The following is a 40,804-nucleotide window of genomic DNA, read 5'->3' as shown; positions in this document are numbered from 1 at the left end:
GATGTATCCAGGTGATTTGTTGGTGGAATTTGGCGGAGGCTGGAATTATGATATATACCCTATTGAATCGGAGGGATATACAATGCCACAGGAATTTACTGTAGATGCAGATAATGGCTGTATAGAGTTTCGCAGAAAGAATTTGAGCGAAAAAATGGAAGAAAACAATATGCCTTTAAATAAAATCTATGAGATAAATGGAGAAACAGCAAGTAGTATACAGGATTACGTCGAAGTAAATGGTGATTACTATTTATCGTATACAGAACCGACAGGCATATTCTATAAATATTATTCAGATTATGAAAGCAAGGAAGGATCAGCTACGGTATCTGTGAAGTATTATGTATTAGGACAAAAATATTATGCAGAAGCGCAGACTGCTCCAGAGGGATATGGATACTATAAGATTCCAGAAGGTACACCTGCAGGGTTATATTGTGTTCGAACATCTGGATATTCGTTCATAATTGACATTATCGAATAGACACGCACTATTTTTTTACGGGAGAAAATTAAATTATGCAATTACCAATATTGATAATAGGATGCATTTGCTTGTTCATATTGTGTGTTCATTTATTTATGAAAAATGTGGACAAACATTCGGCGCTCGGAGTATGTGAGATAATTTTGATGGTGTGTGTAGGCATTGTCACAATTGTTTGGGGAATTATTCCTGAATTCGTAATGCTGGCTAATAAAGGAGCGGACAAAATAAAAAAGAATCTAATGAATACATCAGGTAGAGTGTGTGATGATAATGGGCATATTGTTGATGTTGATATTAGTGATGAAAGTCAGATAGATGTTCTGTCTGTTGACAATGTGATAAAAACAGATGAATACTATATTGTATATGATGTATCTGTGGATGTAAAAGTTCCTCAGGGATATTTAAGAGGTGTTCCTGTTACTGTTGAGAAAAATATGTTTGGCTCAGATACGATTGTCAAGTGGGATTACAATCTTGATGAAAAAGTATATTATTATGAGACAGTAATCAAGGAACGGCAGGAGAATGCAGATGCAGAAGATGTTTTGGATAATAATGACGAGGCGTTTGGTGATCAACATTATGTTAAATTTGAGTACACGAATGCACCGGCGTATACTGTTGGTGACGTGTTAGATTATATTGGTGTGAAAGGCCCGTATGAGGTTGCAACAGTATGTGTTGCATCTATAACGGACAATTATGATGCTTTGGAATATTATGCATTGTGGAGAGACAAAAACACAAAGGTTCGTCAAAAAGAATGGGTTAGAGCAGTGTATAATAGCGAATTAAAACAGTGGGAGCTATGCGATGGCGAGAAGAAAATAACTTCTTTGGATAGTGGCCTTGCAGAATATGCTTCAGAAAATGATGATACATACAATAATGACTATACAAATGATTATGTAATTGTAGAAAGTGATTCATCACTTAGCTGGGCAGAGATTGAATAGCTCCAAATACATAATTTGAGTTAAAAGTATATAACAATATTATATAAATTAAAAACCGCATCCATGACTAAAGTGGATGCGGTTTTTCTTGCACAACAAGCACAATGTATTGTAAAATCATACTTGGTATGTAAAAAATAAGAAAAACGAAAAGAGAAAGAGCAGATATGGATAAATTACTTAAGATCATTACTGATGTTAATTCATCGGTGAACAATTTTATATGGGGAGTGCCATCCATGATATGTATCGTGGGTGTAGGACTGTGGCTCCTTATACGAAACCGAGGTGTTCAGTTTACAAAGTTCGGTTATGCGTTCAAGCACACATTCGGAAAGATATTCAACAAGAAAGAGACATCGGACGGTGCTATAAGTCCGTTTCAGGCTGTGTGTACTGCGCTGGCGGGAACAGTTGGAACCGGTAATATAGCGGGGGTTGCGGGAGCGATTGCTATAGGAGGCCCTGGCGCCGTGTTCTGGATGTGGATATCAGCACTCCTTGGAATGGGAACAAAGTTTGCTGAGGTTGTACTGGCTGTTTTTTACAGAGAGAAAGATTCAAATGGAGACTGGGTCGGCGGACCAATGTACTATATCAAGAATGGTCTTGGCAAGAATGCATATTTCCTTGCCATAGCATATTCTGTTCTCGGAATACTCACTGTTTTTGGAACTGGAAATGCGACACAGGTAAATACCATAACTACGGCTATAGATTCAGCACTTTTTAATTATAATCTGGCTGACAGGAGCAATACATTTACCATCAATCTTGTGATAGGTATTATTATAGCCATATTGGTTGCACTTATTCTGATAGGGGGAATCAAAAGAATTGGAAGCGTGACAGAGAAGCTGGTCCCTTTCATGGCGGCTATGTACATCATCATGGCGGTGGTCCTTGTGTTTATAAATATCAAGAGCGTTCCAGGCGTATTTGCATCTATATTTGAGGGGGCATTCAATCCGAAGTCAGTGACCGGAGGAGTGGTTGGAAGCCTTTTTCTCAGCATGAGAAAGGGTGTTTCGAGAGGAATCTTTTCAAATGAGGCCGGCCTTGGAACAGGATCGATCGCACATGCGTGCTCTGATGTAAAACATCCTGTACAGCAGGGACTCTGGGGAATATTCGAGGTATTCATTGATACTATAGTTATATGTACACTTACAGCACTTGTAATACTGTGCAGTGGAACTGAGGTAGCCTACGGACAGGCTGCAGGAGCCGATCTCACGATCAACGGCTTTGTTGCAACCTACGGCAACTGGATATCGATATTCACAGCGGTGGCTTTGTGCTGTTTCGCGTTCTCAACCATACTCGGATGGGGACTTTACGGTTCAAGATGTGTCGGATTCCTGTTCGGAAGTAAGCTTATCAAGCCGTTCATGGTTGTGTATGCATTTGTAGCAATCATCGGTGCGACCATGGATCTCGGACTTCTCTGGGATATAGCGGACACCTTCAACGGACTTATGATCATACCTAACCTGATCGCAGTATTCATGCTGTCAGGTACAGTTGTGAAGCTTACCCGTGAGTATTTTCAGGATGGACCGGGCAAGTTTGGGGTTGAGACCGGCAAAGAGAACTGATAAATGAAAGGGACTTTTATATGGAAGAAATATCAAGTGAGATTTCTAACAAGTATGCGATACTTATCGATTCAGAGAATGTATCGGCAAAATATATTGAGAGTATATTTGATGAGCTGTCAAGGCTCGGCTCAATAACGGTGCGGAAGATATATGGGGATTGGTCAAAGAATAACAATGGCTGGGACAAGGATTGTCTGCTGTCATATTCTATACAGCCTGTACAGCAGTTTTCATACACGGCGGGAAAGAATTCAACGGATTCGGCCATGATAATAGATGCGATGGATCTTCTCTATACGAGCAATATAGATGGATTCTGTCTGGTGACAAGCGACAGCGATTTCACTAGGCTTGCATCAAGACTCAGGGAGGCTGGCAAGCAGGTCATCGGAATGGGAGAACGCAAGACTCCGAAAGCGTTCGTGAGTGCGTGTACAAGCTTCAAGATCCTTGATTCACTGGTGACAGAGGATCTCAACAAGCCGGCATCGAAGAATGCCATGCTTGAGGCTGCGGCTGTGGACGAGTCATATATCACAAGCATAAGGGACATAAAGAAGACGGTCTACAATATAATAGATGAGAACGATGACAAGGATAAGAAGACTCATATGGGTGAGATCGGAAGCCGCCTTGTGAACAAATATCCTGACTTTGACGTGAGAAATTATGGATATTCCAAGCTGTCAACATTCCTCAGTGAGGAGTTTGACGATCTGGATATAGACAGCGGCAGGCAGAAATTTGTGTCCATCAAGAACCATATCGATCCTAAGAGTGCTGTCAAGCTGCGCATAGTGGGACTTCTCACGGAGAATTCTGACACTATGTACAATATGGGACTGCTGAATACAGAACTTAAGAATATTATACCCGGCTTCAGCATAAAGAAATATGGATACAGTAAGTTTTCAAGCTTTCTCAAAAGCTTCGGTTGTTTTGAGATTGTGGGAGACAGGGTAAAATTGACAGATAAGTAGAAAGTGTTTAATGCTTAAATATGTCAAAATTTAGAAAAAATGCCAAATAAATTAACGCTTTTTGTTGAAAATCAATAAGAATAGTGATAAATTGAAAATGTGGGTTTTCAGGTACAGAAAATTCACTATGGGGGAAGAAGTGTACGTGCATATTAAGGAGAGGCATAATCTATGATACTTATTGATACTCAAAAAGAGGAGTTTAGCAAATTAAAAGACATACGTGTTTTTGGACGTATAAGTCATGAGAACAGATTCAACAAGAATCTGCTCGTAATAGGTCTTGGGGGACTTGGAGGCAGAACCGTTTGCGCGCTTAAGGGTATGCTGATGGATAACATCACACCCGAGGATAACATTAATTTCCTCATGATAGATTCAGATATAGCAGAGATGGAGGCTACCATAGATGATAGCAAGGAGGGTGTCGGTTTCAATGCCCTTGAGGTTATCAGTATATACAGACCGGACATTGAGAATGTTCTGGAGAATGGAATCCAGAAGAATCCGATCCATGAGAATCTTGCAAACTGGATGGATCCTGAATTCCCGGCTATCACGATAGGAAGAGACGGAGCAAAGGGGAACAGACAGATTGGACGTCTGATGTTCTCGAATGCATATACGGATGTCAGAATGCTTCTTTTTGATAAGCTTCAGGATGTATACGACAAGACGACGGAGGGAACAGTCGATGTTCTGATCGTATCCGGAATTGCCGGAGGAACCGGAAGTGGAATTCTCTCAGATGTCGCATATAACATACGTGCGTATGGCAAGGCGAAGAAGTGGAACAATCTGAGGATTGGCGGTTGCCTGCTCACACCGGATGTACTGTTCGGTCATAAGGCTGTATATGAAGATACAGAGCTTGTGGCGAGACTCAATGCAAATGGATGTGCGACCCTCAAGGAAGTTGATTATTATATGAAGCTCTCCGAGAAGGATGACAACTATACATTTATCAGTAAGTCAAACAAGATGGTCATCAGGGAGAATCTCTTTGATGCCTGCATGCTTGTATCAGGTAGAAAGGACGAACAGGGCTACATACCTGAGGGATACATCACAAGGGATACAGCAAGCTTCCTCTACAGGCTAGCCAGCAACAAGTTCATTGGCAACAATGACGTGGAGAACGACAGGAAGCTTCTCAGGGATGTATTTTTTGAGAATGAGGGATATTCCATCACGAACTGGAAGATGGAGCACAGTGACGAGAATATCAAGAAGTCAAACTGCTATTACAAGGTAGTAAGCGAGGCTGACTACCATATTCCTATCAAAGAGATAGAGAATATGTGTGAGAATGATCTGTTTTCCCAGGCATATAAGGGATTGTTCAGATCTCCGTTCAAGGAGGGCAATGCCGAGGAGGATATCAAGAATGTACTCGCAGAGCTCACTGTATTCTTGCAGGAGGAGCAGGGTGAGAATATCAAACTTGCCGTGAACGGTCTCATACAGTACGGTCAGATCACCAAGCCTACATATAAGATGATAAAGAAGAATACGGACGGTCTTCGAGAGGGCTTTGCCAAGAAGATGGAGAACTTTGAGAAGGAACTTCCGGTTATTATAAAGTCGATGAAGAACAAGCTTTGGAGTTCACTTGATGATGTGATATCCAAATATATGAATGAGTTTGGCCCATATGGCGCAATAGATGTCATAGGTGCACCGAGTGCCGGTGTAACAGATTCTACAAAGGGTATGATGGCTGAAGTCAGAAAGCTTGAGAAGATGATGAAGGATTATACACCGTCGGGTGAATATACCAGAATCATTGATTCCATCAAGACCATTGTTGCGAAGAGATTCTTCACTTTCCCTTCAGCGAAGAGGGAGACTGAGAATGGTTATTTCGATGCATGCATCAAGGAAGCACTTGCTGCGGAGAGAACAAAGCTTATAGATGAACTCGATGCACAGGATCTGTTTGGAGATACACTTAGATGGCTTCAGCAGAGGGCAGAGAGACTTGACGAGATATATTCACAGTTTGGAGAGGATCTGAAGAATTCCATCGAGGATCTTGCGAATAACGGTGATAAGGCTGTTGGCAATATACTCAAGAAAGCCAAGAGACATGAATTCCTTCCGACTGATTATGTCACATCCAGAAGGATAAAAGAGATGGAGACAGGGATCATCAAGCTCATGCTGGACAACGAGTCCAATATAGACAGTGGAAGAGTTGTTCCTGTCAAGGATGAGATGGAGAAGATATACAGAGAGCTATTTTCCGGTGTCGGAGCATATGGTCCTGAGAAGATGTTCACAGTGGCATTTGCTGATAAGAAGCTCACGGAGCAGGATCTCAACGTTATGTACGGATCTCCGATCAACGACAGGAGAACATCCATCATGGAGGAGGCTGCCAGGGCGTTTGTGGATGATATATCAGAGGAACAGCCTCTGTGTGTTCTTGCTGACGGATATAAGGAGAAGCTTCTTGCAAAGAAATATATATCGGTTCCAAATGTGATGCCGTATTTCAGCAAGGCAGTCAAAGCGATACTGATGGCTCCACCTTACAATGAGAAGGAGGATTCAATAACGCTCAATCCGGGTGAGATAGAGATCTCGATCGATGATATATTTGTCGGTGTTCCGGTATCCATGATGCAGTGTGCGATGGAGATGCAGATGGCTTACAATGCAGTATATGATTACAAGGGACTTCATATTGATGAGGTGAACAAGGATATGAAGAGCTTCCCTGATTTTGTCACAATATAGGTTAGTTTATACAGCCCTTTAATATGCGAGTATTAAGGGGCTGTATTGTTGTTATGACCATGGCGTATTTGGTAGAAAGAGATGGAATTGGATTTGAATAAATCTTTTAACGGATACAGAGCATATATAATGGATACGGGGGCATTTGCTGACGATGGGATATATGGCAGATGTCTGGATGCAGTATCGGAATACAGAAGGTGTAAGGTGGAACGTCTCAGGAGGCGGGATGACAGGAATGCCAGTCTTGCAGCGGGAATCCTGCTTGCACATGCTCTCAGGGAATGTGCCGGAATTGATGAACGGCTGGTCACGTATGAGAAGAATAAGGCGGGAAAGCCGTTTATAAAGGACATTCAGTTTTCGATAAGCCATACCGAGGGTTGTGTGGCGGCTGCGATAGGCAGTGAGCCTTGTGGTATAGACGTTGAGAGAGTCAGAAGGATACCGGACAGCATAGTTAACCGCCTGTATTCGGATGAGGATAAAAAATGTGTGATGTCGTGTGCACACCCGGAAATATACAGCACATGTGTGTGGACAAGGCGCGAGGCGTACAGCAAGATGACCGGAACAGGCATACTTATGAAGGATGAGGAACAGCAAATGGTCATGGACAATGCGCATATGGAGAAGAAGAATATCTGGCTGGGCAATTATGCAGTATGCAGGGCTGAGTGTGACGGCCGTATGCATATGGATGAAATAGCGGATCCTGCGCATGCAGAGGGAGATATGAATATAGACTTTATAGCTGCATTTTGCGCAGCTTCTGATGGAACTTTTTCACCGGATATTAAGATGATTGATTCGGCTGATATTGTGTGTTATTATGTTTAATTAGGTGTATTAGGAAGAACTACATAAGGAGAAAAAAATGAGTAAAAAAGCTACAAAGGCGCTTAACAATAAATATTATGTCGCAAGATATAATGCGTCTAAGGTGAACGATAACCTTACAAGCAGGGAGAAGAGTGCAGAGGTGCTCAATATAGACAGGACAAGGCTTTCAAGAATAGAGCTTGGCACAATAGTTCCGTACCCTGAGGAGGTACTTTCCATGTCAAAGGCGTATGACATACCCGAGCTCTGTAACAGCTATTGTTCAGGCGACTGCCCTATAGGAAAAGAGACGGTGAAGCCGATAAATGCGGACAGCCTTGACAGGCTCATACTTCAGTTCCTCGGATCCTCCAAGAAGATGGAAGATATATCTGAGCAGCTTATAGAGATCACCGCTGATGGAATAGTCGACGAGACCGAGGTTGCAGCTTTTGATGCTGTCCTTGAGGAGCTGGAGAAGATGTCTGTGAATATACAGTCGCTTATGCTCTGGGCTCAGAAGAACAGGGACATTTTGAAGAATAAGAATCAATAAATTGTATATGAGGAAAAGATAATGGATGACAAGTTAAGAGAAGAGATCAACAGAAGAAGGACATTTGCTATAATTTCACATCCTGATGCAGGTAAGACTACACTCACAGAGAAGTTTCTGCTCTTTGGCGGCGCAATAAACACAGCGGGATCTGTAAAGGGAAAGGCAAATTCCAAATATGCAGTGTCGGACTGGATGGATATAGAGAAGGAGAGAGGTATCTCGGTAACCTCGTCTGTTCTGCAGTTCAATTATGACGGATATTGCATAAACATACTTGACACACCTGGACATCAGGATTTCTCGGAGGATACCTACCGTACACTTATGGCTGCGGATTCTGCGGTCATGGTGATCGATGCATCCAAGGGTGTTGAGGCTCAGACCATAAAGCTCTTCAAGGTATGTGTCATGAGACATATACCTATATTCACATTTATAAATAAGATGGACAGAGATGCAAGGGATACATTTGAGCTTCTCGATGATATAGAGACTGTTCTCGGTATCAAGACATGCCCTGTCAACTGGCCTATAGGTTCAGGAAAAGAGTTCAAGGGTGTATATGACAGAAAGACCAAGATAGTGTCCACGTTCCAGGCTATATCGACAGGTGGAGCCAAGAAGGCGGAGGAAACAGATTATCATATAGACGATGAGGCTCTCAAGGAGCTTGTCGGCCCATACCTCTTTGACCAGTTCAATGAGGAGATAGAGCTTATAGATGGTGCCACAGAGGAGATGGATATAGAGAAGGTCAGAGCCGGAGAGCTCTCCCCTGTATTTTTCGGTTCTGCGCTGAATACATTTGGTATCGAGCAGTTCCTGAACTATTTCCTTAAGATGACGACACCTCCTATCGGACGTAATTCATCAGAGGGAATCATAGATCCTGTAACAGAGCCGTTCTCAGCTTTTGTGTTCAAGATTCAGGCAAATATGAACAAGGCTCACAGAGACAGAATCGCATTTATGAGAATCTGCTCTGGTAAGTTTGAGGCAGGCATGGAGGTATATCATGCTGCCAGCAAGAGAAAGATCAAGCTTTCCCAGCCACAGCAGCTTATGGCTCAGGACAGGAAGATCGTCGACGAGGCGTATGCCGGTGACGTTATAGGAGTATTTGATCCTGATCTGTTCTCCATCGGAGATACGCTCACAACAGGCGGAAAGAAGTTTGAGTATGAGGGTATCCCTACATTTGCACCGGAGCACTTCTGCAGGGTTGTTCAGCTCAACAGCATGAAGCGTAAGCAGTTTGTCAAGGGTGTTACCCAGATTGCCCAGGAGGGTGCTATACAGATATTTCAGGAGTACACTGCGGGACTTTCGGAGATCATAGTCGGAGTTGTAGGTGTGCTTCAGTTTGATGTACTTAAGTACAGACTTGAGAACGAGTACGGCTGTGAGATAAGACTTGAGCCGATACCATATAACTATATCAGATGGGTGAAGGATCCTACCATAGACGTGACAAAGCTCAAGCGTGTGAGCGATGTCAAGAAGGTTAAGGACATGAAGGGTAATCCGCTTCTCCTGTTTGCAAATGAGTGGGTCATCGATCAGGTTCTCCAGCACAATGAGGGACTTGAACTTGAGGAGTTCAGAAAGAACTAGATATACGAAGATAAGAGACCATGAAGATGATGAGTGACTTAGGACACAAATTGGTTTTCATGGTCTTTTTGCGTGCATATATATCAGTAAAAGTGGTGCAAATATGAATAAATTAGCATGTATCTGACAATCCTAGTGTTAGACAGATAACACGTGGAGGGACATGATATGGCGCTGAACAGAGTGGTTATATGTGGTGTAAATACATCGAAATTACCATATCTTACAGAGGATGAGAAGAACATGCTGTTTGACAGGATGGAGCAGGGAGACAGCTCTGCCCGGGAGGAGTTTATAGAGGGGAATCTCCGCCTTGTGCTCAGCGTGATCCAGAGATTTGGCAGTTCAAATGAGAATCCGGATGATCTGTTCCAGGTTGGCTGTATAGGGCTTATCAAGGCGTTGGATAATTTTGACAGAAGTCTCAATGTCAAATTCAGTACGTACGCTGTGCCTATGATCATAGGTGAGTGCAGAAGGTATCTCAGAGATAACAATGCTATAAGAGTATCAAGGTCATTGCGTGATATAGCCTACAAGGCGATATATGCCAAGGAAAATCTCCAGAAGACAAAGGATAAGGAGCCGACGATAGAGGAGATAGCGGAGGAGATAAGTATACCGAAGGAAGATATAGTCATGTCGCTTGATGCCATATCGGCACCGCTGTCCCTGTATGAGCCGGTGTATCAGGAGGGTGGAGACACCTTGTACATCATGGATCAGATAAGAGACAGAAAGAATAAGGAGGAGATGTGGGTTGAAAACCTTGATCTCAGAGAGGCTATGGACAGGCTGTGCGACAGGGAGAAGAATATAGTGAGGCTGAGATTTTTTGAGGGAAAGACCCAGACGGAGGTGGCAGAGGAGATATGCATATCCCAGGCGCAGGTCAGCCGCCTCGAGAAGAATGCGATAAAAAGTCTTAGAAGGTATCTTGAGGACAAATAAACCGGAATGTTGTACACATATAAATATCCCCGCTGGGCCATAGTGAGAACAGCGGGGATATTTATTATACGGTATGTGGATTAAGCTTAGATAAGGTAGCCTGAATCGAGATCGACATCCTTCACGTCGTGTCTTGTGACGAGTCCGTCTTTCTGGATGTCATGCTGTATTTTTTTCAGGGTTTCCATTGGAAGCTCAGTCATGAGAGCAACCTCCTCAAGAGAGATATCGACCTTGAGCATCTTTTCTGCCATATCGTATTTGGCTTTTGTTGTATTGTTCATAAAAATCACTCCTTGGTGTGCTTGGTTAAATCCTGCTCAGCCCATGCTAAGAACTTGTCGTTTGCATCGATCACCTTCTGCATTGCAGCGTGTCCCGGAGCACCGATTGTGTTACGCTTCTGAACACATTCTTCCATGCTGATGGCTGTATATATGTCATCTTCAAATACAGGACAGATGGCCTTGTACTCGTCGAGACTAAGCTGGTCGAGGGAGATGTTCTCCTCTATGCACTTCAGAACGAGCTGGCCGACGATGCCGTGTGCATCACGGAAAGGTACACCGTGATTTACAAGGTAATCTGCGGCATCTGTTGCGTTGGTGAATCCGTTCTTGGCTGATGCTTCCATTCTAGGCTTGTTGACTGTCATGGTGGCTATCATGCCTGTGAACAGTGCGAGACATCCCTTTACAGTGTCTATCGCGTCAAATGTGAGCTCCTTATCCTCCTGCATGTCCTTGTTGTATGCGAGAGGGATTCCCTTCATGGTTGTGAGAAGGGAGGTGAGAGCACCGTAAACCCTGCCTGTCTTACCTCTTACGAGCTCGGCTATATCCGGGTTCTTCTTCTGTGGCATGATAGAGCTTCCTGTGCTGTATGAATCATCGAGCTCAACAAACTGATATTCATTTGAGTTCCAGATGATGATCTCCTCGGAGAAACGTGAGAGATGCATCATGATGGTAGACATGGCGGATAAAAGCTCTATGCAGTAATCCCTGTCGGCAACTGAATCCATGCTGTTGAGAGTCGGACCGTAGAAGTCCAGCAGAGAAGCGGTGAGCTCTCTGTCGAGCGGATATGTGGTTCCTGCGAGGGCACCTGATCCGAGAGGACAGTAGTTCATTCTGTCATATATATCGTTCATTCTGTCGTAGTCACGCTTGAACATCTCCATGTATGCTCCAAAGTGATGTGCCAGAGTTATTGGCTGTGCCTTCTGGAGGTGAGTAAATCCAGGCATGTATGTGTCGATGTGCTCATTCATAAGTCTGTGAAGAGTAGTCAGAAGCTTGTAAATAAGCTCCTTGAGCTCGATGATCTCGTCTCTTACATAGAGCTTCATGTCCAATGCAACCTGGTCGTTCCTGCTTCGTCCGGTGTGAAGCTTTTTGCCCACATCGCCGATCCTGTCTATGAGATTTGCCTCGACAAAGCTGTGTATATCTTCGTATTCTGAAGTGATCTGCAGAGAACCGTTCTCCACATCGTTCAGTATGCCCTTAAGTCCCGCTATGATCTGATCTCTTTCCTCGTCAGTGAGAATACCGGATGAAGCGAGCATGGTTACATGCGCGATACTTCCGCGGATATCCTGTCTGTAGAATTTCTGATCAAATGAAATAGATGCGTTAAAGTTATATACTAATTTGTCTGTTTCTTTTGTGAAGCGTCCGCCCCAGAGCTGAGCCATATTAAATCCTCTTTTCTGTTATTTTTTTGTTTTAGGTTGAAAACTGAGTAAATTATAAGGTAGTTTTCAAACAACGTACATTTTACAACATAAAAGTTCGCATATCAACACAAATAAGGTTTATTTATAACCACAGGAAATGCGTGGTTGGTGCTTGCGGCGCAAAAGTACAGATGATAAAATATACAGGCGGATCACCGCAGCAAAGCAGGGATGGAGGATTGACAGGAAGTTTGGGTACAAAAAAGAAGATTCTTGGAGTTATAAGTATTGTAGTTGTTCTCTCGCTGATGATGGTGGGAGTGCGGTGGTTGTTCTTCAATGTGATCAAGAGCAGCCAGATGCTTGATGGCCTGGTGGAGTTCCGGGCGGCCATTGTCCAGGATATGGAGGACGGAAACGAGTCGGGCATGTATTATGTAAGTAATGTGGCGAAAAGTGATGTGCACAACATCAACAAATATATAGATTCGGCATACGGCTCAGTGGATACGTACAGGATAATAATTGAGACGGGAAGATATCTGGCAATACAGCTCAACTATGAACTGTCGGATAATTATTATGCTGTCAGAAAATATATAGAAGGAACGGATATCCCGGAGGACAACATAAGGGCGAAGCAGATATATGAGGTGATCGACAGCTTTATAAATGACAACATTTCAGATGGCATGAGCGACCTTGACAAGGAGATCGCCGTGCACGATTATATAGTGGAAAACTGTGTCTATGGATATCCCGACAATAATGATGATGCATATACGGCATATGGAGCGCTGGTGCTTCACCAGAGCGTGTGCGACGGCTACGCTGAGGCGTTCTTCATAATCATGTCCTGTCTGGGCGTCAAATGTGACATAGTAGTCGGAAGCACGGAGGAAGGACTTCATGCATGGAATCAGATAGAGCTCGGCGGAGAATGGTATAATGTGGATCTGACATGGGATGACTCGCTGCCGGATATGGGCAGCTATCTGAAGCACACCTATGTGAATGTCGATGACAGCACACTGGAACTGACTCACTCATGGGAAAAGCAATTCTACAGAGAGTGTGCCGACACAGCGTATAATTTCTATAAAAAGAGGTTTTATACCTATGACTCGTTCGATGAGTATAAAAAAGGCATAAGGATACAGATGGGCGGCAGTAATGTGCTGGAAGCTGCTATATATACAGATGACGAAACATTTGACTTGTCATTTCTGTACAATTATGGCAATATAAGGTCTATAAATTATGTGGTGGAAGATATGGGCGGCTACAAAGTTGTCGTCGTATATCTTAATATGAAGTGATAAAAATAGAATTGACATAATGGCGCGGAGGTGCGATATGCGAAAAAGAGAGTTTATGGATGAGTTGAAGAAAGCTCTTGATGGAAATGTCTCAACGCAGACATATTATGACACGATGAATTATTATGAGGATTATTTTAAGAAGCAGAAAGAAGCAGGCAAGTCAGAGGAGGAGATATGTTCATCTCTGGGATCTGCAAGACTGATCGCCAAGACGATCATTGACACAGAGGGACAGGGCGCAAGCGGAAGATATTATGATACAGAATCCTCTTCGTATGATGACAGCTACAACACCCGCAAAGCCAGCGGAAGCAGTCAGAAGGGCTGGCATGTAAATGTGGACGACGAGGGCAATACAAGCTTTGCTTATGGCAAGCTTGATTTCAGTTCACCGATAGGCAAGGTGCTGACAGCGATAATACTCATTCTTGTGGCTGCACTTGTTATAGGTATAGTGCTTGGAGTTATCTGGCTGGGATTTAAGATAGTGTGGTATATCGTGATACCTGTTGTCATCATTCTGTTCATAGTGAATCTTATTATTTACCTGTTTGGTGGAGGCCGATAAAAAATAAAATAAAAAAAGTGAAAAAAGTTGTTGACAAAACATGGTCACTTGAGTATACTAACAAAGGTGTCAGCGATGACACGAAGTAATATGGGATCTTAGCTCAGCTGGGAGAGCATCTGCCTTACAAGCAGAGGGTCATAGGTTCGAGCCCTATAGGTCCCATTTACAAGACATGGCGAGATAGCTCAGTTGGCTAGAGCATGCGGTTCATACCCGCAGTGTCGAGGGTTCGAATCCCCCTCTCGCTACTATTTGATGAGACGGAAGACATTCCGTCTTTTTTTTATTCATATAAGGAGGATATCACATGAGAGTTGGAATGGGATACGATGTCCACAGACTAGTTGAGGGACGAAAACTTATAATCGGAGGAGTTGAGATTCCATATGAGAAAGGACTCCTTGGACACAGCGATGCGGATGTACTTCTTCATGCGATAATGGATGCGCTTCTCGGTGCTGCGGCGTTGGGGGATATTGGAAAGCATTTCCCTGATACTGATGAGAGGTATAAGGGAGCGGACAGCATGAAGCTCCTGTCAGAAGTGAAGAGACTTCTCGAGGAGAAGCTCTACATCATCGAGAACATAGATGCGACCGTAATTGCCCAGAGCCCTAAGATGGCGCCGTACATTGATCAGATGAGGGAGAATATCTGTAATTGCCTGTGTATAGACAAGGATCAGGTCAATATCAAGGCGACAACGGAGGAGAAGCTTGGGTTTACCGGAGGGGGACTTGGAATAAGCTCCCAGGCGGTGTGCCTCATAGAGTCGGCATTTAATTACGCCGGAGATGATGCCGGAGCTGTCAGAACGGCAGGCTGTGGCGGATGCGGTGGATGTCCAGCGGGAATAAGATGACAAAACAGCCCATGTATGCTAGAATATAAGGGCTTAGAATTTTAAAGAACTTAAGGAGAAAAAAGGTATGTTAAATGATGGTTATGCAGAACATATAGTTAAGGCGAAGACACCTGCGAGTGTTACCTGCGGTATGGCTGCCGGAATCGTGCTGATGATCGCCGGACTTGGCGCAGCGATGTTCGTTCAGGGCTTTGGCAGTATTGGATTCTTAGTTGCGATTGCAGGTGCTGTTGTATTTGGTATTTTTGTTTCCAGAAGAGAGACGGAGTATGAATATATAATGGTGAATGAGGATATAGACATCGCAAGGATCATTGCAAAGAAGAGCAGAAAAAAGATCATGAGCTTCAGCAACGCTGATGTAAAGTTCATTGCGAAAGAGGGATGCATTTACCTCGACAATGAGCTTCAGCAGGACAGCTCAATAAAGACCAGGGATTTCACATCCGGCAATAAGCAGAATCAGGATGGTGTGTATGTGTTCGTCCTCAACAAGAACGGCAAGGCTGAATTCGTGAAGCTTGAGCTCTCAGACAGAACTATTGATCATGTAAATAACTTTTTCAGAGGAAAGTATAAAGAATAAATAATATTGACCCTCACGGTTGATACTAAACTGTATATATACAGGAGGTGTCGCTGTGAGGGTCTTTGTGTGTAAGTGCTTTACTATATTTATGACGGGTGGGATGATATATTATTTCCTGGAGATATCAGCCAGGCATTATTCCCATTATTCCATGATAATTTGTGGAGGTCTTGCTACGCTTTTGTGCGGCGGACTGAACCAGATGTTTCCGAAGATGGGGATACTTGCGCAGATGCTGGTTTCCTCTGTGATAATATCTGAGCTGGAGTTCCTGACCGGGTATGTTGTGAATATAAGACTAGGACTTAACGTGTGGGATTACTCTGATATGCCGTTAAATCTTGCGGGGCAGATATGTGTGCCTTATTCTATCCTGTGGATGTTCCTGTCGCTGATCATAATATATGTGGATGATGAGATACGGTGTCATATGTATAATGAAGAAAGGCCTGAGTACAGATTAATATAAAATATGGGAAAAAGCTCTTGATTCCATAGGGGAGTGGAGTAACAGCTTTTTCCCATATTCCATGTGTGTGCATATTTAATAAATTCCGTGTGAAAATATTATGATTCAAGGGGAGTAATCTTTAAACCCTTATAAAGCTTAGTATAAAGATTGCGCTCATCAGAGTACAACATTATACCACGTGAATCGCGTACGATATACGCATATTTGTTCTTCTGCACATTCATGTAAAGAACTTCATCAACGTTGAGCTCCTTGGCTTTGACCTTGGCAACGCTGACGCTGAGCGGCTCTAACTTGTACTTTTTAATTGCCTGCTGAACTGTCATAATCTACACCTCCATTGATAAATGATCATAACGTGCTTTAGTAACTATCTACAGTATATTGTAAAGATATAACAAAGTCAACTAGTAAACATGCACAAATGTGCAAAAGATAATCGAATGTTGTAAAATGTGGTGTGAAATATCAACAAAAAAAGGAGAAAACAATGATGCAAAATGCAAATTATTATCAAATGATGGAGAGACAGATAGCTGAATTTGATAGTGAAAATACACAATGCGGCAGAAAAAAACTATTGCTGCACTGCTGTTGTGCGCCATGTTCCAGCCATTGTCTGTCGGTCCTTGCGGAGCATTTTGACATAACAGCTTATTTTTACAATCCAAATATAACGGATTACGATGAGTACATAAAAAGATTCCGTGAGCTTGACAGATTTGTACATGAAGTATATGTGGAAGGAGTGGATGTCGAACTGGCGGAGCATGAGCCGCAGGTGTTTCTGGATATGGCTAAGGGCAGGGAGGATCTTCCTGAGAGAGGACTCAGGTGCTATGACTGCTATAAGCTGAGACTTGAGAAGAGCGCGATCCATGCGAAGAAAAATGAATATGACGTATTTACGACCACATTGTCGATAAGCCCCCACAAGAATGCGGACTGGCTGAACGAGATAGGTGCAGAGATGAGTAGGAAATACGACATAGATTATCTGTTCAGTGATTTCAAGAAGAAAAATGGATATAAGCACTCGATAGAGCTGTCAAAGGAATATGGATTATACAGACAGAATTTCTGTGGATGTGAATTTAGCAGACGGGCTGCTGAGCTCAGAGATGAAAAAATTAATAAAAATATTGAATAAAAAACAAGATTTTTGCCGTGAACACAAAAATAAAAAATATATCGAAAAAAATATTGTACCGCCTTGTCAAATGTGGTAGTATTTATTAAATTAAGAAAAAAGAGGCCAATAAATGTGGGTTATCTCAAGCGTTTCCCCCGTTTTCACTCTTTTTTTTTGAGCAAAAATAGAAAAAACGAAAGGAATACGATTATGAAAGCTTTTTTGATACTTGAAGACGGACACGTGTTTGAAGGTAAAAGTATTGGCTCTACTGACGAGATAATCAGTGAGATAGTATTCAATACTTCGATGACCGGCTATCTGGAAATTCTTACAGATCCATCATATGCAGGGCAGTCAGTATGTATGACATATCCGCTTATAGGCAACTACGGTGTATGCAGAGAGGATATGGAGGCTGGCAGGCCTTGGCAGTCAGGATTCATTGTTAGAGAGCTCTGCAAGACTCCTAGTAATTTCAGAAGCGAGATGACCATAAACGAATTTCTTGTTGAGAATAATATAACTGGTATAGAAGGAATAGATACCAGAACACTTACCAAGATCCTCAGGAAAGATGGTACCATGAGAGGTATGATCACAACTGATGAGAATTATGATTTTGATGAGTGCATGAAGCGTATTAAGGCATGGAAGATGGGACATGTTGTTCTCGATGTTACATGTAAGGAGAAAATATTCTATCCTGGTGACGGATTCAAGGTTGCAGTCATCGATCTCGGTGTTAAAAAGAACATCGTCAAGTCCCTCCTTGCAAGAGGTTGTCAGGTTACTGTATATCCTGCAGAGACACCTGCTGAGGAGATCATCGCAGACGCTCCGGACGGAATCATGCTTACAAATGGTCCTGGAGATCCAAAGGAGTGTAAGGTCACAATAGCTCAGGTAAAGAAGCTTTTCGATACAGATATTCCAATTTTTGCTATATGTCTTGGACATCAGCTCATGGCGCTTGCCAACGGCGGTGATACAGAGAAGATGAAGTACGGACACAGAGGTGCAAACCATCCTGTAAGAGATATGAAGACCGGCAAGGTATATATTTCAACACAGAATCACGGATATATGGTCAAGGAAGACAGCCTCGACAGAAAGATCGCAGAGGTCAGCTTCGTCAATGTAAATGACGGAACAGTAGAGGGAGTTCACTATCTTGGAAAGAATGCACAGACAGTTCAGTTCCATCCGGAAGCATGTGCAGGTCCGCTGGATACAGATTCACTGTTTGATACATTTATGAATATGATGGAGGTGTCAAAGTAATGCCAAAGAATCCTAATATAAAAAAGGTTGTAGTTATCGGATCAGGTCCTATAGTCATCGGTCAGGCTGCTGAGTTTGATTACGCCGGAACACAGGCATGCCGTTCTCTTAAGGAAGAGGGACTGTGCGTTGTCCTCATCAACTCAAACCCTGCAACCATCATGACGGACAAGGATATAGCAGATAAGGTATATATTGAGCCTCTTACGGTTGATGTTGTAAAGGCTATCATTGAGAAGGAGAAGCCGGACAGCCTTCTGCCGACACTCGGCGGTCAGGCAGCCCTCAACATCGCCATGGAGCTTGATGAGTCAGGTTTCCTCAGAGAGCATGACGTGCTTCTCATAGGAACATCATCAACGACCATCAAGAAGGCCGAGGACAGACTTGAGTTCAAGAAGACTATGGAGAAGATCCATGAGCCTGTAGCACCTTCAGAGGTCGTTACAACAGTTCAGGGCGGTCTTAACTTTGTCAAGAAGATTGGATACCCTGTAGTTCTCCGTCCTGCATATACACTTGGAGGTTCAGGTGGTGGTATCGCTGAGAATGAGGAAGAGTTCAAGGAGATCCTCATGAACGGTCTGAGACTTTCACGTGTAGGACAGGTTCTTGTCGAGAGATGTATCGCAGGATGGAAGGAGATCGAGTACGAGGTTATGCGTGATGCAAATGGTACATGTATAACCGTATGTAACATGGAGAACCTTGATCCTGTCGGAGTACACACTGGAGACTCTATAGTCGTGGCTCCATCACAGACACTTGGTGACAAGGAGTACCAGATGCTCAGAAGCTCAGCACTGAACATTATCTCAGAGCTCAACATCAAGGGTGGATGTAACGTTCAGTTTGCTCTGAATCCTAATTCATTTGAGTATTGTGTTATCGAGGTAAACCCAAGAGTTTCAAGATCATCAGCACTTGCATCAAAGGCAACCGGATATCCTATTGCAAAGGTATCTGCCAAGATAGCCCTTGGATACAACCTGGATGAGATCAAGAACGCTATTACAAAGAAGACATATGCCAGCTTTGAGCCGGCACTTGATTACGTGGTTGTCAAGATCCCTAGACTTCCATTTGATAAATTCATCGCCGCTGACCATGATCTGACAACACAGATGAAGGCAACCGGTGAGGTTATGAGTATCTGTACAAACTTTGAGGGTGCACTTATGAAGGCTCTCCGTTCACTGGAGCAGCATGTAGACAGTCTCTGGTCAAGCAGATACAAGGATATGACAGACGAAGAGGTTATAAAGCTTCTCGGACATGTTGATGACAGACGTATCTATGTCATAGCTGAGGCTATCAGACGTGGAATATCATACGATCAGATCTATGACATCACCAAGATCGACAGATGGTTCATAGACAAGATCCACAACCTTGTTAAGGCTGAGAGAAAGATAATCGAGTCCAAGGGAGATATCTCCAAGGAGCTAATGAAGGAGATCAAGAGAGTTGAGTTCCCTGACAAGGTTATCGCGAGACTCACAGGCAAGACAGAGAAAGAAATCAGACAGATGCGTTACGACTACGGTGTAACAGCACACTTCAAGATGGTTGATACATGTGCAGCAGAGTTTGATGCCATGACTCCATATTACTATTCATGCTTTGATTCTCTGGAGAACGAGGTCGCTGAGGATAACTCAAAGAAGAAAGTAATGGTACTTGGTTCAGGCCCGATTAGAATCGGACAGGGTATCGAGTTCGATTACTGTTCAGTTCACAGCACATGGGCATTTGAGAGAAAGGGTTACGAGACAATCATCGTCAACAACAACCCTGAGACAGTCAGTACAGACTTTGATATAGCAAACAAGCTTTACTTTGAGCCTCTTACAGCGGAGGATGTTGAGGCTATAGTAAATCTGGAGCATCCGGATGGAGCTGTTGTACAGTTCGGTGGACAGACCGCTATCAAGCTCACAGAGGCACTCATGGAGATGGGGGTACCAATCCTTGGAACAAGTGCAGAGAATGTAGATGCAGCAGAGGACAGAGAGCTCTTCGATGAGATCCTTGAGAAGTGCTGTATACCAAGACCTGCTGGTAAGACGGTATTTACAAGAGAGCAGGCGCTTGAGGCTGCAAATGAGCTGGGTTATCCGGTACTTGTAAGACCTTCATACGTTCTCGGTGGACAGGGAATGCAGATCGCGATCTCTGATAAGGATATCATAGAGTTCATGGATATCATCAACAGACATACCCAGGAGCACCCAATACTTGTAGATAAGTACATCATGGGTAAAGAGGTCGAAGTCGATGCTGTATGTGATGGAGATGACATACTTATCCCTGGTATCATGGAGCATGTTGAGAGAGCCGGAATACATTCAGGAGACAGTATCTCGGTATATCCTGCACAGACACTCTCACCAAAGACAAAGAGAGTCATCGCTGATTACACCAAGAAGCTTGCAAACAGCCTGCACGTAATCGGACTTATAAATATACAGTTTATTGCATACAATGATGAGGTATATGTAATAGAGGTAAATCCTCGTTCAAGCCGTACAGTTCCATATATAAGCAAGGTAACAGGAATACCTATCGTAGATCTTGCAACACGTGTTATCACAGGTGAGAAGATCAAGGATATGGGTTACACACCTGGTCTTCAGCCGGAGTCAGAGTATTTCGCAATCAAGAAGCCTGTATTCTCATTTGAGAAGATCAGAGGCGCTGAGATAAGCCTTGGACCTGAGATGAAGTCAACAGGAGAGTGCCTTGGTATATCCAAGAACTACAATGAGGCTCTGTACAAGGCATTCCTTGGAGCTGGAATCAATCTTCCAAAGACCAAGAAGATGATCCTCACAGTCAAGGACTCAGATAAGATGGATGCTATAAATATTGGTAAGAGATTTGCTGCTCTTGGATATGAGATATATTCAACAAGAAGCACATGCAGAGTTCTCAATGAGAATGGTGTTCCTGCAAAGCTCATCAACAAGGTTGAGGAGCCATCACCAAATCTGCTTGACCTGATACTGAGTCATGAGATCGATCTGATCATCGACACTCCATCACAGGGTGTTGAGAGAAGCAAGGATGGATTTATCATCAGACGTCACGCAGTTGAGACAGGTGTTACATGTCTTACAAGCCTTGATACAGCCGATGCGCTGCTCACAAGCCTTGAGACCGCTGATACCACAAAGCTTTCACTCGTGGATATAAGCGAGATATAAGTTCTGATTAAACAGATAAAAAATGGGGCAAAATGATAAACAACGTTAAAAGGGGTTGTCATTTTGCCTCATTCAATTTGTGCTTGTTAGCATGTGGGATGTCACAAGGCATCTTCCCTGCGTGGCATAGAAATGAATACATTATAATTGATAGAAATAAGAGGTGAAATATGCATAATGTTCCTACAGATGAAGTGTTTGTCATAGGACATAAGAATCCGGATACGGATTCTATATGTTCAGCGATTGCGTACGCCCATCTGAAAAATCAGCATGAGAACAAATACATTCCAAAGAGAGCTGGAAATATAAATAAAGAGACACAGTTTGTCCTTGATTATTTTGGTGTGCAGGCGCCGGCACTTGTGAGCAATGTAAATGTACAGGTGAAGGATATAGCATACAGAATAGTTGATGGTGTGTCGGGAGATATCACCATGAAGAGAGCATTTGAGATAATGCAGGATAACGACGCCACGACACTTCCGGTTGTCAATAATGGCAAGATAAAGGGAATAATAACGGTCGGAGATATAGCCGAGGCATATATGCTTGAGAAGGATGATAATTCCCTGTTCATAGCTGGTACAAAGTTCTCACACATAATAGATACTATAAATGGCGAGCTTGTGTACGGTGACGCCGACGAATATGTTAAGGATGGAAGAGTGATCGTGGGAGCTGCCCAGGTTGACATCCTTGAGAGACATGTCAAGGAAAATGACATAGTCATAGTGAGTGACAGGGTTGAGGCTCAGCTTGCGGCCATAAACTGCGGTGCGAGCATGCTTATAGTATGTCTTGTGAACAGTATATCTGACGTGGTTCTGGAATTTGCGAAGAACAAGGGCTGTGCGGTTGTTGTTACACCGACGGACACCTATGCTGTTGCCAGACTTATCGGACAGAGCATGCCTATCGGATTCTTCATGATAAGAGACCGTATCATGACATTCTATGAGGATGACGATATAGATACACTTAAGACGACCATGGCAAAGACCAGAGTGAGATACTTTCCGGTTACGGACGGCTATGGCAACTACAAGGGACTTGTATCAAGGCGTAACTACATCAATGCGAGAAAGAAACAGCTCATACTTGTTGATCACAATGAGAGAACCCAGTCTGTTGACGGCGTGGAGAATGCCGAGATACTCGAGATAATCGACCACCACCGGATCGCGAATATAGAGACCATGAATCCTGTGTATTTCAGAAATCAGCCACTTGGATGTACTGCTACGATCATCTATCAGATGTACAAAGAGCAGAATGTCAAGATAGATAAGCCGATAGCTGGACTTCTCTGCGCAGCGATACTTTCCGATACACTGGCATTCAAGTCTCCGACGTGTACATTCATAGACGAGGCTGCTGCAAAGGAGCTTGCAAGGCTTGCAGAGATAGACATATATGAATTTGCCATGGAGATGTTCGACGCGGGAAGCAACCTCAAGGACAAGACCATGGATGAGATACTTCATCAGGATTTCAAGAAATTCGACATTGGAGATATGGTTGTTGCTGTTGGACAGATCAATTCCGTCAATGAGAAAGAGATAGACAGAATAAGAAACGGTATGCGTGAATTCCTCGGTGGATATATGGAGCCTGGCTGTGATGTGGTTATGTTTGCAATGACCAATATTCTTCAGGAGGGCTCAGGTATCATATGCGTGGGAGAGAATGCACAGGAACTGTGCAGCAAAGCATTTGGTGTGGAGCTTGAGGATAGCTATGCATATCTTCCCGGTGTTGTATCAAGAAAGAAACAGATAGTCCCTGCTCTTGTAAAGGCGACACATCAGATATAGACAGGATCGTATATAGAAGGTAACAGTATGGATATATATACAACAAATGCGTATATAAGAGATACATTTGGAGAGAAATTATATAAGATATCATTGAATGCAGGAACCACCTGTCCCAACCGTGATGGTAAAGCCGGGACAGGTGGCTGTATTTTTTGCAGTGCCAGTGGCTCCGGAGATTTTTCAGAAAATGCAGACCTGAGCATAGGTGAACAGATAGAACTGGCAAAAAAGAGGATATCAGGCAAATGCAAATGCGACAGATATATAGCGTATTTCCAGTCATATACAAATACATACGGTGATGTCGATGCTTTGCGCGAAAAGTTTCTGGCGGCTGCAAGAAGGGATGACATTGCGGCTGTATCGATAGCCTCCAGACCGGACTGCTTTGGCCCGGAGGTCATAGATATGATAAAAGATATAATAGCTGTTAAACCTGTGTGGATAGAACTTGGCCTCCAGACAGCAAATGACAGGACAGCACAGCTCATCAACAGGTGTTATGACATAAGTGTGTATGATGAGACGATGAACAGACTCAGAGAACTGGGAGTTCACATTATAGTTCATATGATAATAGGCCTGCCCGGTGAGACGAAGGAGGATATGATTGATACGGTAAGGTACATAGTGCGAAGCGGCGCAAATGGTATAAAGCTCCAACTGCTTCATGTCCTCAGGGGAACTGTTCTTGAAAAAATGTATGAGGAAGGAGTGTTCCGTGCACTGACATTTGATGAATACGCAGATATTTTGTGTGATTGTCTTAAAGAGATTCCTCCTGATATGGTTGTTCACAGGTTCACCGGGGATGGGCCTAAGAATATTCTTGTTGCGCCTCTGTGGAGTGCTGATAAGAAGAGAGTTATAAACAATCTGAACCGTATTATTTCGAAATTGTGAGTCTGCTAGCAGCTCAGTGCAGACTTTAAAAACAGCCTGAGATTTTCCCTGCCGTTGTCGTCAAGCTGATCACAGTCGGACATTATTCCTGTCGCTTCCGGTGGAAGAGTCCTGCCGTGGCTGTAGGCGAGGAACACTTCGCTGATGTCCATCTTATTTTTCTTTGCTATATCGATGCAGGTGAGCAGCACCAGATGACTCATATTAATACTGTATAAATTGGATATTCTGATAAGATTTATAAGATCCGGGATTCGCTCTCCACATTCATAGTGCGAGTAGGCGGAGACGGACACCTTCAAGATGGCGGCTATTTCCTGCTGCCTTTTTCCGTGGCTGCGCCTTAGAGACTTCAGTGCGCCGCCTATCACTGCACAGTTAAAATCCTGATCGGATGAATCGTCTTCATACACCGACGGATCAATGTTGCGTTCTTTTCTTTTTTTCATATTTTCCTGTTTTCTCCTTAAAAATAATATTTACTGTAATTGGTGGGTATAATACTGGATCTACAGTCTGGAATTTTTAGATGCTAGATTTGCCACAAATGTGTCTATAAGTTGACGGTCGCTGTCGCTGAGAGATCTGTAATTGCCCAGCATGTCTGCTGTGCTCTGGTTAGATTCTATGGCGGTCATGTATGAATTGTCCTCCATGACGATCTGTAGTGGCTTTGGATGCCCCTGCATGTATCTTGATGACAGGGTGTATGCATATAGAAAATCGTGGTTGAGAAGCTCTGACAGCTTTATGGCCTGTTCTATATTAGGGATGTTTCTCCCTTCCTCGTAGTTGGCATATCCGGATCTGGAAATAGATAGCGCTGCTGCGACATCCTGCTGTGTGAGTCCTGCCTTCTGTCTGAAATATCTGAGAAGGGCAGGTAGTGGATTGGATGAATGTGGTTTCATGTTTCACCTCCTTTGAATGTTTTTCTGCATTGTACACAAAAATAGTCCGTTGTAAATCAAAATGTAATAAAAGTGTTGTTTGATGTAATAATTAATCACATGTGGGATGGAGAGTATGATATAATTATCTGAAAAAACAATCGGAGGTTACCAAAATGAGTCTTGCAGATGATCTCTTTATAAACATGTGTAAAGATATAATCGATAATGGATATAGTACGGAGGGGGAGAAGGTCAGACCAAAGTGGGAAGATGGAACATATGCCTACACCATAAAGCGTTTTGGTGTTGTCAACAGGTATGATCTGTCAAAGGAATTTCCTGCGATAACACTTAGAAAGACGTATGTGAAGTCGGCTATTGATGAGCTGCTCTGGATCTGGCAGAAAAAGTCAAATAATGTTCATGATCTCAAAAGCCATATATGGGACAGTTGGGCAGATGAGAACGGTTCCATAGGAAAAGCATATGGATATCAGCTTGGTGTAAAGCATAAATATAAAGAGGGCATGATGGATCAGGTGGACAGACTGATATATGACCTTAAGAATAACCCATACAGCAGAAGAATGCTCACTAACATATATGTTCATCAGGACTTGAGTGAGATGAATCTGTATCCGTGCGCGTACAGCATGACATTCAATGTAACAGGGGACAGGCTCAACGCTATACTGAATCAGAGATCCCAGGATGTGCTTGCGGCCAACAACTGGAATGTTGTCCAGTATGCGGTACTGGTACATATGCTTGCCCAGGTCACGGGCTTTAAGCCGGGAGAACTGGTACATGTGATCGCGGATGCACACATATATGACAGACATATACCGATAGTCAAGGAGCTGATAACAAGACCTACACATCCTGCTCCAAAGTTCTATATGAATCCGGATGTCAAAGATTTCTATGACTTTACTCTGGATGATTTCAGGATAGAAGACTATGAGACAGGACCACAGATTAAGAATATTCCTATTGCGATATAAGACTATGAAGCATGGGACGGGAATTATACAGATGGAGGACATATGAAGTTTATTGCAGCGGTAGATAAGAATTGGGCCATTGGAAATAAAGGCAGATTACTGATAAGGATATCGGAGGATCAGAGAAATTTCAGACAGACCACGATGGGGCATGTCGTTGTTCTCGGAAGGAAGACTCTGGAGGAGTTTCCGGGCGGAAGACCGCTCAAGGGAAGGGCAAATATAATTCTCAGCAGGAATCCTGAATATGCAGTTGAGGATGCGGTGGTTGTCCACTCAATGAACGAACTGTTTACAGAACTGGCAAAATATGACACGGATGACATTTTTGTCATAGGCGGACAGACTATCTACGATGAGCTCATACCATATTGTGATGAGGCAGTAATCACCAAAATAGACAGGGAATTTGAGGCCGATGCCTTCATTTCGAATCTCGACAAACTGGACAACTGGGATGTGACGGATGAGAGACCGGGTGAGGATGTGTCAGAGGTGAATTTCACATTTGTCACATATAAAAATAGTGACCTGAAGAAATAAATTATAATTATTTTTATAATATTCACAAAAAAGCACCTTTTTTTGATTAAAAATTCACAAAAAACATTTGTTAAATGAAGATTATTGTGATACAATTTTTTTATATTTGGGAGGTGCGCTAATGAAGGAAGTATTAATTACATCGGGAACAAGCTTTGAGGGATATGATATCGTTGGCTATGGAACATACAAGTTCACACAGACGATACTTAATTCCAACTTTTTGAAGGATTTCGGAACATCTATTGCGGATATTGCCACGGATAGAAGAGATATCTATCAGGAGAAGATCGATGAGATCCTCAATGAAACAATCAATAATTTCACAGATATGGTCCGTGAGACGAAGTACAATGCTGTAGTTGGATTCAGAACAGGTGTTGAGGAATACACCAACAACGTAACTGCTGTTGTTGCCAGTGGAACTCTGGTAAACATAAAGGAGCAGTACAAGTCGGAATTTGACAAGAGCAGCTTCATCAGAAACGAGATATATGTAAGAAACTATTACGACCTGCTCGTGCCAAGAGCATCAAAGGTGGTGCTTGCATCAGAGGGCAAGGGAACAAAGATTTCCGTGTGGTTCAACAACTACAATAACGACGATATAAAGGCACTTAAGGCAGAGCTTCAGTTCACCAATATCTATGGTGACAATATAACACTGCCGGATGTTGATTTTACATTTGATAAGACCAACCTCAAGCTCCTCAAGTCGGATTATGTGGAGTGTAAGCTTCCGGACAAGTATATAAAGATGATATCCTCCGTCAAGGTATACATCAAGAAGTATGTCAAGGCCAGCGGAGTATACGAGATAGATGCGGATTCTATCGGAATTGAGATGTCTGACGTTAAGTTTAAGGCACTCAAGCTCAAAAAGGGAATTGATGCAGTTGCAAACTACAAGTCAGACGGACTTGTGTGGACATGTAACTGTGGACACGTAAACGAAGGCGGCGCAGAGGAATGTGTGATCTGTGGAAGAAAGCAGGATGAGATGAAGAACTCTATCACATTCAACTACGAGCCTATGCTTGAAGAGATGAAGACAAAAGAGTATGTAATAGAGATCAAGGATGTACTCATGAAGTACATCAAGGACATTGATACAGGAATGAGAATGCAGCTTCTTGAGATCATGGAGTCCGGTCTTAATTACGAGAAGAGCAGAGGATCCATGAAGGATTCTGTTATCGAGAAAGTTGAGAATCTCTTCCTTGGATTATAAGGATTATAAGACAATATGCAACAGTACATGGTACAGATAATAAAAAATCTTAAGGAGAAGGGTTACAGACAACTCAATCCGGAAAGTAACAATGTATACGGCAGAGCAGACAGCGATGCCGTATATATTGTTGTTATAGGCAGTAATCATAATCTTGATTCTGAGACTCTGAAAAAGTTCAATAATAAAATATTGCTTGATGTTTCTTCGGATTCGCATAGAAAAGTCAATCTTCTCAATATACTCATCACTCCAAACGGAATGTTTGATGATATGACAAAAAAGATAGTTGAAGAACTGGACAATGTCTGGCTGTTCGCGGAGGATTACGGAAAGCTGTATATATTTGAGAATCAGCCCACTGACTTTGACTCACTCTATGATGTGATCGATAAAAAAACGGTGGTGGATAACCGCAGATCCCAGCACAATCTGATAAGAATGTTCGGTGTTGTAACACCGATATTACTGTTGATAAATATTCTGGTGTACGTTGCATGTATCTTTGTCTATCAACCTACGGAACTGGCTGTGGAAGTGCTTGCGATATCAGAAAAAGGACAATATTACAGATTCCTGACATCAATGTTTACACATTTTGGAATAGCACATCTGGTTGGAAATATGGTAATTTTGATCGCACTCGGTGCGAGGGTTGAGAATATAATAGGCAGATTCAATTATATCATAGTTTATATTGCCACGGGTCTTACTGCGTCATTTGCATCATACATAGATTGTTTTTATAATAATACATATGCTTACTCGGCTGGTGCATCCGGAGCAATATTTGGTCTTCTGGGAGTGCTGGTTGTCATAGCATTTTATAATAAGGGCCGGGTGAAGGATCTGTCACTTATTAATATGCTTATATTATTTATTCTGACATTGGTTAACGGAAAGATGTCAGAAGGTATTGATAATGTTGCCCATGTGGCGGGATTTGCGGCCGGGTTAGTGGCCGGGATAGTCCTTTTGCTGACCAATCAAAAGGTTGTAAAGAATAGCCGTTTATGATAAAATAATACGATGATAAAAAGTGGGAGGCTGGGTTATGAGTACTGGAATCAGTATGTCAAGTGTAAACAAAATAAAGGAACTTGCAGACAATGGCGATTACAGTCTCGCTCTCGATATACTTGAACATCAGGATCTGTCGAAGTCACTTAGTCCACAGTTTATTAGAATATGCGGCGAGGTGTATTACGAGAACAAAAGATATCCTGAGGCCAGAGCGGCGCTTGTCAAGGCACATGCCATGGCTCCGGCTGGTAACAAGATAATATATTCTTTGGTAAAACTGTATTTATCCATGGGATTTACACAGCTTGCAGAGCGTTATTTTGAGATATATACATTTAATCAGGCCAATAAGGATGCAGGTACATACAGACTTGAATATATGATAGCCAAGGCACACAGGAAGCCCGTGAATGAACTTTACAGCATACTGGTGTCGGCGAATGATGTTGAGACGGATGAAGAGTGGGATTTTGAGATGCTTCTGCTTCATGCGTACATAAGAAACAGGGAGAAGTTTGACAGCGCCTGTGTTGAATTCAGAGCGCATTACAAGAACTCTTCACATTTGTATATGCTGGACAAGCTCATGGGCGGCGATGTGGATCTTGAATCCATGATCTATTGTTATCCTGACACGGAGATGTCGGATGATGATCCTGAGCAGGCAGATACAAGAGCAAATGAAAATAAGATATTGGAAGAAGACGATCTGAGAATGCATCCAAAGGATGCTAAGATCATGATCATGGTCGAGGATGACGCACCTGTGACGAGTTCCATGAAATTCAAGCAGATGTGGATTAGATCGAAGGATAAAAAAGAGCAGAAAAAGGAAGCTCGTCAGGAAGAAGAGAATTCTGAGCCGAAGAAGAAATCCAGAGGTTTATTTGGATTGATGTCAAGGAAAGAGGAAGAGCTTGTCGAGCAGGAGATGGAATCTCTGAAGAACGAGAATCTTGACAAGGAACAACTGCTCGAGGAAGTTATTTCCGATACCGCTGATGATGCCGGGAATACGGCAAAGCCTGAGCTCAAGGCGATGAGCAGTGACAGTGAGAAAGCTCCTGAGGGAAAGTCGCAGGATATGACCGAGATAAGCGGGGAGCTGACTCCTGAGGATGCAGCAGTGTATAACAAAAATAACGACAATGAGTATGAGGATTCCGAACCGGTGGAGGAAGATAATTATGTTATCGAAGAACAACCGGAGGAAGTAGTCATGGTTGAAGTTGATGGTGACGATTCTGATGACGTATCTGACAGTGCGTCAGATCGCGATTCTGAAGACGATACTGTTGTGGAGACCTTTGATCCTGAGTTCGAGGGAGACTTTGAGGATGGATTTGAGGCGGATGCAGAGCCGGAGACTTTGCCTGATGAACCGGTTGAATCAGAAACGTTTGATTTTGATAAAGCCTTTGAATCTCTTGAGGAGTTCGAGGTTGACGATGAGAATCGCGAGGATCTGATGGAAGATGCGGAGTCTCAGAATGATGTGGAAGAAACTGCTGTTGAGCCGGGTGTAGAGCAGAATGAACCGGAAGTTGATGAAGTCTCAGTTGAGATCGAACCGGAGATCGAAGAAGAATTCGAGGTAGATGCAGATTCTGAGCCTGAATTCGAAGAAGAACTTGAGGTTGGTGCAGAATTCACGATCGAGGCAGAGCCAGAGACTGAGGAAGAATTAACAGTCGAGGCAGAGCCGGAGGTTGAGGAAGAATTCACAATCGATGCCGAAGCGGAGATTGACGATGAATTTGAGACTGAAGCTGAGCCAGAGTTAGAAGAATTTACAATCGATGCGGAATCTGAGGAATCTGAGATGGAAGAAGTTCCAGTGGAAGTCGAACCAGAGGTGAAAGAATTTGAAGCTGAGGCTGAACTGGAGATCGAAGAAACTGAGGCTGAAGCTGAATCAGAGGTCGAAGAGGAATTCACAATGGAAGCAGAGGATAAGTCAGAAGAGAAAATTGCGATGGAGACAGAACCGGAAAAGCCAAAGAATAATGGCTTCCCGGTGTTTAAGAGCAGTCTGTTCCCTGACTACAACACAGAGAATGCAGCACTGTATGATCTGTCGGCAGAGAAAGATATAAATGCAGAGATAGAGGCTGATGAAGCCAAGATATCGGAAAGTCTTAAGAAAGAGGAGGATCTTATCGGTGAAACAGACAGACTCCTTGCAAGACTTGGAATTAAATTCAACACGGAATTCAATTCTATATTGAATTTTGATGATGAAGATAAAGAGGATGATGTGGCAGCTCCCGACGAGGAGAAGACAGATGAGCAGGAATCCCCACAACAGGAAACGGTTGACGCTGAACCAGAGCAACCGAAGAAAAAGCCGTTCAGACTGAAGGGCTGATCAAAGAAGAAATAAAGTAGCATGATCATACATATAGTGTATTGCTTTTTATTTGAACAAACGGAAGGAGGCGAGGGAATTGGCTGTAGATCAGACAGAAGCAATGATTGCGGCGATCAAGGCACAGCTTGAAAAGGAAAGAGCTGCAGAAGCTGCCAAGAAAAAGAGGGAAGAAGAGGAAGAACTTCTCAAGAGCGGCAGCAAGAAGAAAGATGCTGAGACTGCTAAAAGCCAACACAAAACTTTGTCCAAGGAGGAGTTAGAACGAATCGAGGCTAAGAAACGCCGTAAGAGAGAAGAGGCTCTTGGAATTGTTCATGAGGATGAACCGGAAACTTCAACTGAGGATGAAAAGCAGGACGATGTTCCAAAAGAGGGAGAGGGACTGAAGCCTGAAGATAAAAAAGAAGATAAAAAACCAGAGGGAGCTGCACCTAAGCTCAGTCTTAACCTTGGAGGCATCGCTGATGATATGTCGGGCGGTGGTCTCGGAGGAGGCCTTGGCGGCGGATTAGGTGAAGGCGGTCTTGGAGGACTCGGAGGCGGCCTTGGCGGAGGACTCGGAAGTACACCTAAGACAGAGGGAGGCCTTGGCGGCGGTCTTGGAAAAACACCTAAAACAGAAGGCGGTCTTGGTGGCGGATTTAAGTTCGGCGCCGGAACTGAAGGTACAGTTAAGTCAACAGGTGGAAGCAATATTGTTCTCACTGATGATGATGAAAATGCTGAGGATGAAGAGACACTTGAGTGGGTAACTGATAAGAATGCAAAGGTGAATAAAGTTAAGTCACCTAAGGGAGGCAGTGATGCGAACGGAGATCTGTTCAGCATTCTCCCAGATAGAAACAAGCAGGCTGCGGCTGGAGAGTCATTGTATGATTTTGATGATGATGATGACGATGATGACGATTTCCTTGGAGCAGGAATAAAGAACCTGTCCAATATAGACGAGGAGAGTCCTGAGGAGATAGCCAAGAAGAAGGCTGAAGAGGAGGCTAGGAAGAAAGCTGAGGAGGAAGCCAAGAAGAAGGCTGAGGAAGAAGCTAAGAAGAAGGCCGAGGAAGAGGCTAAGCGTAAGGCTGAAGAGGAGAAGAAGCGCAAAGAGGCAGAAGAGGCAAGAAAGAAGGCTGCCGCTGAAAAGGCTAAGGCTGAGGCTGAGGCAAAGAAGCAGCAGGCGATCGACGATGCCAGAAAGAATGCTGAAGAGGCAAAGAAACATGCTGAGACCTCGAAGAAGACCATCGAGGAATGCGAGAAGACAGAGAAGGATCTCGAAAAGCAGCTTGAAGAATTTGCTGCCAAGAAGCAGAACTATGATGCAAAGATGGCACAGGAGGCTGAGGCAAAGAAGAAGAATGATGCTGAACTGCTTGAGCGAGAGGAGAAAGAGCTTGATGCCAATATTGCAAAGCTCAAGAAAGAGATATCAGATACAAATGAATCTGCTAAGAAAGAGTCAGACAGAATCCTCAAGGAGAGTGATCCTGATACATATAAGAACAATATGATCAATGAGGCTCAGGCTGCTGCCGACAAGGCTATAAAGGCACTTGCAGACACCAAGAAGACTAATGTGGATAAGGGTGTTGCTGAGTACAACAAGGCTGTTGATGCTGATAAGAAGAAATTGGCAGACATAGATGCGGATAAGAAGAAGTCTATAGAGACGGCCAAGAAGAAGCGCACAGATGAGGAAGCAAGAGCAGCCAAGATCATGAAGACTGCCGAGGCAGACAAGACAAAGGCTGGTGCAATATTCAGCGAGTCTAAGAAGGCTGAGGAAGAGGCTGATGCTAATCTTAAGAATACCACTGAGATGGAGAGTCAGTCACAGAAGACTCTTGATGAGCTCCAGAAGAAGCTTGAGGAGTCAGAGAAGGCTGTTAAGAATGCAAAGAACAGCAGAAATGATGCAAACACAAAGCTTGCAATACAGAAGGAAGAACTGAAGAAGGCAGAGAAGGTTGAGGAGGAGGCTGCAAAGGCTCTTGAGGCAGCAAAGAAAGCCAAGGAAGAGGTTCAGAAGAAGATTTCAGACAGCGAAGAGTTCATAAAGAAGGTTGCTGATCAGATTACAACTGCTGAGAACGACAACAAGAAGATCAGTGAGGATGTTGCCGCTGCAAAGAAGGAGAATGACTCATTCAAGGCTGCGAAGGCAGAGGCTCAGGAAGCTCTCGACTCAGCTAAGAAGTCTCTTGTTGAGGCTGAGGATCTTCTGGCAAAGGCAGAGGCTGCTGCCGAGGAAGCGGAGCAGGTAGTCGAAGAGGCTAAGATCGCAGAAGAGGTTGAGATCCAGAATGCGGAAGCTGCTGCCAAGGAAAAGACAGATAAGCTTACGGCAGAAGGAAAAGATAGAGAGACCAAGCATGAGGTGTTCCTTGCTGCTGAGGAAGAGAAGTATGCTACGGCAGAGGCAAGTGAGCTCGAGAAGGTTCAGACTGCAGCTATGAAGGCTGAGAAGGAAGCCTCAGATATGAAGACAAAGGCTGAAGCTGATGCTAAGAAGCTTCTCGATGATGCAAAGAAGAAAGAAGAAGAGTTAAAGAACAAGATCGCTGAGCTCAAGACAAAACAGGCTGAGCGCGTTGTTGCAAGAAAAGAGGCTGCTGATCAGGCCAAGACCGAGGCTGAGGAGAAGAAGAAGAAAGATCTCTCAGCAATAGACAAGGCCGAGGCTGATGTCAAGAAACAGCTCGCGGATATAAGAAGCAAGGCTACTGCTGCTGCAAAGGTACTTGAAAAGGCTATAAAGCGTGAGGAAGAGTACAAGAAGCAGGAAGAGCTTCTGAAGGAAGGCAAGGTTGAGGAAGCTGCACAGGTTATCACACAGGATGAAGAAGCAACTATGGCTGCTTCAGTAAGTGAGGCTGTTGCTGCGAGACGTAAATCACTGCCTAAGGAGGCAAAGTACCTCTACAAGTATCTCGGAGTCGAGCCTGCTGGTGCACAGATCGTTAACGTTCTCCAGACTCTCAAGGTAGATCCTAAGAGATCTAAGAATGTTGTTATTCTTGGACAGCACGGATTTGGACTTACCATGGTCGGTGAGGATTTTGCAAAGTTCTATTATGATATGGGAATCTGCAAGTCTGAGGCAAAGGCAAAGGTTAAGGCAAAGGTTATAAACAGCGGTAAGCTTGCAGGAGCAGTTGGCAAGCTCAAGGGCGGATGTCTTATCATTGAGAGTGCAGGACTTATAACACCTGAGAGATTCAAAGAGATGGTTGATATGTGTTCACCTGAGAAGAATGATGTTAAGATCATCCTCACAGGAGAGAAGACAGCTCTCAGCAATATGCTTGCAGCAAATATGACTCAGGCAAGATCGTTCAACAACAGAGTATACTTTGACCAGATCAATGAGAGTGGAATGATCAATGTGGCAGAGTGCTACGCTGATGAGAAGGGCTTCAAGCTTGAGAGCGGAGCAGATACAGCTATAAAGAATGCTTTGATGGCGATGGAGTCAGGAAATATCGACAGACTTCTCGGTGCTATGGATGATGCCATGAAGGCTGCTGAGACCAGAGATCCTATCGATAAGAAGATTCTTAAAAAAGAGATAAAATAAGTTTTGTGACGGATATACCGTTGTAGAATTTTGTTGAAAAAAACAATACCAGTGCTTATAATATCTGTGTTATAGCACTGGTATTATTTTGTTGTGATAAAGGAGAATTTATATGCTTTCAACTGATATTGGAGTAGATTTAGGAACGTCAAATGTATTGATCAGCGTAAGAGGTAAGGGAATTGTTGTAAACCAGCCGTCTGTTGTCGCATATGAAGTATCTACAAAAAAAGTAATAGCAATAGGAACAAAAGCCAAGAAAATGATAGGAAAGACTCCGGAGAATATAGAGGTCGTCAGACCTCTCAATAAGGGAGTTATATCTGATTATACAATAGCGGAGATAATGCTTAAGGCATTTATCAGAAGCGCAATGGAGAAACGTTCGGGAGTTGGAAGACCAAGGATATGCGTGTGTGTTCCAAGCGGTGTTACCGAGGTGCAGAGAAGAGCTGTTGAGGAAGCAGTGTACAAGACCGGTGCCAAGACTGTGTATGTCATGGAGGAACCTTTGGCTGCTGCTGTAGGAGCAAATGTAGATATCTATGAGGCAAAGGGTAATATGGTGGTCGACATAGGCGGTGGAACCACGGATATTGCGGTCGTATCCCTTGGTGGTGCAGTGGAGAGCAGCTCCATAAAATACGCCGGAGATGACTATAATAATGCACTCATCAAGTATGCCAGAAGAAAATACAACCTGCTTATAGGTTATCAGACAGCGGAGAATGCGAAGATTGCTGTTGGCTCAGTCGTAAAGCGTGATGAAGATATTGAGTATGTGATCAAGGGCCGTGATCTTATCAAGGGACTTCCAAAGGCTGTAACAATAACTGCGAATGAAACAGTGGATGCATTTGAGGAGACTACAGAGCATATTCTTGGAGCAATACACAATGTTCTTGAGACTGCACCGCCGGAGCTGGTGGCTGACATTGCGGTATCGGGCATTGTGCTTACCGGAGGAGGAAGTCTTATATACGGAATGGACAGAATAATCAAAGAGCGCACAGGGATAGAGGCATATGTATCGGAAAAAGCACTTGAGGCAGTGGCTCTCGGCGCTGGAATGTCTGTCAACCTCAGCGATAAGAAAGAAGATTAAATGTATGGAAAGAGATTATTTGCCGATCTGCATGGAGGACATGAAGAAGAGAGGGTGGACACAGGCGGACTTTGTGTTTGTCATAGGTGATGCCTATGTTGACCATCCCTCATTTGGCCCTGCAATCATAAGCAGATTGCTTGAGAGATATGGATATAAGGTGTGTATGATTGCCCAGCCTGATTGGAAGAATGACAAGAGCATTGATGTTTTTGGCAGACCAAGACTGGGCTTTTTGGTGTGCGGAGGCAATATGGATTCCATGGTGAACCATTATTCTGTGTCCAAGAAGAGAAGACAGAAGGATGCGTACTCTCCAGGTGGACAGATGGGACTTCGGCCTGATTATGCCACCACGGTATACTGTAATCTGATAAGGAGAACGTACAAGGATGTTCCGATCATAATCGGAGGTATAGAGGCCAGCCTCAGACGTATGGCACACTATGATTATTGGTCTGATAAATTGAAACATTCCATTCTGGTGGATTCATCCGCCGATATACTTTCGTATGGCATGGGCGAGCACAGCATGATAGAGATAGCGGAGGCGCTCGACAGCGGAATAGATGTGAAAGATATCACATTTGTCAGGGGTACATGCTACAGGACAAAGGATATATCCGGTGTGCCCGAGGATTCCATTATACTGCCGGATTATGACAGCCTTTCAAAGGATAGACTGGAATATGCAAGAAGCTTTTATACACAGTATATAAATACAGATCCATACTCGGCTAAAACGCTGGTTGAGGGATACGGAAACAGAGGATATGTTGTTCAGAATCCTCCGGCTTATCCGCTCACCCAGATGGAGATGGACGATGTGTATGATCTGCCATATATGAATAACTACCATCCGATATATGAGGAGGCGGGCGGTATCCCGGCTATATCAGAGATAAAATTCAGCCTGACGAGCAACCGGGGCTGCTTCGGAGGATGCAGCTTCTGCGCACTGACATTTCACCAGGGCAGGATCATACAGACAAGAAGCCACGAGTCACTGATAAAGGAAGCGGAGCGCATGACGCATGATCCTGATTTCAAAGGCTATATACATGATGTCGGAGGGCCGACTGCGAATTTCAGGCATAAATCATGTGCAAAGCAGGATAAATATGGTGTATGCACCAACAAGCAGTGTCTGTTCCCGGAACCGTGCAGGAATCTGAAGGTTGACCACAAGGATTATGTTGAGCTTCTGCGGAAGCTGGAAGCGGTTCCGGGTGTGAAAAAAGTATTTATCAGATCGGGAATACGATTCGATTATGTGATGGCGGACAGCAATGATGAATTCCTGAAAGAGCTTTGCGAGAAGCACATAAGCGGACAGCTCAGAGTTGCGCCGGAGCATGTATCGGATAATGTTCTCAGGATGATGGGCAAGCCACAGAACAGTGTATATGAGAAATTCATTGATAGATACAAAAGGGTAAATGCAAAGACTGGAAAGCAGCAGTATGTTGTTCCGTACCTGATGTCATCACATCCCGGATCTACGCTGAAGGAGGCGGTGGAGCTTGCCGAATATGTAAGGGATATAGGCTATATGCCTGAACAGGTGCAAGATTTCTATCCTACGCCGTCCACGATATCCACATGTATGTACTATACCGGAGTCGATCCTAGAACCATGAAACCGGTATATGTACCTCATAATCCACATGAAAAGGCAATGCAGAAGGCTCTTATGATGTATAGAAAACCGGAGAATTATGATCTGGTCAAAGAGGCGCTCATAAAGGCCGGCAGACAGGATCTTATCGGTTTTGATAAAAAATGTCTGATAGCGCCGAGAAAGATGGACAGGAAAGGTGAACACCAGGGACAACGTTCGTATGGCAAAAATGATAAAAGTAAGAACAATTCAATCAATAATGGTAAAAACAGCAAAAATAATAAAGTTGTTCCACAGAAAAACACAAAATCATCCGGGCAGAAGAATGCTAAAAATGGCAAAAACAGGAATAAAAGGAAATAGCTCCTTCGCGGAGTCGTTCATTTTTGGTTGCGTGGCACATGCTTTTGTGCTAGAATTATGGCAGATTGTGTGAACCTTTAAGGTTTTTTTATATGTAGTCTTATGTCACACTAATATTTTTTTAAATGGAGGATTTGAAAATGGCAAAGAAGATTGTTTTAGCAGGCGCATGTCGTACAGCTATCGGAACAATGGGTGGATCACTCAGCACAACACCAGCAGCAGAGCTTGGTTCAATCGTTATCAAGGAGGCTATCAACAGAGCAGGAGTTCCTGCAGATCAGGTAGACCACGTATACATGGGATGTGTTATCCAGGCTGGTCAGGGACAGAACGTAGCACGTCAGGCTTCAATAAAGGCTGGACTTCCAATCGAGACAACTGCTGTTACAGTTAACGTTGTCTGTGGTTCAGGTCTTAACTGTGTCAACATGGCTGCACAGATGATCGAGGCAGGAGATGCTGATATCGTAGTTGCAGGTGGTATGGAGAATATGTCTATGGCTCCTTACGCTATGATGAAGGGTCGTTTCGGTTACAGAATGAACAATGGTGTACTCGTAGATACAATGGTAAACGATGCTCTCTGGGATGCATTCAATGATTATCACATGATCAAGACAGCTGACAATATCTGTGAGCAGTGGGGTCTTACACGTGAGGAGATTGATGAGTTTGCAGCAAAGAGCCAGCAGAAGGCTGTTGCAGCTCAGGAGTCAGGTGCATTTGATGCTGAGATCGTTCCAGTTATGGTAAAGAAGAAGAAAGAGATGGTTGAGTTCAAGAAGGATGAGGGACCAAGACCTGGTACAACAGTTGAGACACTTTCAAGACTCAGAACAATCAATCCTAACGGATTTGTTACAGCTGGTAACGCTTCAGGTATCAATGATGGTGCTGCAGCTATCGTTGTTATGAGCGAGGAGAAGGCTAAGGAGCTTGGCGTTAAGCCTATGGCTACATGGGTAGCTGGAGCACTTGGCGGAGTTGATCCTTCAATCATGGGTATCGGACCTGTAGCTTCAACCAAGAAGGTTATGGCTAAGACTGGTCTCAAGATTGAGGACTTCGATGTTATCGAGGCAAACGAGGCATTTGCTGCACAGTCAGTAGCAGTTGCTAAGGAACTTGGATTTGATGTTGACAAGCAGGTTAACCCTAACGGTGGTGCTATCGCTCTTGGACATCCAGTTGGAGCTTCAGGATGTCGTATCCTTGTTACACTTCTTCATGAGATGCAGGCAAAGGGTGCTAAGACAGGTCTTGCTACTCTCTGTATCGGTGGTGGAATGGGCTGCTCAACAGTCGTTAAGATCGAGGACTAATTTTAGATAATAAAGGAGATACATCATGGAGTTTGTTACATACGAACAGGATGGATATGTAGGAATTATCACAATCAACCGTCCAAAGGCTTTGAACGCACTCAACAGTGCAGTTCTTGAAGAGCTTGATGCAACATTCAAGGCAGTTGATCTTGATACAACAAGATGTCTTATTCTTACAGGTGCCGGTGAGAAGTCATTTGTTGCCGGAGCTGATATAGGTGAGATGTCAACACTCACAAAGGCAGAGGGAGAGGCCTTCGGTAAGAAGGGTAACGATGTGTTCAGAGCCATTGAGACATTCCCTATCCCAGTCATCGCAGCAGTGAATGGATTCGCTCTTGGCGGCGGATGCGAGATTTCAATGAGCTGTGATATCAGAATCTGCTCAGAGAATGCAATATTCGGTCAGCCAGAGGCTGGTCTTGGAATCACACCTGGTTTTGGCGGAACACAGAGACTTGCACGTCTTGTAGGTGCAGGCATGGCTAAGCAGCTTATCTACACAGCAAGAAACATCAAGGCAGACGAGGCTTACAGAATCGGTCTTGTGAACGCTGTTTATCCACTTGAGGAGCTCCTTCCAGCAGCTAAGAAGATGGCAGCCGGAATCGCAGCAAACGCTCCTATTGCAGTAAGAAACTGCAAGAAGGCTATCAACGATGGCTTACAGGTAGATATGGATCAGGCAATTGTTATTGAAGAGAAGCTTTTTGGTGACTGTTTCGAGACAGAGGATCAGAAGGCAGGAATGGGCAATTTCCTTGAGAAAGACAAGGAGAAGAAACTTAAGGTTGTTCCTTTCCAGAATAAGTAATAATTAACAGTTCTGATATTAACATTTAGGGTGGGGAATCTGATAAAGGTAAACCATCCTAAATGTGTGATATAAGTATTATGGTAGCATGTTAAACGAAACGTATATGAATTTCTCATGTTTACCGGAAAAAAAGATTTAGGAGGACATAAAAATGAAGGTTGGCGTAATTGGTGCAGGAACCATGGGTCAGGGCATTGCTAAGGCATTTGCTCAGGTTGACGGATACGAGGTTGCACTCTGTGATATCAAGCAGGAGTGGGCTGAAGGCGGTAAGGACAAGATCGCTAAGGGTTATGCAAGACTCGTAGAAAAAGGAAAGATGACACAGGAGAAGGTTGATGGTATTCTTGCCAGCATCACTCCAGGTC

At 43.6% G+C, this 40,804-nt stretch carries 35 protein-coding genes and 2 tRNA genes; 32 read left to right on the top strand and 5 right to left on the bottom strand.

Going from position 1 to position 40,804, the window contains the following annotated elements:
* The 9 genes from ABUA34_RS02825 to sigG form a co-directional block, all read left to right on the top strand.
* A partial coding sequence (locus tag ABUA34_RS02825; protein WP_349822809.1) for a hypothetical protein occupies positions 1-487 on the top strand: 487 nt, incomplete at its 5' end.
* Positions 488-585: 98 nt separating this feature from the next.
* Positions 586-1,452: a hypothetical protein gene (locus ABUA34_RS02820; protein WP_055144316.1), complete on the top strand. Its 867-nt coding sequence runs from the start codon at positions 586-588 to the stop codon at positions 1,450-1,452.
* A gap of 167 nt (positions 1,453-1,619) precedes the next feature.
* Positions 1,620-3,050 (top strand): alanine/glycine:cation symporter family protein, encoded by a 1,431-nt coding sequence (locus ABUA34_RS02815; RefSeq protein WP_349818385.1) that lies wholly within the window; start codon positions 1,620-1,622, stop codon positions 3,048-3,050.
* Positions 3,051-3,070: 20 nt separating this feature from the next.
* The gene (locus tag ABUA34_RS02810; protein ID WP_349092668.1) at positions 3,071-4,033 is read left to right on the top strand and encodes an NYN domain-containing protein; all 963 of its coding nucleotides are present in this window, start codon (positions 3,071-3,073) and stop codon (positions 4,031-4,033) included.
* A 171-nt stretch (positions 4,034-4,204) separates the two neighbouring features.
* Positions 4,205-6,775: a tubulin-like doman-containing protein gene (locus tag ABUA34_RS02805; protein WP_055279927.1), complete on the top strand. Its 2,571-nt coding sequence runs from the start codon at positions 4,205-4,207 to the stop codon at positions 6,773-6,775.
* Between the two features lie 93 nt (positions 6,776-6,868).
* Positions 6,869-7,615: a 4'-phosphopantetheinyl transferase family protein gene (locus ABUA34_RS02800; RefSeq protein ID WP_158547572.1), complete on the top strand. Its 747-nt coding sequence runs from the start codon at positions 6,869-6,871 to the stop codon at positions 7,613-7,615.
* Positions 7,616-7,652: 37 nt separating this feature from the next.
* Positions 7,653-8,153: an XRE family transcriptional regulator gene (locus tag ABUA34_RS02795; protein ID WP_349822808.1), complete on the top strand. Its 501-nt coding sequence runs from the start codon at positions 7,653-7,655 to the stop codon at positions 8,151-8,153.
* Between the two features lie 21 nt (positions 8,154-8,174).
* On the top strand, positions 8,175-9,770 hold the full coding sequence (locus ABUA34_RS02790) for a peptide chain release factor 3 (RefSeq protein WP_055222719.1): 1,596 nt from the start codon (positions 8,175-8,177) through the stop codon (positions 9,768-9,770).
* A gap of 168 nt (positions 9,771-9,938) precedes the next feature.
* Complete coding sequence (gene sigG, locus ABUA34_RS02785; RefSeq protein ID WP_022216377.1) at positions 9,939-10,721, top strand: RNA polymerase sporulation sigma factor SigG; 783 nt, start codon at positions 9,939-9,941, stop codon at positions 10,719-10,721.
* Positions 10,722-10,807: 86 nt separating this feature from the next.
* Here sigG and ABUA34_RS02780 read toward each other — a convergent pair whose 3' ends face one another.
* Positions 10,808-11,005: a hypothetical protein gene (locus tag ABUA34_RS02780; protein ID WP_015535016.1), complete on the bottom strand. Its 198-nt coding sequence runs from the start codon at positions 11,003-11,005 to the stop codon at positions 10,808-10,810.
* Positions 11,006-11,010: 5 nt separating this feature from the next.
* Positions 11,011-12,420: an argininosuccinate lyase gene (argH, locus tag ABUA34_RS02775; protein ID WP_055222718.1), complete on the bottom strand. Its 1,410-nt coding sequence runs from the start codon at positions 12,418-12,420 to the stop codon at positions 11,011-11,013.
* 233 nt (positions 12,421-12,653) lie between these two features.
* Here argH and ABUA34_RS02770 point away from each other — a divergent pair, with 233 nt between their 5' ends.
* From ABUA34_RS02770 to ABUA34_RS02740, 7 genes are all read left to right on the top strand, one after another.
* Entirely contained in the window at positions 12,654-13,721 is a 1,068-nt protein-coding gene (locus tag ABUA34_RS02770) for a transglutaminase domain-containing protein (RefSeq protein WP_243147876.1), read from the top strand.
* A 37-nt stretch (positions 13,722-13,758) separates the two neighbouring features.
* Positions 13,759-14,292, top strand: coding sequence for a DUF1700 domain-containing protein (locus tag ABUA34_RS02765; protein WP_117874184.1), 534 nt, complete (start codon positions 13,759-13,761; stop codon positions 14,290-14,292).
* Positions 14,293-14,384: 92 nt separating this feature from the next.
* A tRNA-Val gene (locus ABUA34_RS02760) sits at positions 14,385-14,457 on the top strand.
* Positions 14,458-14,469: 12 nt separating this feature from the next.
* Positions 14,470-14,543: transfer RNA gene (locus tag ABUA34_RS02755), tRNA-Met, on the top strand.
* 59 nt (positions 14,544-14,602) lie between these two features.
* Positions 14,603-15,157, top strand: coding sequence for a 2-C-methyl-D-erythritol 2,4-cyclodiphosphate synthase (ispF, locus tag ABUA34_RS02750; RefSeq protein ID WP_022216382.1), 555 nt, complete (start codon positions 14,603-14,605; stop codon positions 15,155-15,157).
* 67 nt (positions 15,158-15,224) lie between these two features.
* The gene (locus ABUA34_RS02745; protein WP_022216383.1) at positions 15,225-15,746 is read left to right on the top strand and encodes a DUF6106 family protein; all 522 of its coding nucleotides are present in this window, start codon (positions 15,225-15,227) and stop codon (positions 15,744-15,746) included.
* A gap of 55 nt (positions 15,747-15,801) precedes the next feature.
* Entirely contained in the window at positions 15,802-16,218 is a 417-nt protein-coding gene (locus ABUA34_RS02740; protein ID WP_022216384.1) for a putative ABC transporter permease, read from the top strand.
* A 98-nt stretch (positions 16,219-16,316) separates the two neighbouring features.
* On the opposite strand, the gene ABUA34_RS02735 is transcribed toward ABUA34_RS02740, so the two are convergent.
* On the bottom strand, positions 16,317-16,547 hold the full coding sequence (locus ABUA34_RS02735) for a hypothetical protein (protein ID WP_022216385.1): 231 nt from the start codon (positions 16,545-16,547) through the stop codon (positions 16,317-16,319).
* A 164-nt stretch (positions 16,548-16,711) separates the two neighbouring features.
* On the opposite strand from ABUA34_RS02735, the gene ABUA34_RS02730 reads away from it, so the two are divergent.
* The 5 genes from ABUA34_RS02730 to mnmL all read left to right on the top strand — a co-directional run bounded on the left by ABUA34_RS02730 (position 16,712) and on the right by mnmL (position 24,566).
* Positions 16,712-17,371 (top strand): epoxyqueuosine reductase QueH, encoded by a 660-nt coding sequence (locus ABUA34_RS02730; protein ID WP_082418038.1) that lies wholly within the window; start codon positions 16,712-16,714, stop codon positions 17,369-17,371.
* 192 nt (positions 17,372-17,563) lie between these two features.
* On the top strand, positions 17,564-18,637 hold the full coding sequence (locus tag ABUA34_RS02725; RefSeq protein WP_022216387.1) for a carbamoyl phosphate synthase small subunit: 1,074 nt from the start codon (positions 17,564-17,566) through the stop codon (positions 18,635-18,637).
* Positions 18,637-21,843 carry a carbamoyl-phosphate synthase large subunit gene (gene carB / locus ABUA34_RS02720; RefSeq protein WP_015535011.1) on the top strand — a complete coding sequence of 1,069 codons (3,207 nt, stop codon included), beginning with the start codon at positions 18,637-18,639 and terminating at the stop codon, positions 21,841-21,843. Before ABUA34_RS02725 ends, carB begins: the two co-directional genes overlap by 1 nt.
* A 170-nt stretch (positions 21,844-22,013) precedes the next feature.
* Complete coding sequence (locus tag ABUA34_RS02715) at positions 22,014-23,660, top strand: putative manganese-dependent inorganic diphosphatase (RefSeq protein ID WP_055144329.1); 1,647 nt, start codon at positions 22,014-22,016, stop codon at positions 23,658-23,660.
* A gap of 27 nt (positions 23,661-23,687) precedes the next feature.
* On the top strand, positions 23,688-24,566 hold the full coding sequence (gene mnmL, locus ABUA34_RS02710; RefSeq protein ID WP_349822807.1) for a tRNA modification radical SAM protein MnmL/YtqA: 879 nt from the start codon (positions 23,688-23,690) through the stop codon (positions 24,564-24,566).
* A gap of 5 nt (positions 24,567-24,571) precedes the next feature.
* Here mnmL and ABUA34_RS02705 read toward each other — a convergent pair whose 3' ends face one another.
* Together ABUA34_RS02705 and ABUA34_RS02700 are read right to left on the bottom strand one after the other, a co-directional pair.
* Positions 24,572-25,015, bottom strand: coding sequence for a helix-turn-helix domain-containing protein (locus ABUA34_RS02705; protein ID WP_015535008.1), 444 nt, complete (start codon positions 25,013-25,015; stop codon positions 24,572-24,574).
* Positions 25,016-25,075: 60 nt separating this feature from the next.
* Positions 25,076-25,477: a helix-turn-helix domain-containing protein gene (locus ABUA34_RS02700; RefSeq protein ID WP_015535007.1), complete on the bottom strand. Its 402-nt coding sequence runs from the start codon at positions 25,475-25,477 to the stop codon at positions 25,076-25,078.
* 155 nt (positions 25,478-25,632) lie between these two features.
* Here ABUA34_RS02700 and thyA point away from each other — a divergent pair, with 155 nt between their 5' ends.
* The 11 genes from thyA to ABUA34_RS02645 form a co-directional block, all read left to right on the top strand.
* Positions 25,633-26,463, top strand: coding sequence for a thymidylate synthase (gene thyA, locus ABUA34_RS02695; protein ID WP_022216389.1), 831 nt, complete (start codon positions 25,633-25,635; stop codon positions 26,461-26,463).
* Between the two features lie 42 nt (positions 26,464-26,505).
* Positions 26,506-27,006, top strand: coding sequence for a dihydrofolate reductase (locus ABUA34_RS02690; protein ID WP_015535005.1), 501 nt, complete (start codon positions 26,506-26,508; stop codon positions 27,004-27,006).
* Positions 27,007-27,127: 121 nt separating this feature from the next.
* Positions 27,128-28,237, top strand: coding sequence for a heavy metal-binding domain-containing protein (locus ABUA34_RS02685; RefSeq protein WP_022216390.1), 1,110 nt, complete (start codon positions 27,128-27,130; stop codon positions 28,235-28,237).
* A gap of 27 nt (positions 28,238-28,264) precedes the next feature.
* Positions 28,265-29,254: a rhomboid family intramembrane serine protease gene (locus tag ABUA34_RS02680; protein ID WP_243002886.1), complete on the top strand. Its 990-nt coding sequence runs from the start codon at positions 28,265-28,267 to the stop codon at positions 29,252-29,254.
* 37 nt (positions 29,255-29,291) lie between these two features.
* Positions 29,292-31,628 carry a tetratricopeptide repeat protein gene (locus ABUA34_RS02675; RefSeq protein WP_349822806.1) on the top strand — a complete coding sequence of 779 codons (2,337 nt, stop codon included), beginning with the start codon at positions 29,292-29,294 and terminating at the stop codon, positions 31,626-31,628.
* A 52-nt stretch (positions 31,629-31,680) separates the two neighbouring features.
* Positions 31,681-35,202, top strand: coding sequence for a hypothetical protein (locus ABUA34_RS02670; RefSeq protein WP_349822805.1), 3,522 nt, complete (start codon positions 31,681-31,683; stop codon positions 35,200-35,202).
* Between the two features lie 112 nt (positions 35,203-35,314).
* Complete coding sequence (locus tag ABUA34_RS02665; protein ID WP_015535004.1) at positions 35,315-36,307, top strand: rod shape-determining protein; 993 nt, start codon at positions 35,315-35,317, stop codon at positions 36,305-36,307.
* A 4-nt stretch (positions 36,308-36,311) separates the two neighbouring features.
* Positions 36,312-38,291, top strand: coding sequence for a YgiQ family radical SAM protein (locus tag ABUA34_RS02660; RefSeq protein WP_055144341.1), 1,980 nt, complete (start codon positions 36,312-36,314; stop codon positions 38,289-38,291).
* A 140-nt stretch (positions 38,292-38,431) separates the two neighbouring features.
* Positions 38,432-39,616: an acetyl-CoA C-acetyltransferase gene (locus ABUA34_RS02655; RefSeq protein ID WP_044998303.1), complete on the top strand. Its 1,185-nt coding sequence runs from the start codon at positions 38,432-38,434 to the stop codon at positions 39,614-39,616.
* A 25-nt stretch (positions 39,617-39,641) separates the two neighbouring features.
* Positions 39,642-40,433, top strand: coding sequence for an enoyl-CoA hydratase-related protein (locus tag ABUA34_RS02650; protein WP_004852940.1), 792 nt, complete (start codon positions 39,642-39,644; stop codon positions 40,431-40,433).
* Positions 40,434-40,587: 154 nt separating this feature from the next.
* The coding region (locus ABUA34_RS02645) for a 3-hydroxyacyl-CoA dehydrogenase NAD-binding domain-containing protein (protein WP_349822804.1) at positions 40,588-40,804 on the top strand (217 nt) is incomplete at its 3' end.

Source organism: Coprococcus sp. RTP21428st1_C9_RTP21428_210409, from assembly GCF_040227395.1.
Classification (GTDB): domain Bacteria; phylum Bacillota; class Clostridia; order Lachnospirales; family Lachnospiraceae; genus Coprococcus; species Coprococcus aceti.
Note: the sequence above shows the minus strand (reverse complement) of the source record. Positions and strands in the feature narration are given on the sequence as shown.

Coding starts and splice junctions, on each gene's coding strand:
- ABUA34_RS02765 (WP_117874184.1), top strand. CDS start 13,759: ATGCGAAAAAGAGAGTTTATGGATGAGTTGAAGAAAGCTCTTGATGGA.
- thyA (WP_022216389.1), top strand. CDS start 25,633: ATGAGTCTTGCAGATGATCTCTTTATAAACATGTGTAAAGATATAATC.
- ABUA34_RS02805 (WP_055279927.1), top strand. CDS start 4,205: ATGATACTTATTGATACTCAAAAAGAGGAGTTTAGCAAATTAAAAGAC.
- ABUA34_RS02730 (WP_082418038.1), top strand. CDS start 16,712: ATGATGCAAAATGCAAATTATTATCAAATGATGGAGAGACAGATAGCT.
- ABUA34_RS02790 (WP_055222719.1), top strand. CDS start 8,175: ATGGATGACAAGTTAAGAGAAGAGATCAACAGAAGAAGGACATTTGCT.
- ABUA34_RS02705 (WP_015535008.1), bottom strand. CDS start 25,015: ATGAAAAAAAGAAAAGAACGCAACATTGATCCGTCGGTGTATGAAGAC.
- ispF (WP_022216382.1), top strand. CDS start 14,603: ATGAGAGTTGGAATGGGATACGATGTCCACAGACTAGTTGAGGGACGA.
- carB (WP_015535011.1), top strand. CDS start 18,637: ATGCCAAAGAATCCTAATATAAAAAAGGTTGTAGTTATCGGATCAGGT.
- sigG (WP_022216377.1), top strand. CDS start 9,939: ATGGCGCTGAACAGAGTGGTTATATGTGGTGTAAATACATCGAAATTA.
- ABUA34_RS02745 (WP_022216383.1), top strand. CDS start 15,225: ATGTTAAATGATGGTTATGCAGAACATATAGTTAAGGCGAAGACACCT.
- ABUA34_RS02735 (WP_022216385.1), bottom strand. CDS start 16,547: ATGACAGTTCAGCAGGCAATTAAAAAGTACAAGTTAGAGCCGCTCAGC.
- ABUA34_RS02650 (WP_004852940.1), top strand. CDS start 39,642: ATGGAGTTTGTTACATACGAACAGGATGGATATGTAGGAATTATCACA.
- ABUA34_RS02780 (WP_015535016.1), bottom strand. CDS start 11,005: ATGAACAATACAACAAAAGCCAAATACGATATGGCAGAAAAGATGCTC.
- ABUA34_RS02715 (WP_055144329.1), top strand. CDS start 22,014: ATGCATAATGTTCCTACAGATGAAGTGTTTGTCATAGGACATAAGAAT.
- ABUA34_RS02815 (WP_349818385.1), top strand. CDS start 1,620: ATGGATAAATTACTTAAGATCATTACTGATGTTAATTCATCGGTGAAC.
- ABUA34_RS02680 (WP_243002886.1), top strand. CDS start 28,265: ATGGTACAGATAATAAAAAATCTTAAGGAGAAGGGTTACAGACAACTC.
- ABUA34_RS02795 (WP_349822808.1), top strand. CDS start 7,653: ATGAGTAAAAAAGCTACAAAGGCGCTTAACAATAAATATTATGTCGCA.
- ABUA34_RS02660 (WP_055144341.1), top strand. CDS start 36,312: ATGGAAAGAGATTATTTGCCGATCTGCATGGAGGACATGAAGAAGAGA.
- ABUA34_RS02655 (WP_044998303.1), top strand. CDS start 38,432: ATGGCAAAGAAGATTGTTTTAGCAGGCGCATGTCGTACAGCTATCGGA.
- ABUA34_RS02725 (WP_022216387.1), top strand. CDS start 17,564: ATGAAAGCTTTTTTGATACTTGAAGACGGACACGTGTTTGAAGGTAAA.
- ABUA34_RS02820 (WP_055144316.1), top strand. CDS start 586: ATGAAAAATGTGGACAAACATTCGGCGCTCGGAGTATGTGAGATAATT.
- ABUA34_RS02665 (WP_015535004.1), top strand. CDS start 35,315: ATGCTTTCAACTGATATTGGAGTAGATTTAGGAACGTCAAATGTATTG.
- ABUA34_RS02810 (WP_349092668.1), top strand. CDS start 3,071: ATGGAAGAAATATCAAGTGAGATTTCTAACAAGTATGCGATACTTATC.
- mnmL (WP_349822807.1), top strand. CDS start 23,688: ATGGATATATATACAACAAATGCGTATATAAGAGATACATTTGGAGAG.
- ABUA34_RS02685 (WP_022216390.1), top strand. CDS start 27,128: ATGAAGGAAGTATTAATTACATCGGGAACAAGCTTTGAGGGATATGAT.
- ABUA34_RS02700 (WP_015535007.1), bottom strand. CDS start 25,477: ATGAAACCACATTCATCCAATCCACTACCTGCCCTTCTCAGATATTTC.
- ABUA34_RS02690 (WP_015535005.1), top strand. CDS start 26,506: ATGAAGTTTATTGCAGCGGTAGATAAGAATTGGGCCATTGGAAATAAA.
- argH (WP_055222718.1), bottom strand. CDS start 12,420: ATGGCTCAGCTCTGGGGCGGACGCTTCACAAAAGAAACAGACAAATTA.
- ABUA34_RS02675 (WP_349822806.1), top strand. CDS start 29,292: ATGAGTACTGGAATCAGTATGTCAAGTGTAAACAAAATAAAGGAACTT.